Below are 47489 nucleotides of genomic sequence, written 5' to 3' on the forward strand. Positions count from 1 at the left end.
GCCCTGCACGGTCTCGGAGGCCAGATGATGGGTCAGCTCGGCGGCTAGCATACGCTCAGCGAGCTGCTTCTTGAGGAGGCCGGCCAAGCCCGATTCGCCGAGGATCGATTCGGCGTCCTTACCTTCGACCTGCGCCAGAAGTTGGTCGATCAGTTCGTCAGGAATGAGCTTGGGTGCCTTGAGTTTCTTGGGTTTCTTGGTGGTCATTGCAACGGTCATGTAGCGTCCCTTTCGGTATCATCTCATGACCTCATGCACACAGAAAATCTGACAGGCTCGTGTTTGCAATTTTTCTCGGTGTTGCTGGATCGTTAATAGCTTCGTTCATATACGACGGCATTAAGTCTTCACCGCCACCAGGCATAGCAAGTCAATCCAGCGGACCCGCTAAAGCAGGTCGTTGACTACTAACGTTAGAAGATCAAGCGAATGCCCCATCTAGTCGCCCCTAAGCTAGCACCTTAATCATCCGCTTTCCAAAGCGCCGACTGTCGCCTTTGGATCGTAAGTTGCTAGCAGCTAACCACTGATTATTCCAAGAAGCCCCACCCCCAAACCAAACCCCGGTCAAAGCCGGGGTTTGGTCCTTCCTTATTTCCTCTCTATCTTCCGCACCGAGCGGTTTTCCATGGTCTTGCGTTTGATCTGCGCCTGTTGCTGGCGGTGCAGTTCGTCAACATGCTCGAACACGTCCACCTTGCGCGCGGCCAGCGTGAGCATGGCTTCCAGATAGTTGAAGAAGCCCACTCGGTAGCCGCGCTGCTCCGGCTTGCGGAAGTCGATGTCGCGGGTGATGCGCGCCAGCAGGCTTTGGCCGCAATAGCCGGGGTTGTCCTTCAGCCATTGGACGAAGTGCGCGCCGCATTCGCGGCCGTAGGCGCAGTCGGCGGCATAGTCCGGGTGGGCGTCCGGCATGTGCCAGTAGTCGGCTTGCGGCCGGCCTGGGCGTCGGGACACGAAGGGGAGCAGGGCTTCGCGCGCTTCCATCGAGGCTTGGCGATAGCGGCGGCGAGCGGGAAAGGTTTTCGACATGGTGTTTCTCCTGCGGTGACACAAGATAAACCACCTGCCAGATACAGACGGGAGTTGGCAGGCGCGTGGCAGGATTGGCATAACCGGAGTAACCAACCGGCGAGCGCGGGGCGCTCCCCCACCACGAGCCTGCCGATTTTGGCGCAGCCATGGAGAAATACGGGCATGCGCGGTAAGCGCAATGTCCGTTGGTTACTGGGCGGGATGCCAATCCCGGTGCCGTGAATAACAGCACCCGGCGATTGTTACCGAGTGGGCCGGCAGGGTCAAGCCAGCGGGGTCGCGGGAGTAGTGGCGGGCCGGCTGATTTGGTTTGTAATTTGAATGTCATGATTCCGCGACGCTGCGGTATAATCCTTTGCCCATTCGTCTCTTTGTCTTTTCCTCAAGATAGGGCATTCCTTATGACCTCAGTCTCTCTCCCGCCGGAAGCGGTGGGCAGCGCTTTCGCCCTGGACAAAATGATCGCCGCCCGCGACAAAACCATGGCGGCGGTGCGGCGCATCGCCGCGCAGATCCGCCCCGGCATGACCGAACAGCAGGCCAAGGATTTGGCCAAGGCTGAGTTGGAAAGCATGGGCATGGACCGCATCTGGCACGGCATCATCGTCCGTTTTGGCCGCAGCACGCTGAAAATCTTCAAGCAGCAGATCGACCCGGACAATGTGCTGCTGGACGACGACATCTTCTTCATTGATCTGGGCATAGTCTGGGACGGCCACGAGGGCGATGCCGGCGATACCTTTACCACCGGCGACAACGCGCGCAAGCAGGCCTGTGCCGAGGCGGCGCGCCAGTTGTGGCAGGAGGTGGCGAATAAGTGGCGGCGCGAGCGCCTGGCCGGCCCGGCCTTGTACCAGTACGCGGCGGAGCGCGCGGAGGCAATGGGCTGGCGGCTGAACCTGGACATCAAGGGCCACCGGGTGTCGGACTTTCCGCACGCCATTTACAAGGCCGGCAGCCTGGGCGACTTCGCCCAATGCCCGGACGCCGGTTTGTGGATTCTGGAAATCCAGATTGCCGATCCGTCCGGCGAATTCGGCGCTTTCTATGAAGACTTGCTGGTGAGCGAGGGCTGATCCATGACGGGCGGCGGCGAGCCGCCCGCCAGCTTTGGCGTTTGGCCGGGGTTTGCGTCCGCGACGCGGGCGAACTGTGAACGGCTAACACAACCGCGCAGAGCATCTGAGGAAAGGCGGTATCGCTGACGCGCAGCAGATTATGAACTGGTTCTTAGAACGTGTTTACGATCTCGCGAGCTAAGGCGAGACAAGGCGAAAACGAGCGAAAAAGCGGAATGTACACGTGGTACATGAGCATTTTGAGCTTGGTTTCAACGCCGTATCGCCGACGCGCAGCAGATCGTAAACAGGTTTCTTACTGCACCACGGACCGCACCTTCCAGACATTGCCTTCCACCGCGGAGATCGTCACCGGCGCTTGCTTCAGATTGCCCTTGGTGTCGAAGCTGAAGTCGGCGCTGACGCCCTGATAGAGTGTTTGGGCCAGCAGCGGCAGGTATTTGGCCGGTTCCGACGAGTTGGCGCGCTTCATGGCGTCGGCCACCATCATGACCGCGTCGTAGAAGTGCGGGGCGAACAGGACGACGTTTTGCTGGTAGCTGGCTTGGTAGCGCGCCTGAAATGCCTTGCCTGCCGGGCGCGCTTCCAGCGGCCCGCCGGGTACGGCGGAGATGTGGCCAAGCGCATTGGCGCCGGCCAGTTTGATGAAGGTCTCGGTGCTCAGCATGTCGCCGCCCATCAAGGTGGCGCTCATGCCCAGGCGTTTCATCTGGCGCGCCATCGGCGCGGCTTGGGCGTCCGCGCCGCCGTAGAACACGATGTCCGGTTGCTGCGCTTTCAGCGCGGTCAGGATGGCGCTGAAATCGGTGGCCTTGTCATGGGTGTATTCACGCTTGAACGGCGGCGTGCCCAGGCTGGTGATGGATTTGATGAATTCGTCGGCAATGCCCTGGCCGTAAGCGGTGCGATCGTCGATGACCGCGATGCGCTGCGCCTTGAGCTGCTGTACCGCATAGCGGCCCAGCGCTCCGCCCACCTGGCTGTCGCTGCCCACCAGACGGAAGGCGGTTTTGTAGCCGGCGGCGGTGTAGGCGGGGTTGGTGGAGACCGACAGCTGCGGGATGCCGGCCTTGGCGTAGAGGCGCGAGGCGGGAATGGTGACGCCGGAGTTGAAGTGGCCGATTACCGCTTTGACGCCGGCATCCATCAGGCGTTGAGCGGCTTGCGTGCCGGTTCGCGGGTCCGCCTGGTCGTCTTCGGACCGCAGTTCGAACTTCACTTTTTGGCCGCCTAGGGTGATGGGCTTGGCGTTCAGCTCGTTGATCGCCAGTTTGGCTCCGTTCTCATTGTCCTTGCCGTAGTGGGATTGCGGGCCGGACAAGGGTGAGGAGAAGCCTATTTTCACCACGGTGTCGGCATGAGCGGGGCTGAGGAAGAGGGTCATCGTGCCGCCAAGAGCCAATAGGGCAATCAGGCTGCGAGAATGCTGCTGTTTCATGCGTGTCTCCTTTGCGCTGCTCGGTTTGATGGCTGGCCGCGCCATCGCCTTTCACGGCTGGGGTGCCGCCATGCAACAGCTCAATGCAGCAGGAAGCCCCGGCCAATCAAGTCGTCAGGCTCCAATGACCAACTGGCTTTGCCGCTGTAGTGGGCGCGCCCGGCCACGCGCACCGTCACCGCGTCATGGCCCGGCAACTGGGCTTGGCCGACCACCGTGCCGCTGAACAGCGCTCCGGTCAGGCTTTCGAATTCACAGGTTTCCCCAGGCGCAACCAGCCCCTTGGCGTGACGGATGGCCATGCGCGCGGTGACGCCGGAGCCGGTGGGGCTGCGGTCGACTTCGGCATCGGCAAAGACGCAGACATTGCGGCTGCCGCCATCGGCGGCCCGGTCGCGGCCATCGGTGAGGATGCTGCCGTACAAGAAGCTCAGGTCGTCGGCGATGGGGTGGCGCACCGCGATGGCGTTGCGCACGGCCTGGGTGAGGGCGGTGGCGGCGTCCACCAGTTCGCGCAGGGAGCCATCCAGCGATACGCCCAGCTTTTCGGCGGCGACGACCGCGTAGAAGGCGCCGCCGTAGCCGATATCGACGGCGATTTCTCCTATGCCCGGCACGCTGACGGGCAGGTCCAGGGCAAAGGCGAAGGCGGGCACGCTCTCGAATTGCACAGCGCCGGCCTTGCCGTTCTGGATTTCCACCAAGGCTTCCACCAGGCCGCATGGGCATTCGATGCCCACCCGCGTCAGCGGCGCCACGGCGGGCACTTTGCCGCTGTCCACCGCAAAGCGGGCCAGGGCGATCACGGCATGCCCGCACATGGTGCTGTAGCCTTCGTTGTGGGTGAACAGCACGGCGAGGTCCGCCGTTGGCATGGAGGGCTGCACCAGCACCGCGCCATACATATCGTAATGGCCTCGTGGCTCATGCATGAGCAGGCGGCGCACAGGGTCCAGGCGCTCGCTCATGAAACGGCGTTTGGCGAGGATGTCCGCTCCCTGAATCCTGTCGCTAAGGTTGAGCACGATGCGCACCGGTTCGCCGCCGGTGTGCATTTCCACGGTCTCGATGACAAAATCCGCAGGCAATGGATTCATATTGTTCACTCCCTCTGTTGGTCACGAGGCGCGCTGGCGCGCCTTGGCTTAGGTACGCCGCGCGGTTTTAACTGGACGCTGCCGCCCGGTTAGACGGCCTTCCAATGCGCCAGCGCGCAGCGCGCCGCCGCCAAATCCCAGGCCGCGGTGCCCACGCTCTTGAACAGGCGCGGGCGATTGGCGTCGTAGCGTCCCGCTATCGCCTCCGCCAAGGACTGCACGGTGTTCCAGTCCACGCCCGCCTGGATCAGGTCTCCCGCTTCATGCCGCGCTCCGGCGGGGTCGTCAGAGAACAGCTGGCTGCCGGCGATAGCGGCCGGCCCGATTTCGGCCATGTCCGGACGAAACGCGCCCACTCCCACCAATAGCCGGTTGCTGCGAGCGTCCTCGTGGTAGACCGGCGCTTTGCTGGTGGTCAGTGTGATCACCACGTCGATATCGTCCGCGACGCGGCCGCGGCATGGGCGCAACGCCAAGGGCTGGGCGGCATGCCGGCGGCAGAACTCGGCGCTGCCGGCGATATCCCGGCCATGCACATCCACGCGGATACCCGGGAACAAGGCCGCAATGGCTTCCAGATGGCCGGCGGCCTGCGTGCCGGCGCCAATCAGCGCGATGGCGGCCGGCCTGCCGACGTACAGGCTGTTGATCGCCAACATGGAAATGGCGGCGGTGCGCTGGGCGGTCACCGTGGGGCCGTCAAGTATCAGCAGCGGCTGGCCGGTGAGGGCGTCATACACGCTGACGATGCCATGGATGGTGGGGAGGCCCTGCTTGAGGTTGTCCGGGCACACGTTGACCAGTTTGTGAATGCCGATATCGCTTGCGGTGGCCGGCATGGACAGCAGTACGGCGTCGCCCCGCAAGGGCAGCACCTGCCGCTCCGGGCTGACGATCCGCCCAGCCATATACTCGGCGGCGGCAAGGGATAGGGCCTGGCAAAGATCGGCAATCGGCAACAAGCTCTTGGTTGCGGAGGCGGGCAGTACGGGGATGGACATGGTGCGCCTTTGTCGATAAGTGGCAAAATTCAGACCAAATCCGCGGTTTGCCCTTGGGGTTTCTGCCGATATCAATAGAATTGGTCTTAAAATTGCCTTGTTATATCGTTAACTTGTTTTGTAAATTACCAATTTAGAGAGAGCGTCACAAGGGTTTCTGCTGCTGTGGCGGAGATGTGGTCGCAATTGTCACCAATACACAACAAATTGGTTTTGGGGTAACCAGAATGGATGCCAGTACACTGGAACAGAGCCACTTTCAGCCGCTTCCCATCTATGAGCAGCTTGCTGAGCAGATCCGCAACGGCATTGTTGGCAGGGAGTTTCCTCCTGAGTCGCGCCTGCCCTCGGAAAGAGAGCTCGCCGCCCGCTACCGCGTGAGCCGGCCTGCTGTGAGGGAGGCCATTGGCGCTTTGCAGAATCAGCAACTGGTGATGACCCGCCGCGGATCGGGCACCTATGTTTGCCAGGATGCCCTGCAACGGCTGCGGCAAGCCGTGCCCGCAAACGAGCGCGGGCAGGCGGACGACAGTCCGATATCGACGCTGGAAGTTCGGTTGATACTAGAGCCGGCCATTGCCCGCATGGCGGCTAGAAAAGGCCAGCGCGATGAAAGGGCGGAGTATTACCTGGCGCAAATGAAGGGGGTCAAAAACATAGACATCCCGGCGCAGCAAGTGCTCTGGAGCGAAAGCGACCGCTTGTTCCATCGGCAACTCGCCGTGATGACAGGCGATGCGTTGATGGTGCGCATTGCGGATGAGGTGGCCAAAGCCATGTCGCAGCCTCTTTGGCAGCGATTGCGCGATGATGGCATCTATGACGAGGAGCGTATTAGCTTGTACGTTGCGGAGCATCAGCTGATTTACGAATCCATCGTCATCGGCGATGAGGATGCCGCGGCCTTTTACGTTGAGCAGCATTTGCGACGGGTAAGGCGGGATATCTCCGGCTAAGCCGCCAGCGCATTGATCCGCATGGCTGAACGGCTCCGGCCCCGCAGGCGCGCCCGTCACTGGACAGGGCTGCTTGCGGGGCCGGGTTTATGCTGCTGGCGTGTTATGAGGATGTTCGCGAACGAGCGAAAATATTGCAGTGCAAGATAAAACTAACGACTGTTTTAACTAGAACTCCACGTAAATCAAGGGTTTGCCGGGGCGAGGGTGCGGGGAGATGTGGCGTGCGCACATCACAATGTACGCTTTTGACCTGTATCAAACACATATTTTCGTTTTAGAATATAAAATGTGTTCGTAAAATAACATTTGTGTTCGGCTCTGGCGTTTGGGGATATCCCCCGTTCGGAACCGCGCACTATGCTTTAAAAGGCGGCCTGTTAAGGGCCGGCCTCTGTCGGCCATAGGAGCACAAACGCATGCCAGATACCCAAACCGCCGTGGACACGGTCCCGCAAGAACACGCCATGTCTCCCGAATCCGTGGTGGGTTACCTGCACTCCACGGAGAGCGGGGCCGGGGTGGACGGGCCTGGCATGCGCTTTGTCTTCTTCACCTCGGGCTGCCAGTTCCGCTGCCTATACTGCCATAACCCGGATACCTGGAAGCTGCACAACGGCCGCCAGGTCACGGTGGAGCAGGCGATGGCGGAGCTGGAGCCGTACGCGCGCTTTTTGAAGTTCGCCGGCGGCGTGACGGTGTCCGGCGGCGAGCCGCTGATGCAGGACGCTTTCGTGGGCGAGCTGTTCCGCGAGGCCAAGCGCCGCTTCGGCCTGCACACGACCTTGGACACCCAGGGCTTTTTGCACGAGCGGGTGAGCGACGAGTGGTTCGACGCGGTGGACCTGGTGATGCTGGACATCAAGCATTCGGACCCGGAGCGCTATCACGCGCTGACCGGCCAGCCCTTGCAGCCGACGCTGGACTTTGCCCGTCGCCTGCAAGGCCTGGGCAAGAAGATGTGGGTGCGTTACGTGCTGGTGCCGGGTTTGACCGACGGCGACGAGGACATCAGCAGGCTGGCGGATTTCGTCGCCGGCCTGGGCAGTGTGGTGGAGCGGGTCGAGGTGTTGCCCTTCCATCAGTTGGGCATGGACAAGTGGCAGAAGCTGGGCATGGAATATCAGTTGGCGGATACGCCGATTCCCACGCCGGAGCAAGTCAAACGTGCCCGCGAGTTGTTTTCCTGTAAAGGCTTGAAGGTGACTTGAACGCCTTCCGGCCGGTGGTTTTTGGCTGGCAGCGTCGCCCGGAGCGGCGCTGCTTGTTTATCGAATTATCTATCATGAATCGCTGATATATTATGACGACATCTTCTGAAATTCTGGTGATCAACTGTGGCAGTTCCTCGCTGAAGTTCGCGTTGCTGCCCAAGGGCTCCAGCGAGCCGCTGCTGTCCGGTCTGGCCGAGTGCCTGGGCCTGGCGGATTCGCGCATCATTTTCAAAACCGCGGAAGGCAAGAAGACGGAGTCGCTGAACGGCGGCAGCCACGCCGAGGCGATGGAAGCGCTGACCCGTTTCATGGGCGAGCATGAGTGGCTGGACAGCGTGGTCGCCATCGGCCACCGCATCGTTCACGGCGGCGAGCGCTTCCAGGCGTCCGCGCTGATCACCGACGAAGTGCTGGCCGGCATCGAAGAATGCTGCGCGCTGGCGCCGCTGCACAACCCGGGCCACCTGGTGGGCATCCGCGCCGCGCAGAAAGCCTTCCCCAAGCTGCCGCAAGTCGTGGTGTTCGACACCGCCTTCCATCAGACCATGCCCAAGCCGGCTTATATGTACGCCGTGCCGCAGCGTTTCTACAAAGAATACGGCGTGCGCCGCTACGGCATGCACGGCACCAGCCATCGCTTCATCGCCGGCGAAACCGTGGCCGAGCTGAAGCTGGATCCGGCTAATCACGGCATCCTGATCGCCCACCTGGGCAACGGCGCGTCCGCTTCCGCGGTGAAGAACGGCAAGTGCATGGACACCACCATGGGCATGACCCCGCTGGAAGGCCTGATCATGGGCACCCGTTCCGGCGACATCGACCCGGCCGCGGTGACTTTCATCGCCCGCAAGGAAGGCCTGGATCTGGACGGCATCGACAATCTGCTGAACAAGCAGAGCGGCCTGCTGGGCATTTCCGGCGTGTCCAGCGACTGTCGCGCTCTGGAAGAAGCGGCGGCGGAAGGCAATGTGGACGCGCAACTGGCGCTGGACATGTTCGCCCACCGTCTGGCCCGCCTGCTGGGCGGCCTGGCCACCTCGCTGGACCGCATCGACGCCCTGGTGTTCACCGGCGGCATCGGCGAAAACTCCAGCCTGCTGCGTGAAAAAACCCTGAACCACATGAAGGTGCTGGGCTTCGCCGTGGACGCGGCCGCCAACGAGCGCGCCGTGCGCGGCAACACCGGCGTGATCAGTCAGCCGGGCAGCACCACCGCGCTGGTGATGGCTACCAACGAAGAGTGGATGATCGCCAAGGATACCGCCGACCTGGCCGGTATCTGATAGGACCTCGCGGCGCAAGCCGCGTCTGTATCGCGCGGCCGGCGCTCCGTCGGCCGCCGCCTGATTCTGAACGCCGGGCCGCCTTGCGGCGGCGCGCGCGTCGAAAGTAAAACTCATGACATCGCAACAACCGAAACGAGTGTTTTTCCTGGCTTCCTATGGTTCGGACGCCGGGCTGACCTCCATGACCCTGGGCCTGGTGCACGCGCTGGAGCGCGACGGCATCAAGGTGGGCTTCGTCAAGCCCATCGCGCAGCCCGCCAGCGTGGGCGCCGAGCTGTCCAGCCACTTTGCCCGCCAGCTGTGCAATATCGACGCGCCGGCGTCCATCCCCTTCGCCCGCGCTCAAGCCATGTTGCGCGAAGGCGAGCTGGCCACCTTGATGGAAGACGTGGTGCGCCTGGCGGAACAGGCGCGGGACAATCACGATGTGCTGATCGTTGAAGGCCTGGTGCCGGACAGCGACGCGCAAACCGCCATCCGCCTGAACGCGGAAATGGCCGGCAGCCTGTCCGCCGAACTGTTGCTGGTGCTGTCCGGCGCCGGCCGCGGCGCGCGCGACATCGCCGAATGCGTGCAGCTGGTGCAGCGTCAGTTCGGCGCCGACGGCAACGGCAAACTGGCCGGTCTGCTGCTGAACCGCGGCGCGGAGTGCGGCAATCTGGCCGGCCTGCGCGCCGAGCTGGCGGAGCTGGGCTGCGCCACGCCGCTGCTGGGCTGCGTGCCTTACGACGCCAAGCTGGACGCGCCGCGCGTGCTGGACGTGGTTAGCGCGCTGGGTTTGAAGATTGAACACGCCGGCCAGATCGAGCAAGCGCGCATGCGCGAAACCGTGGTGGCGGCCCGCACCGTGGAGAAGATGGCCGAACGCCTGCTGCCGGGCACCCTGGTGGTGACGCCGGGCGACCGCAGCGACGTGGTGTTGGCCACCTCGCTGGCCATGCTGCGCGGCGTGCCGCTGGCCGGCCTGCTGCTGACCTGCGGCGAACCGGTGTCCGGCAGTATCCTGCCGCTGATCCAGTCCGCGCGCCAAGCCGGCCTGACCATTCTGTCCACTGAGCGCGACACCTATGAAACCAGCACCATGCTGGCCAATCTGGACCGTCACGTGGCGATGGAAGACGCCGAGCGCATGCAGGCGATGATCGACTTCGTGGCCGAGCGCATCGACACCGCGGTGCTGGTGCAGAAGATCGGCGAGCCGCGCGAAGTGCGCCTGCCGCCGCCGGCCTTCCGCCATCGTCTGATCGAGAGTGCGCGCCGCTCGCAAAAACGCATCGTGCTGCCGGAAGGCGACGAGCCGCGCACCATTCAGGCCGCCGCCATCTGCCACGAGAAGGGCATCGCCCGCTGCGTGCTGATCGGCGAACCGGAACGCATCCGCCAGGTGGCGGAAGCTCAGGGCGTGACCCTGCCGGCCGACATTGAAATCCTGGCCCCGAAAGAGGCCGCCGGCCGCTACGTGGCGCCGATGATGGAGATGCGCAAGAGCAAGGGCCTGACCGCGCCGCAGGCGGCGGAGCAGCTGGAAGACAGCGTGGTGATCGGCACCATGATGCTGGCCCTGAACGAGGTGGACGGCCTGGTGTCCGGCGCGGTGCACACCACCGCCAACACCATCCGTCCGGCCTTGCAGCTGATCAAGACCGCGCCGGGCGCGAGCATCGTGTCCAGCATCTTCTTCATGTTGATGCCGGATCAGGTGCTGGTGTACGGCGACTGCGCGGTGAACCCGGACCCGAACGCGGAGCAGCTGGCGGACATCGCCATCCAGTCCGCGGATTCCGCCAGCGCCTTCGGCCTGAGTCCGCGCGTGGCGATGATCTCTTACTCCACCGGCACTTCCGGCAGCGGTTCGGACGTGGAGAAAGTGCGCGAAGCCACCCGCATCGCCAAGGAAAAGCGTCCGGATCTGATGATTGACGGCCCGATGCAGTACGACGCCGCCAGCGTGGAGTCCGTAGGCCGCCAAAAGGCGCCGGACAGCGAAGTGGCCGGCCGCGCCAACGTCTTCGTGTTCCCGGACCTGAACACCGGCAACACCACTTACAAGGCGGTGCAACGCTCTGCCGGCGTGGTGTCGGTGGGTCCGATGCTGCAAGGCCTGCGCAAGCCGGTCAACGATCTGTCGCGCGGCGCGCTGGTGGACGACATCGTCTACACCATCGCCCTGACGGCGATCCAGGCGGACGCGCAGTAAGCGGCGAGAACGCTTGACCTGAAAACAGCCCCCGGAGCGTAAGCGCCGGGGGCTGTTGTCTTATGCGGCCTTGTTTAGTGGCGCTGCGCGGCGATGGGGCGCGTCAGCGCCACCCATTGCTCGGAGGCGGGAGAGCCGGCCAGTTCCACGCCGTCGTCGGCGAAATACACTTTGGAGACTTTGCCGTCGAACAGCTCGGGCTGGCGCAGCACGGAGCGGACTTCGGAGTAGGTGATCGGCTCGTAGCTGTGCTGGAAGCGGCGCTGCTGTTCTTGCCAGGGTTTTTGCCGTATCGCTTCAAGGTCCATCTTGCCGCGGCCGGCGTCGTTCCAGGCAAAGGCGATTTCCGCGCCTTGTTGGGCGAAGAATTCCAGGCCCAGTTTGCTGGAGTTGCGGAAGAAGTGCTTGATGAACAGTTCGGACAGGTCCAGCAGGTCGTGCTGTTCCAGCGTGCGCTTGCCGAGCGCGGCGACGACGTCGTCGGCGTTTTTGCAGCCGCAGGCATGCACCAGATGGAGCAGGTTGTTGACCGTGGTTTCCGTGCGGCAGTCGCCGCTGGTGTTTTTCAACACAAAGCGGGTGGCCACGGCGGAGCGCTCCTCCGGCGGCACGTTGGCCAGCAGCGCGTTGAGCCGGACAAACGGGTCCAGCCGTGCGTGATGGGCGCCCAGATAGTCGGCCCAGGCCTGGAGGATGGGGGCAGCCGGCTGCCGCGCGCGTTTGACCAGCTTGCCGGCGGCGGCGTCGCTGATGTGGCGGCTGAATTCCTGGATCAGCTCGCGAGGCGAGAAGTAAGACATGGTGTAGTCGCGGCTGTAATGGACGATGTCCAGCTGTTTATTGTAAGTGGCGATGGTGGCGACGTTTTGCATGTCCAGTTCGCCACACACGAAATCGCCTAGCTGCATTTGCGCGTGACTCAGGCCGTACAGCGCCACCGCTTGGTCCTGACGCGCCGGGGAGGCGTTGACCGCGCCGTTGGCCACCCGGAACAACAGCGACTGGAAACGGGCTTGCTGCGGCACGGGCCCTTGCGTGGTTTGCGGGCGGTCCGGCGCGGCTGCGCAGCGATTCGAGGCGCTGGTCAAGCATCGGCCCAGGCCTAATTGTGGCTGAGCGGCGACGTTGCGGGCAGTCGGCAAGGCCGCAGGGGCGGCGAGGGGGCGAGTGGCGCTGTGGGCGGTGATGTTTGGCATGGGGCCGGCTTTCAAGTAGAGGGCATGGAATGGTTTGACCCCGCTACTGTCGTCAAAAAGCCGGATCGCGGCTTGCAGAATTCACTCAGCGCGCCATCAGAGGGATGGGCGCGAGTTTGCCCGGCGTTACCGTTTTTTGGCTGTAGATCAATGCAGATGGGATTGTGTTATAATCAAAGGGAGGTTGAACTTCCGATAAACACTTAATTAGAAAGGGAACCTGCTTATGCTGAGCCTGTTTTTGATTACTGTTTTTCTGATTATCAGTCTGGTCCATTGCTATTGGGCCTTGGGCGGCACCGTCGGAATGGGCGCGGCCGTGCCCGAGGTGGACGGCAAGCCCTTGTTCCAGCCCACCCGCGGCGGCACTTTCGCGGTGGCCGGCATACTGGCCTTGTCGGCGCTGGCGGTGGCGCTGCATGGCCATCTGACGCGCTTCTGGCAAATGGAGACCGTGCGTTGGGGCTTGCTGGTGCTGGCGGCGGCACTGCTGCTGCGCGGCATCGGCGAATTCCGCTACGTCGGCCTGTTCAAGAGCGTGCGCGACAGCCGCTTCGCCCGCAACGACACGCGTTTCTATTCCCCCTTGTGCTTGTTGCTGGGCAGTTTGTTGCTGATCCTTGCCTGGTAACCGCTCCTGAAAGCGGGCGGCTAGCCGCCCGCTGTTCTCGTTAGAACCTGTTTACGGTCTGCTGCGCGTCGTGAGACGTGACACGGTGAGTCGCGCTTCGAAATGCTCATGCACCGCTTGACCATTCCGCTTTCTCAGCCGCAACGCCTTGTCTCGCCTTAGCTCGCGAGACTTTGAACTGACTCTTAGCGTTTGTTGTTCCGCGAGTAAATCAATTGCGCTTTCCAATCCAGCCGCTGCGGCTGGCGCGGCATGTTGACGCGGAAGCGTTCGCGCGGGCCGACGCCGGACTGCCATAGATAGAGCTGGCCATCGTGAGCGCCGCCGTTCCAGGCGGTCAGGTAGTAGTCGTTCTGCCTCGCCCAGTCCTTGAAGCTGACAATATCGCCGTCCCGCAGGCAGCCGTCCGGCCGGTCCTGAATCTGCAGCCGTAGTTCCGTGGAGGCGTTGAGCGGGCCTTGCTTGGTGTAGTAGGCGTATTGGTTGGCGTCCAGGCCGCCCCACCAGGTCCAGAACCAGCCGGGGCGGTCGGCGCGCTCTACCCGCAGGTAGTCGCCGGAGCGCAGGCAGCCGTTGTCGCGCATGGCGAAGTTGTTGGACAGATTGAAGCGGGCGGCGGGGCCGTTGCCGGGGCCGGTCTTCAGCCAGCCGTCGTTGGCGGCGGCGCTTTGCAGCCATTGGCCGTTGCCCAGGTTTTGCAGGCTTACCTGGCGGTAGCTGCCGGCCTGATCGGTATAGGATTGCGTGGGGGTGGCGGCGTCCGCCCAGGCGAAGGCTTGCACCGGGTAGTGGTCGCTGTAGTCGGTATAGGCGTAGGTGTGTTTGCCGACGGATTGCACCGTCCACTGCGGGGACGGCGCGTCCAGCGCCAGATTGTGCCAGGCCGACGGCTGGGGGTGGGTCTTCAGCGTCAGGATGTAGTCCAGGTATTCCGGCGCGTCGCCGCCGCGCGCGCCGTAGCGCTCCAGCGCCAGGCCGTTGCGGGCGGTGTCGAAGCTGTCGGCGACGCCGGCGTAGCGGGGCTCATTGGCTTGCAGGATGTCCAGCATCGCGCGGTATTCCGCCGGCTTGCGGCGGTCCACGTTCATATCGCCGGCAATCAATACCATTTCGTCCTTGGGCAGCCGCCGCGCGCGCAGCCAGTCGGCAATTTCGCGCAGCTGGGCCTGGCGCACCGCCGCGTGGTCCTTGCAGCCGCTGTCTTCTGATTGCAGATGGGTGCCCAGCAGGTGATAGTACTGGCCGCCCACTTGTAACTTGGCGTAGGCGAAGCCCTTGAGCGCGTATTGATCCCAGCCGCAGCCGGCGTTGCGGAACAAATACTGCCGCTTTTCCACGATGGGCCAGCGGCTGACGATGGCGACGCCGCCGTCTTCCGGCCTGGCGCCGTCCCAGCCTTCGGTGCCGTCCCAGCCGCTTTGGCTGCGGCCTATCACCGGGGTTTGGTGCGGGAAGCGCGCTTTCAGGCCTTGCAGCAGCGCTTCGGAACTGCTGTTGTCCTGAAGCTCCTGAAGCACGGCCACATCCTGCTGTTGCAGGATGGGCGCGGCGGCGATCAGGCGCGCGCGTTGTTCCTGGCCGTAGTTGGGATAGAGCGACTGCGGCAGCAGCATGGCGTTCCAGGTGGTCAGCTTGAGATCGTCGGGGTAGGCGGCGAGCGCGGGGGCGGCCAGCAGCGCGGCGCACAGTGCCAGGCAAGCTTTCATCATGTCTCCGAGGGGTGGGGGAGCGCAAAGCTTGAATGGCCTGGTTTACGGAATTGCTATGTCATTTAAATTTGATCTGGCGTAGAATCTCTACCTCGCCGACACTTCGGCGTCCGTCCGTTTGCGCGGATGCGAGTCTTCCCCTTTTCCCGAATAGGAGCGCGCTGAAATGAAGCTGTAATGCCCGTCACTCGTTTGCCCAGCCAGGGCCGTTTGCCGCATTGCCGTTTCGTTTGGTCTTCCGCTTCGTCTTTGCCCCTTCGCGGGGGCTGTCTATTTCGCTATGGATGCGGTTTTGGCTGGGTGTCCCCAATTTTCTGAATGGAACAGGACTCCCCATGTCGGAACATGTTTCTCTCGATATTTTTTCGCATAATCAGGCCGCCTGGGACCGCCAGGCCGAGCAGGCCGGTCCGTGGTCGCAGCCGGTGGACGCCGCCGCCGTCGCCGCCGCGCGCGCGGGCGATCACCGGGCGCGGTTGATGCCGGGACCGTTGCCGGCCGGCTGGCTGGATCAGGCGGCGGGCTGGCGCATTCTGTGCCTGGCCAGCGGCGGCGGTCAGCAGGGCCCGCTATTGGCGGCGGCCGGCGCCGTGGTCACGGTGTTCGACGCCTCCGAGCAGCAGTTGGAGCGAGACCGGCTGGTGGCGCGGCGCGAAGGGCTGACGCTGGCGACGGAGCAGGGCGATATGCGCGATCTGTCGCGCTTCGCCGACGCCAGCTTCGATTGCGTATTCCACCCGATTTCCAATCTCTACGTGCCGGACGTGCGTCCGGTGTGGCGCGAGTGCTTCAGGGTGCTGCGTCCGGGCGGGCGCTTGCTCAGCAGTTTTTTCAATCCGGCGGCCTTCATCGGCGACCGCGACCCGGAGTATGCCCGTCAGGGGCTGATCCGGCCGCGCTATCCGGCGCCGTATTCCGATCTGCGCGATCTGGAGCCGGCGGCGTTGGCGGCCAAGCGAGCGGGCGGCGAGGCGCTGGTGTTCGGCCATAGCCTGGCCGAGCAGATAGGCGGCCAATTGGAGGCCGGTTTTTTGTTGGCGGGTTTCCACGAGGAGATGCAGCCGACGCCGCGCTTCGTCATCGACGGCTATCTGCCGGCCTTCATCGCCACTTGGGCGAGCAAGCCGGGGGCTTGAACGCCGCTTGTGGCCGGCTTCAGTTGCGGCGCAGCTGGCAGGCCAGGCTGCGCGGCACCAGCAGTTTTTGCTCGTTCAGGATGTCGCTGCCGGGGAAGTAGCGGATTTCCCGGACATCGTCGTCCTCGCGCAGCAGGGTGATGTTCTTGGCGGCGGGGATGTTGACGACGATCTGGCCGGCTTGGTGGCAAACGATGTTATAGGCGTTGAAATCGCTGTCGCTCAGGTGTTCGCTGCTTTGGCGCGGCGGGCGGGACCCGCGGTAGTCGTCGCGGCCGTCCGCCTGGCTGACGGCGGGCAGGGCGAGTAGGGCGGCAAGCGCCAGGGGAATCAGGCAACGGATCATGGCGCGGCTCTGGTAGCTAGTGAAGGGCCTCATCATAGAGGCGGCGCCGACGGCTTGTACAGCCCGCCGGAGTTTATCCGGCGGGCTGCAGGCGGCTGTTCAGATAGCGTTCGCCGCGGCGGCGCAGCGGCGGCGGCGCCAGCTTCAGCCATTGGTTGAAATGCAGGCCCAGCAAGGTGTTGTTGCCGGTTTCTTCCTGCAGGGCGATGGCCAGGTTGTCGTAGACCGGGTCGTCGTCGTGGAGGTCGTCGGCGCTGGCTTGGGAGAAGCTGTCGGCGTCCGCGTTCCAGCGGCAGTCCGCGCCCAGTCGCAGGCCGTAGCCGCGCGGCAGGCCGGAGGCGAGCAGGCGCGCGTATTGGCGCTCGAAGCCGTCGGGATCGAACAGATAGCTGTCGCTGTGCAGCCAGCGGCCGTCCAGCCGCGCTTGCACCAGGCCGTGGAACAGGTGTTCCGGCAGGCACAGGTAGACCGGAGCGGGCACGGCGTGGCGTAGGATGCGCTTGTCCAGCCGCACGAAGCGCAGCCGCGCCGGGATGCCGGCCGTTGTCAGCAGCGCGCGCAGCAGGTCGCCCTGGGCGTTGCAATGGCCGCGTCCCAAGGCCAGGGTGCGTTCCGGCGTGACGGTTTCAAACTGGCTGGTGAAGCCGAAGCGCACATGGCCGCGAACGAAGTCGTGCAAGGCGCGGCAGTAGTCGCGGTCGTTGTCGGGGGAGGCGTCGCTTTGCACCTGGCGCAGGGCTTCGCTCAGGCTCAGCCAGGCGCGAGGCGCTGGGCGGACGGGGTCGGACTGGTGGCTTGGGTGCATGGAATGCTCTATCGGCCGAGGTTAGTCATATTGAATATTCAGAGCTGAAGATTGTCAATGCACAGTTTGATGACGGCGGGGCGGAAAAGCCGCCAGCCCGGAAAATGGGCCGGCGGCGAGGCCTGGGCTTAAGAATCTGTTCAAATTCAGCTGCGTGTCGTGAGACGTGACACGGAGAGTACCGCTTCGAAACGCTCATGTACCGTGTGTACACTCCGCTTTCTCAACTGTTTTCGCCTTGTCTCGCCTTAGCTCGAGAGATCGTAAACAGGTTCTAAGCGCCCATCAGACGTGCAGCAGCAGGAAGCGACGCTCCCACGGGCTGATCACGTCGAAGTACTCCCGGTACTCGGCTTCCTTGATGGCGCTGTAGGTGCGGATGAAGTGTTCGCCGAACAGATTGGTCAGCGGTTCGCACTTGAGCAGCATGTCGATGGCGTCGTCCAGGTGGCGCGGAAGTTGGTGAGGCTGCTCGTAGGCGCTGCCGGTCAGCGGGTCGGACGGCATCAGGCCCTGTTTCATGCCCAGATAACCGCAAGCCAGGCTGGCGGCGATGGCCAGATAGGGGTTGACGTCCACGCCGGCCAGGCGGTTTTCCACCCGCCGCGCCTGCGGGTCCGAGTGCGGCACGCGCAGGCCGCAGGTGCGGTTGTCGTAGCCCCAGGACAGGTTGATCGGCGCCGAGGTGTAGCGGCTTAGCCGGCGGTAGGAGTTCACATAGGGCGCGAAGAAGGGCATTGCCGGCGGCAGATAGTTTTGCAGGCCGCCGATGAAATGGAAGAATTTCTGCGAGGGCTGGCCGTCCTTCAGGCTGAAGATGTTCTTGCCGCTGTCCCTGTCCACCACGCTCTGGTGCAGGTGCATGGCGCTGCCGGGCTGGCCCTGCATCGGCTTGGCCATGAAAGTGGCGTACATATTGTTGCGGATCGCCACTTCGCGCACGGTGCGTTTGAACAGGAAGACCTGGTCCGCCAGCGCCAGCGGGTCGCCGTGGTCCAGATTGATTTCCATCTGGGCGGTGCCCATTTCGTGGATCAGGGTGTCCAGCGCCAGGCCCTGGGCTTCGCACCAGTCGTACATCACGTCGAAGATGCCGTCGTATTCGTTGACGGCATCGATGGAGAAGCTCTGCATGCCGGCTTCGGTGCGTTTGGTGCGGCCTACCGGCGGGCGCAGCGGGATGTCTTCGTCCGGCTGGATCTCCACCAGGTAGAACTCCATTTCCGGCGCCACCACGGCTTTGAGGCCTTCGTCTTCGTACAGCTTGAGGATGCGCTTGAGCACGTTGCGCGGCGCCAGGTCCACCGGGCTGCCGTCGAAAAAGGCGCAATCGTGGATGATCTGGGCGGTGGGCTCCAGGTTCCACGGCACCGGGCGCAGGGTGCTGGCGTCCGGGATCAGCCGCATGTCGGGGTCGGCGAGGGAGGTGAAGTCCTGGTCCGGGTAGTCCCCGGTCACGGTCATGGACAGCACGGCCTCCGGCAGGCGCAAGCCTTCGGCCGGATTGTATTTATGGCGCGGCACGATTTTGCCGCGGGCCAGCCCGGTCATGTCCGGGATCAGGCATTCCACTTCGGTGATGCGATTGTCGTCCAACCATTTGTTGATTTGTTCTGCGTTATTCATAAACCCTCTGTTGTCATGTGTGCGCGCCCGAGCTGCTGTCGCGCTGGGCGTCGTGCCTCAGCGTATGCGGCCGCTGCGCTTGTACTAAAAATAATCTACGGTCCAGTGTGCGGCAGCCGGGGCTGCGCGGGCAGGCGGGACGGGGCTGGAATCGGGCCCATTGATGGATCGGCAATCCGGGTGCTCCTCTCAGGTTTGGTTATACGGCGCAATGCCGCTTCAAATGGCATTGATCGTTTTTGGTTAGAAATGTTCAATATTTTGAACGAATGCATGCTAGTCCCGGCGCGTGGACATTCGCAATGATTATTGACGGGATGTCGGTCAGTTGTTGGTTTGCGGCAACAGGGAAATCTGACAAGGGGACTGTTAAGACTTCTTTATGAGTATTAGAATTAGACGATATGGAAAACGATACCGAACAGATAAAACCCGCTTCAGATTCCAACTCTCCATCGCCGAAACCGCGCCGCCGCTGGCTGCGCTGGGCGGCGGTTCCCATTGTGTTGCTGGGCCTGCTCTGGGGATTCCTGGGCTGGCTGGCGCCGGGCATGATCAGCGACGCGGCCGCCAAATGGGCGCAGGGCATAGGCCGCACGCTGAGCATGGGCGAGGTGAAGATCACGCCTTGGGACATGTCCCTGGAGGTGAGGGATCTCAAGCTGAGCGAGGGCGACGGCCGGCCGCTGTTCGCGGTGAAGCGGGCGTATCTGAACCTGGACCCGTCCATGCTGTTGATCGGCCGCTGGCAGGTGCAGGAGTTTTCCCTGGACGAACCACGGCTGGCCTTGGCGCGCAACCGCGCCGGTCAGTGGAACTGGGCACGCTTCGTCGCCGACGCCGCCGGGCCGGCCAAGCCCGAAGGCGGCTCGGACAAGCTGCCGCGGCTCTTGATCAAGGCCTTGAACATCCGCAAGGGCCAGGCGCAGCTGTCCGACCGGCTGGGCGGCGACGAGCGCTTTACCATGGTGCCGCTGAATCTGTCGCTGGTGGACCTGTCCACGCTGCCGGAAAACGGCAGTTACACGATGCAGGCCGCTTTGACCGACGGTACTCGCTTCAACTGGAAGGGCAGCATCAATCTGCAACCGCTGAAGTCCGACGGCGAGGCGCAGATGGCGGAACTGCCGCTGGCCTCGGTCTGGCCTTATGTGCAGCCGCATTTCAACACCGCCGCGCCGGAAGGGCGCTTGTCGGTGTCGGCGCGCTACCATTTTGAGATGTCCGGCAAAACGCCGGAACTGACGGTGTCGCCGTTCCGCGCCAGTCTGCTGCGCTTCGCGTTGAAAGCGCCGGGCGGCCGCAGCGAACTGACGATTCCGGAAGTCCGCGTCGAAGGCGGCGCGCTGGACTTGGCGCGTTCAATGTTGAAAGTGCAGTCCATCGAACTGGACCAGGGCCTGGCGATAGCCGGGCGGGACCGCGACGGAACGGTGGATTGGCAGAAGGCGATTCCGGCCGCGCCGGCCGTCGCCAAGCCTCAGCCGGCGGAAGCGCCGCTGCCGTGGTTGGTGAACATCGAGGCGATCAAGTTGCGCAACTGGCGCCTGAGCTATGCCGACCAGGGTTTTCGCCAGCCCTTGGCGCTGGAGGCCCAGTTGCCGCTGTTGTCCGGCCGCTTCGCCTTGTCGCCGGACCATGGCTTCGCGCTGACGGGCATGCTGGCGCGGTTGGACGAGCTGAAGCTGGGCGCGCAAGGCGCGGCACCGGTTTTGAGCCTCGCCAGCGCAGAACTGGCGTCCAGCCAGTTATTGCAACAAGGCCGCCGCATCGAGCCGGGCAAGCTGACGCTGAGCGGCCTTGAGGCCAAGGTGGAGCGCGACCGCGCCGGCCAGATCAATCTGGCCCGCTTGTTCGAGTCCGCCGGCCGTTCCAAACCGACCCCCGCGCCGGCGCGCCCCCAGGGGGAGGCGGCGCCGGCCTGGAAGTTCTCTTATCCGGAAATGGAACTGCGGGACAGCCAACTGAGCTGGACCGACCGCGGCCTGCCCAAACCGGTGAGCGTGGCCTTGTCCGGCCTGGGCGGCACGGTGGCGGTGGACGACGGCCAGCGGCTGGCGGTAGACCTGGCCGGCAAGCTCAACGGCGGCAAGCTGGCGGCCAAGGCCGATATCGACGCCGCCGCCGGCGCGTTCAAGGGCAAGCTACGCGCCGACGGAGTGCAGCTGGCGCCGTTGGCGCCGTACGCCTTGAGCGGCACGCCGCTGCGCTTCGGCGGCGGCGCGCTGTCGGTGGATCTGAATCTGGATGTCGGCGCGCGCGGCTGGCGCGTCGGCGGCTCAGCGGGCGTGGCGCGGCTGGCGGTGTATGAGCCGGGCGAGAAATTGCCCTTGTTGGGCTGGCGCGATCTGCAAGTGCGCGGCCTCAGCGCTCAGGGCATGCCGCTGAAAGTGGCGATCAACGATGTTCGGCTGCAAGGGCCGGCGGCGCGGCTGGTGTTGGACGACAAGCGCGAGCTCAACCTCAAGCGCCTGTTCGCCGGCCAGGGCGGCAAGCCGGCCGCACCTAAGGCCAAGGCGTCGCCGTTGCCCCAGGTGGAGGTGAAGTCTATTCATGTGCAGGGCGGCCGGGTGCAGTTCGCCGACCACGGCATGAAGCCGGACTTCGCCTCCGACATGCATAATCTGCGGGGCTCGATCCAGAACCTCTCCACCCGCGCCCAGCAGCGCGGCAATATCACGCTGGACGGCGATGTGGATCAGTTTGGCGACGTCAAGGTGCGCGGCGCGCTGTCGCCGCTGGCGCCCACCGACAACACCGACATCACCCTGGCTTTCCGCAATATCTCCATGGGCACGCTGAACCCGTATTCGATGAACTTCGCCGGCTGGCAGGTCAAGGACGGCCGCTTGTCGGTGGACCTGCGCTATCTGCTGGAGCAGCGCCAGCTCAAGGGCGAGAACCGGGTGGTGATCGATTCCCTGCAACTGGGCGACGAGCTGCCGGACAGTGAATACAAGGGCCCGCGGCTGCCGCTGCGGCTGGCGGTGGCCATTCTGGAGGACAGCGACAAACGCATCGATCTGGACTTGCCGGTGGCCGGCAGCCTGGACGATCCGCAGTTCAGCTACGGCAAGGTCATCTGGAAAGCCATCGTCAACGTGGTGACCAAGGTGGTGACCGCGCCGTTCCGCGCGCTGGGCGCCTTGCTGGGCGGCGAGGGCTTCGACGATATCCGCTTCGTGGCCGGCGAGGCCAATGTGACGCCGCCGGAGCGCGAGAAGCTGGTCAAAGTGGCCGGGCTGATGGTGAAGCGGCCCAAGCTGATGCTGTCCATCAGCGGCGGTTACAACACCGACGCGGACCGCAAGGAAATGGCGCGCGCGCAAACCGATCTGGCCATCTTCGCCGCCGCCGGCCATCAGTTGGGCGCCGGCGAGCCGCTGCCGCTGCCGGACATGCAGGACGGCGAAATCCTGTCCGCGGTCAAATCGGTGTACGGCAAGCAGATCGGCCGCTTCAAGCTGCTGGGCCACACGCTGAAGCCGGGCGGGCCGTCCGGCGCGGCCCTGGGCAAGCTGCTGCGCGACGAGTTGATCGCCGCGCAGAGCATCACCGACGCCAACCTGCAGCAACTGGCCAAGCAACGCGCCGCCAACGCGCGCGCGGCTATGATCAAGACCGATCCGGCTCTGCAGGAGCGCATCCAACTGGGCGAGCCGGTCAAGGTCTCCGCCGGTCGCGACGGGGTGCCGCTGGAGGTGAAACTGAAGACGCCGTGAGGCGGCCGCCGCGCGTCGTGTTTTTGCCCATGACGATAGGGAAAAGCGACGATGGGGTGGAATAGCGCTTGATATGTGTCAACGAACGGCGTAACTACATATAGTGTAATACGCCGTTTTTCTTTTCCAGATGTTGCGTATCGGACGTGTTGAAACCTTTTGCGGCCCACACAGTCCATTGCATGCTGGAAGGGGGCCGCCCTGGCCGCCGCAGGCCGCAATTCAAGAGGAACCGGGAACCATGAAGCAGGAAAACATCGCCGCCATGACCGAGCAGGACATCTCCCGCGAGGTATTGCTGGAAAAATACGCCAAGAACGGCGAACACAGCGTGAGCGAAGTGCGCCTGCGCGTGGCCAAGGCGCTGGCGGCGCTGGAAAGCGACCCGGCGCGTTTCGAGCCGCTGTTCTATCAAACGCTGGAAAACGGCTTTATTCCCGGCGGCCGCATCAATTCCGCCGCCGGCACCGATTTGCGCGCCACCTTGATCAATTGCTTCGTGCAGCCGGTGGGCGATTCGGTGTCCGAAACCGAAAACGGCAAGGTGGGCATTTACGAGGCGCTGCTGCAGGCCGCGGAAACCATGCGCCGCGGCGGCGGCGTCGGCTACAACTTCTCGCGCATCCGTCCCAAGGGCGCGCGAGTCAAGGGCACCAACAGCCGCGCGTCCGGCCCGGTGTCCTATATGCGGGTGTTCGACCGCAGCTGCGAGACGGTGGAATCCGCCGGCGCGCGCCGCGGCGCGCAGATGGGAGTGCTGGACATTTCTCACCCGGACGTGGAGGACTTCATCCACGCCAAGGACCAGGGCGATCTGCGCAATTTCAATATCTCGGTGGGGGTGTCCGACGACTTCATGCGCGCGGTGGAAGCGGACGTCGCCTGGGAGCTGACCCATGCGGTGGAACCCTCGTCCGACGCCTTCCCCGGCAGTTACCAGCGCGAGGACGGCCTGTGGGTCTACCGCGCCGTGCCGGCGCGCGAACTGTGGCGGCAGATCATGGCCTCCACCTACGACCACGCCGAGCCGGGCGTGCTGTTCATGACCCGCATCAACCAGGACAACAATCTGTCCTACTGCGAGGTGATCGAGTCCACCAACCCCTGCGGCGAACAGCCGCTGCCGGACTACGGCTGCTGCGATCTGGGTTCCATCAATCTGTGCCGCCACGTGCGTCAGCCCTTTGGGGACAAGCCCAGCTTCGACTTCAAGAGCTTCGAGAAAGTGGTGCGCATGTCGGTGCGCATGCTGGACAATGTGTTGGATCTGACGGTGTGGCCGCTGGAGGAACAGCAGCGCGAGGCGCAGGCCAAGCGGCGCGTCGGCCTGGGCTTCACCGGCCTGGGCGACGCGCTGATCATGCTGAAAATACGCTATGACAGCGAGGAGGGCCGCCGCTTCGCCAGCCGCATATCCGAGGCGATGCGCGACGCCGCCTACGACGCTTCGGTGGATCTCGCCATCGAGAAAGGCGGTTTCCCGCTGTTCGACGCCGACGCCTACCTGGCCGCGCCGCATTGCGCCAGCCGGCTGCCGGAGGCGATCAAGGCGCGCATCCGCAAGCACGGCATCCGCAACTCGCACCTATTGTCCATCGCGCCCACCGGCACCATTTCGCTGGCCTTCGCCGACAATGCCTCCAACGGCATCGAACCGCCGTTCTCCTGGTTCTACACCCGCAAGAAGCGCATGGCCGACGGCAGCCAGCAGGAATACCTGGTGGAAGACCACGCCTACCGTGTTTACCGGATGCAGGGCGGGGACACCAACGCCTTGCCGGAGTATTTCGTCTCCGCGCTGGAAATGAGCGCGCTGGACCATATGCGCATGGTGGCGGCGGTGGCGCCCTATATCGACACCGCCATTTCCAAGACGGTGAACGTGCCCGGCGATTACCCCTTCGACGATTTCGAAAGCCTGTACCTGGAAGCCTGGCGCGCCGGCCTGAAGGGCATCACCACCTACCGGCCCAATAGCGTGCTGGGTTCGGTGTTGTCGGTGGAGCCGGCCAAGCCCAGCGCCGCCACGCCGCAGGACCTGTCCGGCAACGGCGACGGCGATCCGGACCGCCGCGTGGTGCTCAATACCGCGCCGACACCGGCGCTGTCCAGCCTGAAATGGCCGAACCGGCCCAAGCTGAAGGAAGGCAACCCGTCGTGGACATTCATGGTGGAAGGCGACGCCGGCGATTTCGCCGTAGTGGTGGGCCATGTGGAGAACGGCCGGGTGTCGCCGTTTGAATGCTGGGTCAACGCCACCGAGGAACAGCGCGGCCTGGGCGCGGTGGCCAAAACCCTGTCCATGGACATGCGCTGCCGCGACCACGGGTGGCTGGCGGCCAAGCTGGACGCGCTGTCGCATACCAACGGCGACAAACGCTATGTGTTCGATCTGGGCGAGCGCACCGTCTACGCCACCTCGGCCTCGGCGGCCCTGGGCAAGGTGGTGCGCCACCGCGTCGAGCAGTTGGGCGCGCTGCCGGCGGATCAAAACGAGCCGACGCCGGTAATGGACGCGCTGTTCGCGCGCAAGGAGCCCAAGTCCGGCACCGACGGCACCATGAGTTGGTCGGTAGACGTCAGCAACCCGCAAACCGGCGACGACTTCGTGCTCTTCATCAAGGAGCTGGTGCTGCCCAACGGCCAGCGCCGGCCGTATTCCATGTGGCTGGCTGGCGCCTACCCGCGCGAACTGGACGGCCTGTGCAAGATGCTGAGCCTGGACATGCGGGTGATAGACCCGGCCTGGATCGGCCTCAAGCTGCGCAAGCTGCTGAGCTACGCCGAGCCGCAGGGCGATTTCTTCGCCCGCATCCCCGGCGTGGAGAAGTCGCAGAGCTGGCCGTCCACGGTTGCTTACCTGGCGCAGTTGATCATCCACCGCTACGCGATGCTGGGGGTGCTGACCGAGGAGGGCGTGCCGCTGGAAGAGATGGGGGTGATGGTGCCGGAGCAGAGCGATCTGTTCAGCCCGGAAGCCAGCTCCGCCTTGAAACAGGTGCCGGGCAAGCCCTGCCCGGAGTGCGGCAACCACGCCTTGATCAAGAAGGACGGTTGCGAGTTTTGCACCGCCTGCGGTCATGTCGGCGCTTGCGGTTGAGCTTTAGACGGGTTGGCTAATGCAATGGCCCCGGCAAATGCCGGGGCCATTGTCGTTTGGAGCAAGCGTCAATACAGCCCGTGTTGAACCGCCTTGCTGCGGCACTGCACATAGGGCAGGCCGTTGGGTTTGCCCGGGAAGGAATAGCTTTCCCCCACCTTGCTCAACATCGCCGCGCTGCTGCCCTTGCGCTGGGTTTTCTTGATCGCGGCCTTGATGGCGGCGTCGTCGCCGTCGACGAACAGCGCCAGGAAGCCGCCGTCCGCCTCGGACAGCTGCACCGAGCGTATCGGCAGACCGCCGTAGTCATAGCCTCCTTGCAAGGCCAGCTCGTGTTCCCATATCTGATTGGGCGTGGTGCCGGCGGCGGCGGCCAGCAGTTTGGCGACGCCGTTGTCGCTGAGGTTGAGATTGTGGCAGCTCAGCTGCGCCGCCAAGGCCTTGTTCTTGCCGCCGCCGGCCTGGGCGCCGCCGGCCGCTTTGCTCAGACGATAAACGCCGTCGAAGGGCACATCGCCGAAGGCGCTGGCGCACCGCTCCATCTGCACTTGCACCGCGGAGGTCTGGGGCAGGACGTTCATCGTGCAGATGCCTTCGCTATAGCGCCACTGTCCGCCGTTGGCCTGCAACTGTCCGCTGCCGGAGCCGGAGCGCAGTTGGCCGGGTTTGCCTTTTTGCATGACTTCCAGTTCGAACTTGCCGTTGGGGCGTATGGTCAGCGTGCGCTCGAACTGTTTGTCGGAGCCGTCGTAGACGCCGGGAGCCATCGGGGCGGCGGCGCCGTCCGCGGCGGGATCTTTTTGCAGCGCCTTCTTGATGCCGTCCTTGAGAATGGCGCCCAGGTCGAAGGTTTCGGCGTGGGCCGCCAGCGGCAGCGCCGCGGCCAGCGCCAGCGCGGCGGCGAAGTGTTTGCGGTTTGCATTGGTCATGAAAGAGGCCGTTTAAGTGGCGTTGCGATGAAATGAGGTGCCGGCGTATGCCTTGATTATTTAAATTTATCAGGACATTAGCATGCCGATTCACCGAAAACAACTTGGCGGGGGCGTGATAAAAACCAAGAAGCGGACAAACTGGCCTAAGAGCCTGTTCATAGTCTCGCGCCTATCGGCGCGCGCCCGGCAAGTCCGTATCCAGGGGATGGGCTTGGCGGGCGCGGTTTGCGGCGGCGCGCGATGGCGCGCCGGGAAGGGGGGCGCTTAGGCCAGGTCGGTAATCACCAGCATGGCGATGTTGAAGTAAATCACCAGACCGGTGCCGTCGATGAAGGTGGCGATGAAAGGCGCCGACACCACGGCCGGGTCGATGCGCATTTTCTTCAGCAACATCGGAATAATGGAGGAGACGATGGCGCTCCAGATGGTGATGGCGATCAGCGTCAGACACACCACCAAGGCCACTTCGTCGCCCACGCCTAGCATCCAGGCCCGTATCCAGGCCACGACGCCGATGGCCAGCGCAATCATGAAGGACGTGGTCACCTCTTTGCGCAATACCGTGCCGATGTTGCGGAGGCTGACTTCGCCCATCGCCATCGCTCGCACCAGGGTGGAGGTGATCTGGGTGCCGCTGTTGCCGCCGGTGCCGATCAGCAGCGGGATGAAGAAGGCCAGCGCGATGGCGGCTTCCAGCTGCTCTTCAAACACTTGCAGAATGGTGCTGGTGTAGGCTTCCGCGAAGAACAGCAGCAGCAGCCAGGGCAGGCGTTTTTTCCACAAGCTCCACGGGGAGCTTTCCAGGTAGGAAGTTTCCAGCGGCAGGCTGGCGCCCTGGCGTTGAGCGTCGTCGGTGCCTTCGTCGCGGATCAGCGCGGCGATTTCCTTTTCGTACAGGGCGCCCAGCAGTTTGCCGCCGCTGACAACCGGCGCGAGATCCACGCCCTTGTCTATCAGTTCCGGCACGATGTCGCGGCGCTGTTGGTTAGGCTCGACGACAAAGGAGGTGGGGCCCATCAGCGCGGAAACCGGCAGAGTCAGGTCCGTTTCGGTCAGCAGGCGCTTGACCGAGAGTTGACCATGCAGGAAACGACTGCCGTCGATGACGAAAATCTGGGCGGGAATGTCTTCGTCGCGCAGCTGTTTGAGCATGTGCTCGCGAGCTTCGCTGACTTTCATGTCGCGGCTGAGGGTGATCAGCGAGTCGCTCATGTAGGAGGCGACGGTTTCTTTCAGATTGACTTCGTTTGCCTGAGCGGTAGGCAGAGTGATGCTTGCAAAAGACATTTTGAGGTATTCCCCGTTAGCTGTTTTATAACCACAAACAGTTGTCGCAATGGGGGCGTAAACCAGAAGAGAGAGTGCAGAAAAGCTATCTCCGCGTCTAAGTTTTGGCACTATGCAACGTATCCCGACTGCATGCGGGAAGTCACTTTGGGCTATACCTTAATCCGATAAAGCCTGTCCTAACCTTGGGCGTCTCTCGACGTCGTCAGATCAGTGACCTGTGTTTGCATAGGAGCCTCGCCGAACGAGACACTGCATCTGAGAACCGCTGATCTTTGTCCGGAGGCCGTGTTGCGGCTTGGGCTGGATCATGTGTGCGGTCCTGAATGGAAGGCCGGGCTTGTGGCCGGGCGGTTCCGGCGCCGGACTCGACGCCGCTCTAGCGGCGGTGCGTCGCGTTGGGCGCGGTTTTACTGGACGATCACCTCCTTGTTTTGTTTGGACTACGGTTTAGAACCTGTTCAATGTCTGCCGTGCTTCAACGCTGTATCGCGCGACGCGCAGCAGATCGTAAACAGGTTCTTAGGGAGCGCGGGCGGGCGGCGTGCGCCGCCTGCCAGCGCCGTCTTCGTCGCGACGGGTGTCATGGTGCAGTGCAGTAGAGTCGCGACGAATAACGGTTATGAAAGAATGGGTATCAAGTAGTTCCGTAATTTTTCACAGTTTGTGTAATAAAACTCGTTTGCATGGAAAATTTCCGCAAACATGCCATGCGGCCGAATGATTGATGCCAATCACATGTGTTTTTCGAATTGGCTGACCAGGCGGCGCAGATCGCTGGCGGTGGTGTGCAGCTTCTGCGCCACTTGCAGGGTGGCGGCGATGCTGTGGCTGTTCTGTTCGGTCAGCGTGCTCATGGTTTCCATGCTCTGAGCCACCTCGGTGGAGGCGGATGATTGCTGTTGCAGCATATTGGCGACGCTGGAGGACGATTCCGCCACTTTCTCGTTGGCGTTGCGGATTGCTTCCAGCCCCTGGGCGGCGGCTTGTATGGTTTCCTCCGCGGTATGGACTTTGTTTACCGCGGCCTTCACTTCCTCCAGCGCCTCCTGGGAGCGTTCGCGCAGGAAGGACACCGATTGCTCTATCTCCAGCGTGTTGCCGGCGGTGCGTTCCGCCAACTTGCGCACTTCGTCGGCCACCACGGCGAAACCGCGGCCTTGTTCGCCGGCGCGGGCCGCTTCTATCGCCGCGTTCAAGGCCAATAGATTGGTCTGGTTGGCGATGTCCTTGATCACGCCGGTGACGGTGTTGATCGACTCCACCGATTGCTCCAGTTTGATGATGATGTCGCGGGTGCAGGACACCTCGCTGACCACGGCCTGAGCCGCCTGACGGGTGTCGCTCATCTGGGCTTCGCCCTGGCTGGCCAGTTCGGTCGCCTGGTCGGCGAACTCGGCTCCGGTGCGGGTGGACTGCGAAATTTCGTTTACCGACACGGACAGCTGCTGCAAGGCGGCGGCCACCCGGGTGATGCCTTCCAAGGTGGTTTCGCCGCGGGCGTTCAACGATTCGGCTTCGGCGTGGGTGGCGGTGGCGGCCTCGCTGACGTCTTCCGCACCGGCGACGACATCGGCGAGAATGGCGCGCAAATGGATGCGCAGGGTTTCCATCTCTTCCAGCACCGCGCGGGGTTCGCGCGAGCCGGAGGCCGGTATCTGGGCGCTGAAGTCGCCCTCGGCCAGCCGCATCAACGCGCGCCGCGCCGCGTCTATCGGTCGCGCCAGCCAAAGCCCGGCCAGATAAGAGGCGGCCAAGGCCCATGTCGCCGCCAGCGCCAGCAGCGTCAGGCGCAAGAGGCCGTCGCTAGCCGCGCCGCTCAGGATTAGCGCCGCGGCGGGCAATTGCGCGCACAGCAAAAGCCAGGCCGTTGCCGGCGGGGCGGCGTGGCGGGTTTCCGGAAACGCTTGGCGGCGCTCGCGGACACTGGCGTAAAGCTGTTCTGCGTCGGCGGTCTGCTGTTTGGACGGCGCGCTGCGCACCGACATATAACCCACCGGCCGGCCGCCTTCGCAGATCGGCGTGACGTAGGCTTCCACCCAGTAGAAATGCCCTTGCTTCGTGCGATTCTTGACCAGCCCCTTCCATGGGCGGCCCGACTTGATGGTGGTCCATAGGTCGTCGAAGGCGGCTTGCGGCATGTCCGGGTGGCGCACGATATTGTGCGGCTGCCCAATCAGCTCTTCTTCGCTGAAACCGCTAATGTCGATGAAGGCGCGATTGGCGTAAGTGATCTGGCCCTTTAGATCGGTCTTGGTGACGATGGGGCGGTGAGGCAACAAGAACACCTCGGTGCCATCCACGGGAAGATTGCTTCTCATTGCCGGACCTCCTGCTTGACGTTGTCGGAAAACGACGCGGGAGGCGGATCGGCGCGGCGGTCCGCCGGCGGCGCCGGTGGCGATCATTCAATTCGGGTCAATCCGGGCGAAGTTTGTTGTTTGCCGCGCTATTTGATTGATTGAGATGAAGTTTCGCCTTGGCGGCTCCCAATGGAGATATAGAACAAAAGTGCAGCGCCATGCGGCAAAGTTTGATGCGTTTTTGGTAAAAGTAAAAATCCATGGCTGAAAATTTCCAGGCAAATTCAGCATCTTCCTATTTCTTTCGTTTGAGCCGGCTGAGGAGAATAGCGCTCCAACTGGGACAGAGAACATGCCATGGAATCTATAATCTCCAAACCCGGCCCGGCGCCGATGCGGGTCTTGATCGTGGACGATCATGATGTGCAGCGCTGCGCCCTGAGCCAGGCTTTGCGCCAAGTGGGAATCGAGCGCATCGATGAGGCGCGCGACGGCGCTGGCGCGCTCGAACAGCTCAAGCGGCATCGCTATGATTTGATGATTAGCGATCTCAACATGCCGGGAATGGACGGCATCCTGCTGTTGCGCCATCTGGCCGGCTTGCAAGCGGTGCCGCCCATCGTGTTCAACAGTTCGCTGTCCAAGGACATGTTGATGGGCGCTTATCGCGTGGCGGCGTTTCACAATCTGCCGGTGATAGGCAGCTTGAACACGCCTTTGTCCATGGAACAGTTATGCAAGTTGTGGCAGACGGTTGCGCGGCGGCCGGCGTGGGATGGCGCTACGTCGGGGTTTGACCGGCAGGAGTTGGAGCGGGCGCTGCGGCGTGGAGAAATCCTGCCCTGGTATCAGCCGCAGGCGGATCCGGGTTTGTTGAGAGTGATGGGGGTGGAGGCGCTGGCGCGCTGGCATCATCCCGAGTTGGGCTTGCTGGAGCCGTCTGCGTTTTTGCCCGGCCTCGAGCATTACGGCCTGGACGAGGACTTGTTCTTCTCCATCTTCCGCTCTGCGGCGGAGGATTATCGCCGTTGGAGCGGACAAGTGGCCTTGTCCGGTTTGAGGGTCTCGATCAACCTCACCGCCAGCCAGTTTTGTAACCCTGAACTACCGTCCAGCCTGGCTGAAGCGGCGGAAGAGTTGGGCATGGCCCCGGCCCTGCTGACGCTGGAGCTGACTGAAACCCAGCGGCTCAAAAACATTTATCAGGCGCTGGAAAACGTGATACGGCTGCGCATGGCCGGTTTTCGCGTCTCCTTGGACGATGTGGGCTGCGGTTACAACGGTTTGGAATACCTGCGCGAGCTGCCGGTCAGCGCGATCAAGATAGACCGCGCGCTGGTGGCCGGCGCCGCCGGCGACAGCGTGGCGAGGGAGATCCTCGAGTCCACCATCAGGCTGGCCAAGGACCGCAATATCCAAGTGGTGGCGGAAGGCATCGGCGAAGAGACGGATTTGCAATTGATGCTGCGCCTGGGAGTGGATTACGTACAAGGCTATTTGCTGGGCTGGCCGATGCCGGCCGACGAAGTGCCGGAGTATTTGCGTCGGCGCGGACAGGGCTAGTTCAGAGGGTCAACCCGGTTTGCCGTCGGCTCGCCGTCGCCAGTAGCTGGGCATGAAAGCGCGGCCCCAGGCCGCCAGCGTCAACAGCCAGCCTATGGCTGCCGCGCCGTACAGCCAGCCGGACCAGACGCCGGGCAGCATTTCAGTGGCCACCCGGGTCAGCGCCAACCAGTGCGCGGCCAGGTAGAGCCGCCACAAACCGGGACCGGCTTGCAAAGGCTGGCCGGAGTGGCCCAGCGTTACTCGCGACACAAAGGCGATCATCATGGTCAGGAAGAAGCCGACGGTGACGGCGTGCAGCGCCGCCAGCGCCAGGCGCGGGGAAGCCAGCCAGCCGTTGAGCGCGTACAGGCCGAAACCGATTGGCAGCCAGGCGAAAGCCAGATGCAACATGCCCAGCAGCCGCACCCGCAGCGCCGCCGCCAGCCGCCAGCGCCAGCAGACATAGGCGAGCAGTGCGGCCAGCGCCGCGTCCAGCGGCCAACTGGGCAGGCCGAAACCGTCCAGCAGGCCATGGCCCAGCGAGCCGGTCAGCATGGCGGCCAGCAGCCAGCCCGGCCGCCAGGGCTGATACTGGGGCAGCGCGTTGGCTGAAAAGAAGGGCAGCATGCGGTGGCAGACGGTTAGGAACACCGGCAAGAGAAAGCCCCACAAGGCCAGATTGCGCATCCACAGCCAGGCCTGGCCGTCCTGAAAGATCAGCCAGTAAGCGCCGGCCAGCAGCGCCAGCACGCCGCAGAACAGGGCGGCCAGCACCGCGCAGGCGTGGCGGCGGTCCGGCTGCGGGCTGGCCAGCAGCAGGCAGGCGAAAGTCAGCGCCAAGCCGCTGAAGCCCAGTGTGTACAAGGCGTGCCCGGTTAGCGTCCAGGCCATGCCTCGCCACAGTCCGGCCAGCCACAGCAGCAGCCCGCCGACCATCAGCGCCGGCACGCCGACGAAGACGATGCGGCCGGGCGGCTCCACGCCCAGCCAGCGCGGGCCGGCGGTGAATAGAAAGCCGGTCATGAACAGCGGGAAGAAACCGAACAGCATCAGGAAGCCGTGGGCAAGCGAAGAGGGCACCGCCAGCGCGGCGTGGACGCCGAGCAAGCGGCTAGTCAGCTCGGCGCTCCAGGCTGCCAGCAGCAGAATGGCGAACAGCATGCCGGGCAGAAAGGCGGCGCGATGCGGCGCCTGAGCCAGCATCGCCGCGGGGTGGGGGTGTTTCATCGCGGACTCGGAAAAGGGGTGGGCGCCTCAGTATCGCCGCGCCGGGGCCGGCGCGGACATGATTTGGATCAAGGCTTTCCGGGGCTTAAGCGCGTTGCTGCAGGAGTTCCGACACGTCGCGCACCACTTGCACCACTTCCTTGGCGCCGGCGCGGATCTCGGCGATGGAATCGCGGGCCTGCTCGGACAGCTGCAGGCTGGTGTCGGCCAGGCCGCGCACCTGCTGCATGGAGGTGATGGCGGACTTGGAGTCTTCCTGGATGCTGCGCACGATGCCGGAGATCTCGCCGGTGGATTGGCTGGTGCGCTCGGCCAGCTTGCGCACTTCGTCCGCCACCACGGCGAAGCCGCGACCCATCTCGCCGGCGCGCGCGGCCTCAATCGCCGCGTTCAAGGCCAAGAGATTGGTCTGGTCGGCGATCTCGCTGATGGTGCTGATGATGGTGCCGATCTGACCGGAGCTGTCGCCCAGCTTGGTGATGATGATGGAGGAGCTTTCCACGCTGGACGCCACCTTGGTGATTTCGCTGGCGGCCTGTTCCAACACCGCGCTGCCCTTGACCGACAGTTGCTCGGTATTGACCGAGACGTCCACCGCCGATTGGGCGTTCTCCGCCTGGGCTTGCAATTGTTGCACCCTGCGACTGATGTCCTGGGCGAACTTGACCACCCGCACCGGCTTGCCGTTGAGGTCGTAGACCGGGTTGTAAGTGGCCTCAAGCCAGATAGTCTGCCCGTTTTTGCTCAGGCGCTTGAACTGGCCCTGGAAAAACTTGCCTTGGCGCAGCTGGCGCCAGAACTCCGCGTAGTCGGGGCTGGCGGCGTAGTCTGCGTCGCAGAGTATGCGGTGATGCTTGCCGCGGATTTCGGCCAGCGTATAGCCAAAGGTATTGAGGAAGTTTTCGTTGGCGTCCTGGATATTGCCGTCCAGATCAAATTCGATCTGGGCCATGGAGCGGCTGATCGCCAGGCGGATGGCCTGATCGTTTTGCTCTCTATGCACTTGCTCGGAGATGTCGGACGCCACCTTGACCACGCCGCACACCTGGCCGTCGCTGGACAGTACCGGGGTGTAGCTGGCTTCCAGCCATATTTCCTCGCCGTTCTTCGCAAAGCGGCTGAAGCGGCCGTTGACTGGCTCGCCGCGCTTCAGCTTTTGCCAGAATTCGGCGTAGGCGGGGCTGGAAACATGGTGCTTGTCGCAGAAGATGCGGTGATGCTTGCCGATGATTTCTTCTCGCCGGTAGCCCATGGTGCGCAGGAAGTTTTCATTGGCGTTGGTGACGATGCCGTCGGGAGTGAATTGTATCATCGCCATGGAACGGTCGATGGCGGATAGCATGCCGCGCAGGCCGTCCAGTTGGCCAGTCAGCTCGTTGAGCCGCTCTTTGAGTTTTCCGGAAAATAAGGGCATGGCAGCCTCCATTGTCATTGCCATTCAGGAGTGCCATTGGAGCACGCCAAGCTCATTTTAAATTAATACATTCCACATGATTTGAAAGGAAAATTTACTTTTGAATGAATTTCTTATTACTGGGCGGCCTTGGCCGTAGGCACGGATTAATAGTGTATCCAGCTATGGCGTCAATAACATCTCGCCATTGATTGGCGGCGGATTTAAGACAAATGCAAAAGCCGGGCTTATCATGGGCGCGCAACCCTCCCGCCAACTCATGGAGCGCGTATGAGCGATTTATCCGCCTTTCCCATCACCCGAAAATGGCCTGCAAAATATCCGGATCGCATCCAGCTGTACTCGCTGACCACGCCCAACGGCGTCAAGGCGTCCATCATGCTGGAAGAGACCGGCCTGCCGTACGAGGCGCACCTGGTCAGCTTCGACAGCAACGATCAGCTATCGCCTGAATTCTTGTCGCTGAATCCCAATAACAAGATTCCCGCCATCCTTGATCCGGCCGGCCCGGGCGGCAAGCCGCTGGCCTTGTTCGAATCCGGGGCCATTCTGTTGTATCTGGCTGAGAAGAGCGGCCGGCTATTGCCGTCCGATCCCGCCGCGCGCTACGAGGCCATACAGTGGCTGATGTTCCAGATGGGCGGCATTGGCCCGATGTTTGGCCAGGTGGGCTTTTTCCACAAGTTCGCCGGCAAGGACTACGAAGACAAACGCCCGCGCGACCGCTATGCGAACGAGTCGCGCCGCCTGTTGGCGGTGCTGGATCAACGCTTGAGCGGCCGCCAGTGGGTGATGGGGGACGAGTACGGCATCGCCGACATCGCCATCTTCCCCTGGGTGCGCAACTTGATCGGTTTTTACGATGCCGGCGAGCTGGTGTCGATTGAGGACTTCCCGCAGGTGACGCGGGTGTTGGACGCCTTCCTGGCGCGGCCGGCGGTGCAACGCGGACTGACGATTCCGGCGAGATCGTAAACCGCTTGTTCCTGGCGGCCTTGCCCGCGCAAGCAAAAGCCCCCACAACGGGGGCTTTTCATTTGCTTAGAGCCTGTTCAAAGTCTCGCGAGCTAGGGCGAGACAAGGCGAAACGGCTGAGAAAGCGGAATGTACATACGGTACATGAGCATTTCGAAGATGGTTTCAACGCCGTATCGCGCGACGCGCAGCAGACCTTGAACAAGTTCTTAGTCCACCGGGTTGACCTCGCCCGGCAGGCTGGCGCGGGCGCGTATCACCTTGCCGGTGGCGCTGTTGCGCACGCGGATGATCTCGCCTTGGCGGCCGTTGCCCAGCGCCTCGCCGGCGGCGACCACCTCGATGCCGCTGTTGCGCGCCACGATGCGCACCTCCTCGCCGCGCTTGACCAGCAGGCTGGCTTCCAGCGCCTTGAGCCGCAGCGGCTGGCCTTGGCGCAGTGCGGTGCGGTTGCTCAGGCCTTCCACCTTGGTCTTGGCGCCCACCATGTCGGCCGGGTCCAGCACTGGTCGTTCCTGCCATTCTATGTCCCCGGCGTCCAGCAGGCTGCGCGCCGGGATGTCGCGCGCCGCCACCGCTACGCGGGCGCTGATTTCGGCGCGGACGATGAATTCAGCGTCCCAGCCGGCGGCGTCGCAGCTTGCCTGCAAGCGCATGCGGCTGGGCGCGCGTTCATCCAGCGCGGCGACGCGCACCGGTTCGGGGCAGGGCGGGGCGTTGAAGCCGCGCGGCGGCAGCGCTTTGACGTTGACGCGGGCCGCCGCCAGACCGGCTTTTTCCAGTTTTTGCAGCAGCAAAGAACGCGCGGTCTGTTCCACCGCGGCGGCGGCCGGGTAGGGGGTCGCCAGCGCCGGAACGCTGGTCAGAATGAGCAGCGCAGCCAATAGCGGCGCGGCTTGATGCCGAGGGGGTGTGAAAATTCCCATTAAAGATGACTTGGTAATTATCCCGTATACGCGAGAGGGTGCGGTTATTAGTATCGCTTTTCAATCGACCGGCCATTTAATGTGAATTAGATAGCCGATGTTTAAACATGGTAGAGAACCGCATGGGTCTAGGCAATGGGTTTGCACCTTGATAAAGCATTGAGCGTCCACCCTGCTGCCTTGCAGTTGAGGGCGGAGCGCACCCGTATTCTGGCTTCCAACATCGCCAACGAGAACACGCCCGGCTATCAGGCGCGAGACATCGACTTCAAAACAGCCTTGGCCGCTTCGGCGGACGACACGGCGTTTCCGCTGGATTCGCCGTCCGGCGAATTGCAATACCGGCTGCCCAACCACCCGGCGCGCGACGGCAACACTGTGGAGCTGGGCGTGGAGCAGGCCGAGTTCGCGCAGAACGTTTCCGAATTCCAGACCAGCCTCGCCTTCCTGAACATGAAGTTCCGCGGGCTGGCCAAAGTGATAGCAGGTCAGTAAGCCATGTCCTTTCGCGATATTTCCCGCATTGCCGGCTCCGCCATGACGGCGCAGACGGTGCGTCTCAACACCGTGGCCAGCAATCTGGCCAACGCCGACACCGCCGCCGGCAGCGAACAGGCGGCCTACCGCTCCCGCAAGCCGGTGTTCGCCACCCAATACCGGGGCGGCGACGGCTTCGACGGCTGGCGCGGCGCCAGCGTGGGCGTGTTGGACGTGGTGCAGAACCAGGAGCCGGTGCGCAAGGCGCACGAGCCGGGCAACCCGCTGGCCGACGCCGACGGCAATGTTTTCTATTCCAATGTGAACGCGGTGGAGGAGATGACCGACATGCTGTCGGCCTCGCGCGCGTTCCAGACCAATGTGGAAGTGCTGGCCCGGGTCAAGGGCATGCAGCAGGACCTGCTGAAACTGGGAGACAACGCATGAGCGTGAACGCCGCGCAAAACGGGCAGCAGAGCCCGTCCGCCGCCTCCAACGGCGCCAATCCGGCGGTGGCCCCGGCCGCCGGACAAAACCCCGGCATGGACGATATGTTCATGAAGCTGCTGCTGGCTCAGATTCAGAACCAGAACCCGCTGGACCCCACCGACGCCTCGCAGTTCGTCAGCCAGCTGGCGCAGATGAGCCAGATGAAGAGCTCCGCCGACATGCTCAAGCAGTTGCAGGGCAACGCTTTGATGCTGCGCGAGCTGCAGGGCGTATCGCTGGGTTCGCAAGTGGGACGCCAAGTGCTGGTGCAGGCCGACCAGGCGCACCTGAGCGGCAAGGACGCCTTGTCCGGCCGCGTGACCCTGTCCGGCGAAGAGCAGCAGGTGTCGCTGGTGCTGACCGACGCCGGCGGCAAGGAGACCGTGATTGAGCTGGGCAAGCGCCCGGCCGGCGAGTTCGATTTCAACGTGGACCCGAGCAAACACGGCCTGGTGGAAGGCGATTACAAGCTGGAAGTGCGCACCGCGTCCAAATCCAAGGCCGGGCTGGAAATGCAGGCCACCGTATCCGGCGTGCGCCTGCCCATCAACGGCGGCGAGCCTACACTGACGCTGGCCGGCCTGGGCGAATTCCCCGCTTCCGCCATTACCCGCCTGCTGGGCAAGACCCAGGCCTGAAGCGCCGATTCAAAATACCTACGAACTTTGGAGCGACCATGAGTTTCGACATTGCTTTGTCCGGCATCAACGCCGTCAACAACCAACTGGGCAATATCAGTAACAACATCGCCAACACCGGCACCTACGGCTTCAAGTCCAGCCGCACCAGTTTTTCCGCGGCCTACGCCGGCGCGCAGCCGATGGGGGTGGAAGTGGTCGGCCACAGTCAGAACATGGCGCGCAACGGCAATACCGTGCGCACCGGTCGTCCGCTGGACGCCGCCATCGACGGCCGCGGCTTCTTCGTCAGCCGCGATCTAAACGGCGGCATGGCCTATTCGCGCGTCGGCATCTTCAATGCGGACAAGGACGGCTATCTGGTGGACGGCTTCAACCGCCGCGTGCAAGGCTATGGCAAGGCGGACGGCAATGCGCTGGGCGCCTTCGGCGACATCAAGATCCCCAACGGCAACATCCCGGCCAAGGCCAGCGACAAGCTGCAATACGTCGGCAATATGTCGGCGGGTTGGAGTGTGCAGACCGTGCCGTTCGACAAGGCGCAGAACACCTTCAACAGTTCGGCGGTGTCCACCGTTTACGATTCCCTGGGCAATAAGCTCAACCTGACCCAGTACTTCTGCAAGACCGGTCCCAGCACCGTCACCGTGCACTACACGCTGGACGGCGTCGACCTGCCCACTACCGCCACCCTGAATTTCGACACCGACGGCAAGTTGACCAGCCCCACCGCGCCGGTGGCGCTGAACCTGGGCACTCCTGCCGGCGCGTCCCCGCTGGCGGTGAAACTGGATTACACCGGCACCACTCAGTTCGCCGGCGAAAGCAGCCAGACCCTGAACGCCAGCAACGGCTACGCGTCCGGCTCGATGACCGGCACCAGCCTGAACGACAACGGCGACGTGGTGGCGGCTTACAGCAACGGCCAAAAGCAGGTGGTGGGCACCTTGGCCATCGCCAACTTCCCTAACGAATCCGCGCTGCAAGCCACCTCGCAGACCAGCTGGGTGGAAACCGCCGGCTCCGGCACCGCGGTGTACTCGCGCCCGGGCGCGGGCCTGTCCGGCAATCTGCTGGCCTTCACCCTGGAACAGTCCAATGTGGACATGACCTCCGAACTGGTGGACCTGATGACCGCGCAGCGTAATTACCAGGCCAACACCAAGGTGATTTCCACCGAGAACCAGACCATCCAGGCGCTGATGCAGGCGGTCTAAGGCGGGGCAAGGATAAATGGACGCACTGATCTACACCGCGATGAGCGGCGCTGACCGCATGCTCAAGGCGCAGCAGATTCACGCCAACAACATCGCCAACGCCGAAACCGGCGGCTTTCGCGCCGACATCGGTGTCAGCACCAGTCAGACCGTGCCCGGCTACGGCTACGACGCCCGTCACCTGAGCCAGAACGGCGCCAATGCGGTGGACGTGCGCAGCGGCGCGGTGGTGGAAACCGGCCGCGACCTGGACGTGGCGGTGAAGGGCGAGGGCTTTTTCGCGGTGCAGGGGCCGGACGGCAACGAGGCCTATACCCGGGCCGGCGCCATGGTGGCGGACGTGGACGGCAAGCTGAGCGTCAACGGCCATCCGGTGCTGGGCGACGGCGGCCAGATCACCTTGCCGCCGGACTACGTCAAGCTGCACATCGGCAGCGACGGCGTGATCTCGGTGCTGGCCGCCGGCGAAAGCGAAATGCAGCCGATAGACAAGCTCAAGCTGGTCAAGCCGCTGCCGCAGGACATCGCCAAGGACGCCAACGGCCTGGTGATCAGCCGTCAGGGCGGGGTGCTGGCCGCCGACGACACCGTCAAGGTGCAGGGCGAGCATCTGGAGCGCAGCAATGTGTCGGCGGTGGAGGAAATGGTGGCCACCATGACGCTGAACCGCAACTTTGAAATGCAGATGCGCTTGTTCAACTCCGCCAGCGACATGGTGGAGGCGGGCAACCGCCTGGTGCGCGCCTGATCCGGCCTTCCAATAACAGCGCCGCGGCCAAGGCCGACGGCGCAAACCATCGGGGAATCGAAACATGAATCCAGCAATGTGGGTGAGCAAGACCGGCATCCAGGCGCAGGACGCGCGCCTGACCGCCATCGCCAACAACCTCGCCAACGTCAACACCGTCGGCTTCAAGCGCGACCGCATGGTGTTCGAAGACCTGTTCTACCAAGTGGACCGCCAACCGGGCGGCAAGACCGACCAGGACAACACCGCGCCCTTGGGCGTGCAGCTGGGCAACGGCACCCGCTTGGTGGGCACCCAGAAAGTGTTCACCTCGGGCACGCTGACCACCACCAATCAGTCCTTGGATCTGGCCATTGTCGGCCAGGGCTTTTTGCAAGTGAAAATGAGCAACGGCGAAACCGGCTACACCCGTGCCGGCCAGCTGCAGCGCAACGACCAGGGCGCCATCGTCACCCCGCAGGGCCTGCCGCTGGAACCGTCGATCACCATCCCGGGCGACGCGTCCTCGGTGACCATCAGCGAAACCGGCACCGTCAGCTATACCCGCGGCAGCGGCAGCACGCTGGAAACCGCGGGTCAGATTGAACTGGCCAGCTTCGTCAACCCGGCCGGCCTGCTGGCGCTGGGCGACAATCTGTTCCAGAAAACCGCCGCCAGCGGCGATGCCACCACCGACGCGCCGGGCTCCGGCTCCTTGGGCAAGCTCAAGCAGGGCGCGTTGGAGGGCTCCAACGTCCAGGTGGTGGAAGAGATGGTGGACATGATCGCCGCGCAGCGCACCTATGAGATGAACACCAAGGTGTTGAGCGCCGCCGACAATATGATGCAGTACCTGGCGCAGTCGGCCCGATGAAGCTGATGGCCCTGATGCTGTCGGCGCTGCTGCTGGCCGGCTGCGCGCAGCCGATTCCGCCGCAGACCACGCAGGAATTCGCCTTGCCGGAATTGCTGCAGCAGCCGCAGCGCGGCAAGGGCGGTGGCGTGTTCACCGTCGCCGGCGCGCAATCGCTGACTTCGGACAGCCGCGCCTTCCGTCCCGGCGACGTGCTGACCGTGGTGCTGGAAGAAACTACTCAGGCCAGCAAGAAGGCCGGCACCAGCTTCGGCAAGAAATCCGGCGCCAATATCGCGCCGTCCCTGCTGGGCAACACCACCTTCCGCGCGCAAGTGGGCGTGGACGCGGGCCGGGACTTCAATGGCTCGTCCACCTCCACCCAGCAGAATATGCTGTCCGGCGCGCTAACCGTAGTCGTGCACAAAGTGTTGGGCAACGGCTTGCTGGAAGTGAAGGGCGAAAAACAGCTGGTGCTGAACCAGGGCGAGGAATTCCTGCGTCTGGCCGGCTATGTGCGGGTGGAGGACATCGACACCGACAACCGCGTGTCCTCGCTGCGCATCGCCAACGCCCGCATCGGCTATTCCGGCCGCGGGGCCTTGTCGGACGCCAACGAACCCGGCTGGCTGATGAAGTTCTTCGCCAGCCCGCTGATGCCGTTCTGAGCGGCGGGGCGGCGAGGAGTCCGGACGGGACAACAGGCGGGCGCTAATAGGTGTCCGCCGTTCGCGTATGCGGCTCATTGGGGCGAGCATGCGCAATCACAGAATCATTCAGGGCGGATCATGCACGGTTTTATCAAGCAAATGACGGGATGGGCGCTGCTGCTGGCGGCGGCGCTGGCGACGGCGCAGCCCTTGCGCAATCTGGTGACGGTGGAGGGCATCCGCGAAAACCAGTTGATCGGCTACGGCATCGTGGTGGGCCTGGACGGCACCGGCGACAACTCCCAGGTCAAATTTTCCGGCCAATCCGTGGCCAATATGCTTAAGCAGTTCGGCCTGAAAATGCCGGAGCGCACCGACACCAAAGTCAAGAACGTGGCGGCGGTGATGGTGAGCGCCAGCCTGCCGCCGGGCTATGGGCGCGGCCAAACCATAGACGTGACCGTGTCCTCGCTGGGCGACGCGAAGAGTCTGCGCGGCGGCACCTTGCTGCTGACCCAGCTGAAGGCGGCCAACGGCGAAATCTACGCCTTGGCTCAGGGCAATGTGGTGGTGGGCGGCGTGTCCGCCCAGGGCAAGAGCGGTTCCAGCGTCACCGTCAACACGCCCACCTCCGGCCGCGTGCCCAACGGCGCGTCCATCGAACGTGAAATCCCCAGCGATTTCGAAGAGGGCGACAGCGTGCGGCTTAGCTTGCGCCGGCCCAATTTCGAAACCGCCACCAATATCGTCAAGGCCATCAACGCCAGCTTCGGTCGCGTGGCCAGTACCCGCAACGCCACCACCATCCAGGTGCGCGCGCCGCTGGATCCCACCGAGCGCGTCGCCTTCGTCGCGCGCTTGGAAAAGGTCAATGTCGGCGTGGGCAGCGAAGTGCCGCGCGTGGTGTTCAACTCGCGTACCGGCACTGTGGTGATCAGCCAGGGCGTCACCGTGCGCCCGGCGGCGGTGTCGCACGGCAGCTTGCGGGTGGTGATCTCGGAAAACCCCAGCGTCAGCCAGCCCGGCCCGTTCAGCAACGGCCAGACCACTACCGTGCCCAATTCCACCGTCAACGTGGACCAGGGCTCCGGTCGCATGTTCAAGTGGCCTGCCGGCGCCAGCCTGCGCGCCATCATCGACACCGTGAACAGCACCGGCGCCACGCCGGACGACATCATGGCGATACTGCAAGCGCTGGATCAGGCCGGCGCGATCGACGGCGAACTGGTGGTGATCTGATGGAAAGCAAAAACATACAAGCCGCGCTGGCGATGCCGGCCGACGCCAAGGACGAGCCGGCGGTGCAGCCGGCCTCGCCGGAATACCGCGGCAAGGCCGGCGCCGCGGCAGAGCAGTTCGAGGCCCAATTTGTCCGCGAGATGTTCAAGCAGATCCGCAAAACCACGCGCGAGATCGCCGGCGAAGACAGCATCTTCGCCAATTCCATCAACGGCGACATGATGGATTTCGCCGACGGCGCGGTGGCGGACCAACTGGCCAAGCAGCGGGTGTTCGGCGTGGCCAACGCCATCCTGCGCCAGCTGCTGCCGGAAGAGGGTGGCAATATTCACCTTAAGAACGGCGGCGCGCCGGTCGCAAGCGATAAACAGACCCCCGGCCCGCTGCCGGACGCGCAGGGCCTGGCCGCTTTCGCGCCGCCGCTGCTGCCGCTGAATAAAAGGTAAGAACCGCCATGCGCATGATAGACAACGCGCTGACCGGCGCCGTCGCCTCCCAGGCCGCGCTGAACGCCGTCAGCCAGAACATCGCCAACCAGATGACCCCCGGCTACTCGCGCCAGGGCGTGGTCTTGACCGCGCTGATGCCCGGCAGCGGCGACCCGTACAGCTCCGGTTCCGGCGTGGTGGTCAACGCAGTGCGCCGCTTCAACGACGACTTCAAAAACTTGCAGCTGTGGCAGGCGGCGTCCAGCCAGGGCGAACTGGTCGCGCAGAATCCCTACTTCGGCCAGTTGGAGCAAGTGATGGGGCGCGATGGCAGCAGCCTGTCCGCCGGCTTTGATCAGTTCTTCCAGGCGCTCAGCGCCGCCAGCCTGTCCGGCGACGCGATGCGCGATCCGGTGATCCGCAGCGCCGAAGCGTTGGCTCAGCGTTTCAACAACCTGGACAAAGTGTTCGGCTCGCAACTGGCCGCCATCGCCGAGCAACGTTCCGCCACGGTCACCCAGATCAACAGCTCGGTGTCCAATATCGCCGACCTCAACGCCAAGATCTCGGCCGGCAAGGCCATCGGCACCAATACCTCCGGCCTGGAAGACGAGCGCGACCGTCAGATCGATTCGCTGTCCGCTCTGGTGGAAGTGCGCGTGGTGTCGCAGCCGGACGGCAGCAAGAACGTCAGCCTCAAGACCGGCCTGCCGCTGGTGGCGGACACCCAGGCGGCCACGCTGAGCAATACCAGCCAGCCGGACGGCAGCCAGGTGCTGACGCTGAACTTCTCCAAGGACAAATACACCCTGGCCGGCGATGGCCTCGGCGGCCAGTTGGGCGGACTCAATCAATACGAAATCCAGACCGTGCGCCCGATGCGCGCGCAGGTGAAAACCCTGGCCAGCGAAGTGGCTCAGCGCATCAACGATCAGTTGGCGCTGGGCTACGACAGCAATGGCCAGCCGGGCAAGCCGCTATTCGTCTACGACGCCTCCGGCGTCAACGGCATTTTGAAAACCAGCGGCATCACCTCCGCCGAATTGGGCTTCTCCGGCGATCCGGCCAAGCCCGGCGACAATAGCAATCTGCTGGCGGTGATCGGACTGCAGCAGCAAAAGATCACCATGCCCGGCGTCGGCGCGGTCACCATAGGCGACGCCTACTCGCAAATGGTGGGCAAGCTGGCGGTTAGCAGCAAGCAGAACAAATCCGGTTTGGAAAGCGCCAAGGTGATCCGCGCCGAAGCGGAAAAGAGCTGGCACAACACAAGCGGCGTCAATCGCGACGAAGAAGCGATGGACCTGCTGGAGTTCCAGAAAATGTACCAGGCCAATATGAAGGTGATCAGCGTGGCGAACCAGCTGTTCGAAAGCACCTTGTCCATCTTGTAAGGAAGACAGCATGCGCGTTTCCAGCAATCAATACCTGTCCACCATGCAACTGGCGATGCAGACCAGCAACTCCGCGCTGGCCGAGCTGCTGCAACGCATGTCCAGCGGCGACCGGCTGCTGGCGCCGTCGGACGACCCCATCGCCAGCGTGCGCCTGTTGCGCTTGCAGCGCGAAGAAGCCGCGCTGGACCAGTACCAGCAAAACATCGGCGCGCTCAGTTCTGCGCTGTCCAAGAACGAATCCATATTGGATAGCATCAGCCTGGACATCCGCGACGCCAAGGACCTGCTGACCGCGGCCGCCAACAACCCGCCGGTGGACGATCTCAAGGCGATGGCGACGCCGCTGCGCAGTCTGCGCGAAAGCCTGTTCTACTCGGTCAACACCAAGGACGCCGAAGGCCGCTACATGTTCTCCGGCTCCAAGCCGGCGGTGGCCGCCCTCGCTTACGACGCCGCTCAGCCGGCGGGCAGCCGCTACAGCTTCACCGGCAACACCGACAAGCAGCAAGTGGTGGTGGGCGACGGCATTACCCAGGCTTCCAACGTCACCCTGGAAAACATGGCCGACATCCTCAATCAGCTGGACAAAACCATAGGCCGGCTGGAAGACCCGGCGTTGGACAATAAGGATCCGACCGTCGCCGCTGACATCCGCAGCGCGATGAACGCCAGCGATAAGGCTTTGGAAGGCATCTCCAGCAAGATCGCCCAACTGGGCGGCACGCAGAACATCATGAAAACGCTGGCCCTCAATCACGATAACGTCAGCCTTTCCAATAAGCAGACCATGACCAAGTTGGGCAGCCTGGACTACGCCGACGCCTTCATTCAAATGAACGGCTACACCATGGCGTTGCAAGCCAGCCAAAAAGCCTATGGCCGCGTTAGTCAGCTGTCCTTGTTTGACGTGATTTGATCGAGAGCGGCATGAACACCCCGATTTCCTCCGTCAACGTCAAACAAAGCGGTAAACGCTGGGGCAAGGACGCCGGCGCGGTCGCCGCCGCCAGCGTGATTGAGCGCGCGCCCGCGCCGCAGGCGCAACCGGCTGCGCAAGTGCGCGGCGCGCCGGCCTCGGGCTGGCGCTATAGCGCTCAACTCAACGAGCAACTGACCTCGGCTCAGCAAGCGCTGTCTTTTGTCGATGGTCTGATTGCTCAGTTGGAAGGCGTTAAATCCGGACTCAGCCGCGAACTGACTCAGCGCCAGTTGAATCAGGGCGATTTGCAGCGCCAGTTGGAGCAATTCAACGAACAGTGGCGCAAGCGCCAGACCGTTAGCGGCGGCAGCCTGGATGGACAGTTGCGTTTCCATCTGGCCGCCGACGCGCGCCAGAGCTTCACTGTTAAAGGTTTGGATCTGGCGGCCTTGTCCGGCGGCCAAGCGGAAACCCTGGTGTTCTCCACCGGGGAGTCCGGCGCAGCGCCGGCGTCGGTGCAAGTGGGCGGGGCGTCCGGCGAAGAAGATATCCTGCGTCGCTTCAATCGCGGTCTCGCCGCCAGCGGCGTGCGCGCTGAAATGAATGAAGACGGGCAGCTGGCGTTCAGCGTGCCGGAATCGCAATGGGGGGCGCTCAGCGAGCGCATGACCGTGCGCGGCGGCGGCATTCGTTTTCCCGGCGGCATTCCGCAGCGGCTTAAGCTGCAGCCCGAGGCCGAGGCTTTTCAGCCAGAGCGCTGGAAGGTAAACGATCACGCCCAAGTGCGCCAGGCTTTACAGAGCGTGGTGCGCTCCATCGGCCAACTGCAGCAAACCCGCGTGGCGATCAATAGCGCGATCGCGGAGGCGCAGCACTCCATCGAGCAGTTGTCGCATATGAATGAACAGAGCTGGGCCAGTCAGTTCGTTTCCGACTTCAGCGCCCGTCTGAATCAGCCGGAGGGATATCGCAACTTCTATGAGTTGGTGCCGGCCCTGATCGGCGTCAGCCGCTACCGGGTGGTGTCCCTGTTGTCGCTGAGCTAGAAACGGTTCCAGCGGCCAACATTGGAATGGCCTCCAGGGCTTCGATAGCCTTCGGCTTTATTGACGCCAGCCCGCGATCTTCACACAATCAGCCATTCCCACCTCAAGGACGGGCTGGCCATTCATGACTTCCCCCGGTAACAAGCCGGCTCGGCGCGTAGAAGTAGGGGGCCGCAGCGTCTATCTTCACAGCGTGCCCCGTCACTCGCTGCAAGACCTCTACCATTTCTGCATGATCATCAGCTGGCCGCGCTTCTATCTTTTCATCGCCGCCGCTTTCATCGCGCTGAATCTCTTGTTCGCCGGGCTCTACCAGGCGCAGGCCGGCGGCATCGCTAATCAATATCCGTCGGGATTCCTCGGCGCCTTCTTCTTCAGTGTCGAAACCCTGGCCACCGTCGGCTACGGCGATATGCATCCGCAAAGCCTGTACGCCCACTGGGTCTCTATGCTGGAAATCTTCATCGGCATGATGAGCATCGCGCTGATCACCGGCGTCACCTTCGCCCGTTTTTCGCGGCCCAGGGCGCGCATCGTGTTTACCCATAGCCCGGTGGTGCGAATCCTGAATGGCGAACCGGCCCTGATGCTGCGCGCCGCCAACGCCAGAAACAATGTGATCATCGACGCCAGTGCCCGGCTGCGGCTGCTGCAGGATGAAGTCAGCGTCGAGGGCGTGAGCTTCCGCAAACTGCACGACCTAGCGCTGGTGCGTGAACAGCATCCGATGTTCGTATTGGGCTGGACTCTGGTGCACAAGCTTGACGAGGCTAGCCCCTTATATGGGAGAGACGCCGAGTCGTTGGCGGCTGCGCGCGCGCAGCTGATTCTGTCCATCAACGGGATCGACGAAACCACCGTGCAACCAATGGTGGCGCGTCATACCTTTTCGCATCAGGACATCCGCTGGAACCATGCTTTCGCCGACCTGATCTATACCGACGCCGAAGAAAACGACCATGTCGACTACCAGAAACTGCAGGAAGTGAGGCCGCTGCCGCCGGATTCCAGCCGGTCTGGCGTAGGCTGAGCGCTTGCAGTTATTGGCAGTGTTATTGAGATTCAATGGCTTAGCCGAAAGCGGTGGTTTTTTGTGTCGAAAGGTGTTGACGGGTTAGGGGTCGTGACGTATAGTTCGCCTCCTCAGCAGACAACGCAGCGGCGGAAACGAAACGCAGCGATCTGCACCGCTCTTTAACAAAACGAATAACCGATAGGTGTAAGTG

General features: G+C 63.4%; 40 protein-coding genes, 1 pseudogene and 1 riboswitch. Of the genes and pseudogenes, 24 read left to right on the plus strand and 17 right to left on the minus strand.

All coding sequences use genetic code 11. The features are described 5' to 3' along the window. A pseudogene (locus HA052_RS20950) lies at positions 1-207 on the minus strand (IS256 family transposase); the annotation flags it as partial. A 384-nt stretch (positions 208-591) separates the two neighbouring features. Further along, positions 592-1032: a hypothetical protein gene (locus HA052_RS20955; RefSeq protein ID WP_166453433.1), complete on the minus strand. Its 441-nt coding sequence runs from the start codon at positions 1030-1032 to the stop codon at positions 592-594. Between the two features lie 404 nt (positions 1033-1436). On the opposite strand from HA052_RS20955, the gene HA052_RS20960 reads away from it, so the two are divergent. Further along, entirely contained in the window at positions 1437-2111 is a 675-nt protein-coding gene (locus tag HA052_RS20960; protein ID WP_166453434.1) for a M24 family metallopeptidase, read from the plus strand. A 298-nt stretch (positions 2112-2409) separates the two neighbouring features. On the opposite strand, the gene HA052_RS20965 is transcribed toward HA052_RS20960, so the two are convergent. The 3 genes from HA052_RS20965 to lhpI all read right to left on the minus strand — a co-directional run bounded on the left by HA052_RS20965 (position 2410) and on the right by lhpI (position 5650). Further along, on the minus strand, positions 2410-3552 hold the full coding sequence (locus HA052_RS20965) for a branched-chain amino acid ABC transporter substrate-binding protein (protein ID WP_166453435.1): 1143 nt from the start codon (positions 3550-3552) through the stop codon (positions 2410-2412). Positions 3553-3632: 80 nt separating this feature from the next. Continuing rightward, a complete protein-coding gene (locus HA052_RS20970) occupies positions 3633-4649 on the minus strand; it encodes a proline racemase family protein (RefSeq protein ID WP_206118986.1) in 1017 nt (338 codons plus the stop codon). A gap of 89 nt (positions 4650-4738) precedes the next feature. Then, positions 4739-5650 carry a bifunctional Delta(1)-pyrroline-2-carboxylate/Delta(1)-piperideine-2-carboxylate reductase gene (gene lhpI, locus HA052_RS20975; RefSeq protein ID WP_166453436.1) on the minus strand — a complete coding sequence of 304 codons (912 nt, stop codon included), beginning with the start codon at positions 5648-5650 and terminating at the stop codon, positions 4739-4741. 227 nt (positions 5651-5877) lie between these two features. Here lhpI and HA052_RS20980 point away from each other — a divergent pair, with 227 nt between their 5' ends. The 4 genes from HA052_RS20980 to pta all read left to right on the plus strand — a co-directional run bounded on the left by HA052_RS20980 (position 5878) and on the right by pta (position 11303). Next, positions 5878-6606: a FadR/GntR family transcriptional regulator gene (locus tag HA052_RS20980; protein ID WP_166453437.1), complete on the plus strand. Its 729-nt coding sequence runs from the start codon at positions 5878-5880 to the stop codon at positions 6604-6606. A 419-nt stretch (positions 6607-7025) separates the two neighbouring features. Next, positions 7026-7817 (plus strand): pyruvate formate-lyase-activating protein, encoded by a 792-nt coding sequence (gene pflA, locus HA052_RS20985; protein ID WP_166453438.1) that lies wholly within the window; start codon positions 7026-7028, stop codon positions 7815-7817. Between the two features lie 92 nt (positions 7818-7909). Further along, the gene (locus HA052_RS20990) at positions 7910-9103 is read left to right on the plus strand and encodes an acetate/propionate family kinase (protein ID WP_043594375.1); all 1194 of its coding nucleotides are present in this window, start codon (positions 7910-7912) and stop codon (positions 9101-9103) included. A 115-nt stretch (positions 9104-9218) separates the two neighbouring features. Next, positions 9219-11303, plus strand: coding sequence for a phosphate acetyltransferase (gene pta / locus HA052_RS20995; protein ID WP_166453439.1), 2085 nt, complete (start codon positions 9219-9221; stop codon positions 11301-11303). A 74-nt stretch (positions 11304-11377) separates the two neighbouring features. Here pta and HA052_RS21000 read toward each other — a convergent pair whose 3' ends face one another. Beyond that, positions 11378-12499 carry a hypothetical protein gene (locus HA052_RS21000; RefSeq protein ID WP_166453440.1) on the minus strand — a complete coding sequence of 374 codons (1122 nt, stop codon included), beginning with the start codon at positions 12497-12499 and terminating at the stop codon, positions 11378-11380. Between the two features lie 226 nt (positions 12500-12725). On the opposite strand from HA052_RS21000, the gene HA052_RS21005 reads away from it, so the two are divergent. After that, positions 12726-13130 carry a DUF3995 domain-containing protein gene (locus tag HA052_RS21005; protein WP_166453441.1) on the plus strand — a complete coding sequence of 135 codons (405 nt, stop codon included), beginning with the start codon at positions 12726-12728 and terminating at the stop codon, positions 13128-13130. Positions 13131-13315: 185 nt separating this feature from the next. Here the strand turns inward: HA052_RS21005 and sph are convergent, their stop codons facing one another. After that, on the minus strand, positions 13316-14836 hold the full coding sequence (sph, locus tag HA052_RS21010; protein ID WP_166453442.1) for a sphingomyelin phosphodiesterase: 1521 nt from the start codon (positions 14834-14836) through the stop codon (positions 13316-13318). Positions 14837-15174: 338 nt separating this feature from the next. On the opposite strand from sph, the gene HA052_RS21015 reads away from it, so the two are divergent. Then, a complete protein-coding gene (locus tag HA052_RS21015; protein WP_166453443.1) occupies positions 15175-15975 on the plus strand; it encodes a class I SAM-dependent methyltransferase in 801 nt (266 codons plus the stop codon). Between the two features lie 19 nt (positions 15976-15994). Here the strand turns inward: HA052_RS21015 and HA052_RS21020 are convergent, their stop codons facing one another. The 3 genes from HA052_RS21020 to HA052_RS21030 form a co-directional block, all read right to left on the minus strand. After that, positions 15995-16357 (minus strand): hypothetical protein, encoded by a 363-nt coding sequence (locus HA052_RS21020; protein ID WP_166453444.1) that lies wholly within the window; start codon positions 16355-16357, stop codon positions 15995-15997. A 37-nt stretch (positions 16358-16394) separates the two neighbouring features. After that, positions 16395-17126 (minus strand): transglutaminase domain-containing protein, encoded by a 732-nt coding sequence (locus HA052_RS21025; protein WP_166453445.1) that lies wholly within the window; start codon positions 17124-17126, stop codon positions 16395-16397. A 285-nt stretch (positions 17127-17411) separates the two neighbouring features. Further along, positions 17412-18752, minus strand: coding sequence for a glutamine synthetase family protein (locus HA052_RS21030; protein WP_166453446.1), 1341 nt, complete (start codon positions 18750-18752; stop codon positions 17412-17414). A gap of 404 nt (positions 18753-19156) precedes the next feature. On the opposite strand from HA052_RS21030, the gene HA052_RS21035 reads away from it, so the two are divergent. Continuing rightward, positions 19157-22474 carry a DUF748 domain-containing protein gene (locus HA052_RS21035; protein WP_166453447.1) on the plus strand — a complete coding sequence of 1106 codons (3318 nt, stop codon included), beginning with the start codon at positions 19157-19159 and terminating at the stop codon, positions 22472-22474. A 241-nt stretch (positions 22475-22715) separates the two neighbouring features. Next, positions 22716-25574, plus strand: a complete 2859-nt coding sequence (locus tag HA052_RS21040; protein WP_166453448.1) for an adenosylcobalamin-dependent ribonucleoside-diphosphate reductase — start codon at positions 22716-22718, stop codon at positions 25572-25574. Between the two features lie 68 nt (positions 25575-25642). Here the strand turns inward: HA052_RS21040 and HA052_RS21045 are convergent, their stop codons facing one another. The 4 genes from HA052_RS21045 to HA052_RS21060 all read right to left on the minus strand — a co-directional run bounded on the left by HA052_RS21045 (position 25643) and on the right by HA052_RS21060 (position 30358). Next, positions 25643-26503 (minus strand): hypothetical protein, encoded by an 861-nt coding sequence (locus HA052_RS21045; RefSeq protein WP_166453449.1) that lies wholly within the window; start codon positions 26501-26503, stop codon positions 25643-25645. A 267-nt stretch (positions 26504-26770) separates the two neighbouring features. Next, positions 26771-27793 carry a magnesium transporter gene (locus HA052_RS21050; RefSeq protein WP_081550688.1) on the minus strand — a complete coding sequence of 341 codons (1023 nt, stop codon included), beginning with the start codon at positions 27791-27793 and terminating at the stop codon, positions 26771-26773. 82 nt (positions 27794-27875) lie between these two features. After that, positions 27876-28049, minus strand: a riboswitch (M-box (ykoK) riboswitch). A 478-nt stretch (positions 28050-28527) separates the two neighbouring features. After that, on the minus strand, positions 28528-30114 hold the full coding sequence (locus HA052_RS21055; protein WP_166453450.1) for a methyl-accepting chemotaxis protein: 1587 nt from the start codon (positions 30112-30114) through the stop codon (positions 28528-28530). Between the two features lie 97 nt (positions 30115-30211). Further along, positions 30212-30358: a hypothetical protein gene (locus tag HA052_RS21060; RefSeq protein ID WP_166453451.1), complete on the minus strand. Its 147-nt coding sequence runs from the start codon at positions 30356-30358 to the stop codon at positions 30212-30214. A 95-nt stretch (positions 30359-30453) separates the two neighbouring features. Between HA052_RS21060 and HA052_RS21065 the strand changes: the two genes are divergently transcribed. Next, on the plus strand, positions 30454-31659 hold the full coding sequence (locus HA052_RS21065) for an EAL domain-containing response regulator (RefSeq protein WP_081550682.1): 1206 nt from the start codon (positions 30454-30456) through the stop codon (positions 31657-31659). Positions 31660-31668: 9 nt separating this feature from the next. Here the strand turns inward: HA052_RS21065 and HA052_RS21070 are convergent, their stop codons facing one another. Further along, entirely contained in the window at positions 31669-32868 is a 1200-nt protein-coding gene (locus HA052_RS21070) for an NnrS family protein (RefSeq protein ID WP_166453452.1), read from the minus strand. Between the two features lie 85 nt (positions 32869-32953). Continuing rightward, positions 32954-34282, minus strand: coding sequence for a methyl-accepting chemotaxis protein (locus HA052_RS21075; protein WP_081550714.1), 1329 nt, complete (start codon positions 34280-34282; stop codon positions 32954-32956). 270 nt (positions 34283-34552) lie between these two features. Between HA052_RS21075 and HA052_RS21080 the strand changes: the two genes are divergently transcribed. Continuing rightward, positions 34553-35257, plus strand: coding sequence for a glutathione S-transferase N-terminal domain-containing protein (locus tag HA052_RS21080; protein WP_166453453.1), 705 nt, complete (start codon positions 34553-34555; stop codon positions 35255-35257). 209 nt (positions 35258-35466) lie between these two features. Here the strand turns inward: HA052_RS21080 and flgA are convergent, their stop codons facing one another. Beyond that, a complete protein-coding gene (gene flgA / locus HA052_RS21085) occupies positions 35467-36183 on the minus strand; it encodes a flagellar basal body P-ring formation chaperone FlgA (RefSeq protein ID WP_166453454.1) in 717 nt (238 codons plus the stop codon). A 135-nt stretch (positions 36184-36318) separates the two neighbouring features. On the opposite strand from flgA, the gene flgB reads away from it, so the two are divergent. From flgB to HA052_RS21150, 13 genes are all read left to right on the plus strand, one after another. Further along, a complete protein-coding gene (flgB, locus tag HA052_RS21090; protein ID WP_081551223.1) occupies positions 36319-36678 on the plus strand; it encodes a flagellar basal body rod protein FlgB in 360 nt (119 codons plus the stop codon). A gap of 3 nt (positions 36679-36681) precedes the next feature. Further along, a complete protein-coding gene (gene flgC, locus HA052_RS21095; protein ID WP_019102950.1) occupies positions 36682-37107 on the plus strand; it encodes a flagellar basal body rod protein FlgC in 426 nt (141 codons plus the stop codon). Continuing rightward, entirely contained in the window at positions 37104-37787 is a 684-nt protein-coding gene (locus HA052_RS21100) for a flagellar hook capping FlgD N-terminal domain-containing protein (RefSeq protein ID WP_081551222.1), read from the plus strand. Before flgC ends, HA052_RS21100 begins: the two co-directional genes overlap by 4 nt. 38 nt (positions 37788-37825) lie before the next feature. Continuing rightward, complete coding sequence (locus HA052_RS21105) at positions 37826-39004, plus strand: flagellar hook protein FlgE (RefSeq protein WP_081551221.1); 1179 nt, start codon at positions 37826-37828, stop codon at positions 39002-39004. A 16-nt stretch (positions 39005-39020) separates the two neighbouring features. Beyond that, on the plus strand, positions 39021-39752 hold the full coding sequence (locus HA052_RS21110) for a flagellar basal body rod protein FlgF (RefSeq protein ID WP_081551220.1): 732 nt from the start codon (positions 39021-39023) through the stop codon (positions 39750-39752). A gap of 64 nt (positions 39753-39816) precedes the next feature. Continuing rightward, positions 39817-40605, plus strand: a complete 789-nt coding sequence (gene flgG / locus HA052_RS21115) for a flagellar basal-body rod protein FlgG (RefSeq protein ID WP_081551219.1) — start codon at positions 39817-39819, stop codon at positions 40603-40605. Then, on the plus strand, positions 40602-41252 hold the full coding sequence (gene flgH / locus HA052_RS21120) for a flagellar basal body L-ring protein FlgH (RefSeq protein ID WP_081551217.1): 651 nt from the start codon (positions 40602-40604) through the stop codon (positions 41250-41252). Before flgG ends, flgH begins: the two co-directional genes overlap by 4 nt. Positions 41253-41372: 120 nt before the next feature. Then, the gene (locus HA052_RS21125) at positions 41373-42473 is read left to right on the plus strand and encodes a flagellar basal body P-ring protein FlgI (protein ID WP_141111390.1); all 1101 of its coding nucleotides are present in this window, start codon (positions 41373-41375) and stop codon (positions 42471-42473) included. Then, positions 42473-42919: a flagellar biosynthesis protein FlgJ gene (locus HA052_RS21130; protein ID WP_166453455.1), complete on the plus strand. Its 447-nt coding sequence runs from the start codon at positions 42473-42475 to the stop codon at positions 42917-42919. The genes HA052_RS21125 and HA052_RS21130 overlap by 1 nt, the downstream gene beginning before the upstream one ends. An 8-nt stretch (positions 42920-42927) precedes the next feature. Continuing rightward, positions 42928-44295, plus strand: a complete 1368-nt coding sequence (flgK, locus tag HA052_RS21135) for a flagellar hook-associated protein FlgK (protein WP_166453456.1) — start codon at positions 42928-42930, stop codon at positions 44293-44295. A gap of 10 nt (positions 44296-44305) precedes the next feature. Beyond that, positions 44306-45214: a flagellar hook-associated protein FlgL gene (gene flgL, locus HA052_RS21140; RefSeq protein WP_166453457.1), complete on the plus strand. Its 909-nt coding sequence runs from the start codon at positions 44306-44308 to the stop codon at positions 45212-45214. 11 nt (positions 45215-45225) lie between these two features. After that, positions 45226-46263 (plus strand): hypothetical protein, encoded by a 1038-nt coding sequence (locus tag HA052_RS21145; RefSeq protein WP_166453458.1) that lies wholly within the window; start codon positions 45226-45228, stop codon positions 46261-46263. A 124-nt stretch (positions 46264-46387) separates the two neighbouring features. Then, the gene (locus HA052_RS21150) at positions 46388-47293 is read left to right on the plus strand and encodes an ion channel (protein ID WP_166453459.1); all 906 of its coding nucleotides are present in this window, start codon (positions 46388-46390) and stop codon (positions 47291-47293) included. Positions 47294-47489: the final 196 nt, after the last annotated feature.

The organism is Chromobacterium fluminis, from assembly GCF_011602385.1.
In the GTDB taxonomy this organism is placed as follows: domain Bacteria; phylum Pseudomonadota; class Gammaproteobacteria; order Burkholderiales; family Chromobacteriaceae; genus Chromobacterium; species Chromobacterium fluminis.

What these genes read in the sequence shown, in the direction of transcription:
- HA052_RS20955 (WP_166453433.1), bottom strand. Translation starts at nt 1,032, where the DNA reads ATGTCGAAAACCTTTCCCGCTCGCCGCCGCTATCGCCAAGCCTCGATG.
- HA052_RS20960 (WP_166453434.1), top strand. Translation starts at nt 1,437, where the DNA reads ATGACCTCAGTCTCTCTCCCGCCGGAAGCGGTGGGCAGCGCTTTCGCC.
- HA052_RS20965 (WP_166453435.1), bottom strand. Translation starts at nt 3,552, where the DNA reads ATGAAACAGCAGCATTCTCGCAGCCTGATTGCCCTATTGGCTCTTGGC.
- HA052_RS20970 (WP_206118986.1), bottom strand. Translation starts at nt 4,649, where the DNA reads ATGAATCCATTGCCTGCGGATTTTGTCATCGAGACCGTGGAAATGCAC.
- lhpI (WP_166453436.1), bottom strand. Translation starts at nt 5,650, where the DNA reads ATGTCCATCCCCGTACTGCCCGCCTCCGCAACCAAGAGCTTGTTGCCG.
- HA052_RS20980 (WP_166453437.1), top strand. Translation starts at nt 5,878, where the DNA reads ATGGATGCCAGTACACTGGAACAGAGCCACTTTCAGCCGCTTCCCATC.
- pflA (WP_166453438.1), top strand. Translation starts at nt 7,026, where the DNA reads ATGCCAGATACCCAAACCGCCGTGGACACGGTCCCGCAAGAACACGCC.
- HA052_RS20990 (WP_043594375.1), top strand. Translation starts at nt 7,910, where the DNA reads ATGACGACATCTTCTGAAATTCTGGTGATCAACTGTGGCAGTTCCTCG.
- pta (WP_166453439.1), top strand. Translation starts at nt 9,219, where the DNA reads ATGACATCGCAACAACCGAAACGAGTGTTTTTCCTGGCTTCCTATGGT.
- HA052_RS21000 (WP_166453440.1), bottom strand. Translation starts at nt 12,499, where the DNA reads ATGCCAAACATCACCGCCCACAGCGCCACTCGCCCCCTCGCCGCCCCT.
- HA052_RS21005 (WP_166453441.1), top strand. Translation starts at nt 12,726, where the DNA reads ATGCTGAGCCTGTTTTTGATTACTGTTTTTCTGATTATCAGTCTGGTC.
- sph (WP_166453442.1), bottom strand. Translation starts at nt 14,836, where the DNA reads ATGAAAGCTTGCCTGGCACTGTGCGCCGCGCTGCTGGCCGCCCCCGCG.
- HA052_RS21015 (WP_166453443.1), top strand. Translation starts at nt 15,175, where the DNA reads ATGTCGGAACATGTTTCTCTCGATATTTTTTCGCATAATCAGGCCGCC.
- HA052_RS21020 (WP_166453444.1), bottom strand. Translation starts at nt 16,357, where the DNA reads ATGATGAGGCCCTTCACTAGCTACCAGAGCCGCGCCATGATCCGTTGC.
- HA052_RS21025 (WP_166453445.1), bottom strand. Translation starts at nt 17,126, where the DNA reads ATGCACCCAAGCCACCAGTCCGACCCCGTCCGCCCAGCGCCTCGCGCC.
- HA052_RS21030 (WP_166453446.1), bottom strand. Translation starts at nt 18,752, where the DNA reads ATGAATAACGCAGAACAAATCAACAAATGGTTGGACGACAATCGCATC.
- HA052_RS21035 (WP_166453447.1), top strand. Translation starts at nt 19,157, where the DNA reads ATGGAAAACGATACCGAACAGATAAAACCCGCTTCAGATTCCAACTCT.
- HA052_RS21040 (WP_166453448.1), top strand. Translation starts at nt 22,716, where the DNA reads ATGAAGCAGGAAAACATCGCCGCCATGACCGAGCAGGACATCTCCCGC.
- HA052_RS21045 (WP_166453449.1), bottom strand. Translation starts at nt 26,503, where the DNA reads ATGACCAATGCAAACCGCAAACACTTCGCCGCCGCGCTGGCGCTGGCC.
- HA052_RS21050 (WP_081550688.1), bottom strand. Translation starts at nt 27,793, where the DNA reads ATGTCTTTTGCAAGCATCACTCTGCCTACCGCTCAGGCAAACGAAGTC.
- HA052_RS21055 (WP_166453450.1), bottom strand. Translation starts at nt 30,114, where the DNA reads ATGAGAAGCAATCTTCCCGTGGATGGCACCGAGGTGTTCTTGTTGCCT.
- HA052_RS21060 (WP_166453451.1), bottom strand. Translation starts at nt 30,358, where the DNA reads ATGGATTTTTACTTTTACCAAAAACGCATCAAACTTTGCCGCATGGCG.
- HA052_RS21065 (WP_081550682.1), top strand. Translation starts at nt 30,454, where the DNA reads ATGGAATCTATAATCTCCAAACCCGGCCCGGCGCCGATGCGGGTCTTG.
- HA052_RS21070 (WP_166453452.1), bottom strand. Translation starts at nt 32,868, where the DNA reads ATGAAACACCCCCACCCCGCGGCGATGCTGGCTCAGGCGCCGCATCGC.
- HA052_RS21075 (WP_081550714.1), bottom strand. Translation starts at nt 34,282, where the DNA reads ATGCCCTTATTTTCCGGAAAACTCAAAGAGCGGCTCAACGAGCTGACT.
- HA052_RS21080 (WP_166453453.1), top strand. Translation starts at nt 34,553, where the DNA reads ATGAGCGATTTATCCGCCTTTCCCATCACCCGAAAATGGCCTGCAAAA.
- flgA (WP_166453454.1), bottom strand. Translation starts at nt 36,183, where the DNA reads ATGGGAATTTTCACACCCCCTCGGCATCAAGCCGCGCCGCTATTGGCT.
- flgB (WP_081551223.1), top strand. Translation starts at nt 36,319, where the DNA reads ATGGGTTTGCACCTTGATAAAGCATTGAGCGTCCACCCTGCTGCCTTG.
- flgC (WP_019102950.1), top strand. Translation starts at nt 36,682, where the DNA reads ATGTCCTTTCGCGATATTTCCCGCATTGCCGGCTCCGCCATGACGGCG.
- HA052_RS21100 (WP_081551222.1), top strand. Translation starts at nt 37,104, where the DNA reads ATGAGCGTGAACGCCGCGCAAAACGGGCAGCAGAGCCCGTCCGCCGCC.
- HA052_RS21105 (WP_081551221.1), top strand. Translation starts at nt 37,826, where the DNA reads ATGAGTTTCGACATTGCTTTGTCCGGCATCAACGCCGTCAACAACCAA.
- HA052_RS21110 (WP_081551220.1), top strand. Translation starts at nt 39,021, where the DNA reads ATGGACGCACTGATCTACACCGCGATGAGCGGCGCTGACCGCATGCTC.
- flgG (WP_081551219.1), top strand. Translation starts at nt 39,817, where the DNA reads ATGAATCCAGCAATGTGGGTGAGCAAGACCGGCATCCAGGCGCAGGAC.
- flgH (WP_081551217.1), top strand. Translation starts at nt 40,602, where the DNA reads ATGAAGCTGATGGCCCTGATGCTGTCGGCGCTGCTGCTGGCCGGCTGC.
- HA052_RS21125 (WP_141111390.1), top strand. Translation starts at nt 41,373, where the DNA reads ATGCACGGTTTTATCAAGCAAATGACGGGATGGGCGCTGCTGCTGGCG.
- HA052_RS21130 (WP_166453455.1), top strand. Translation starts at nt 42,473, where the DNA reads ATGGAAAGCAAAAACATACAAGCCGCGCTGGCGATGCCGGCCGACGCC.
- flgK (WP_166453456.1), top strand. Translation starts at nt 42,928, where the DNA reads ATGCGCATGATAGACAACGCGCTGACCGGCGCCGTCGCCTCCCAGGCC.
- flgL (WP_166453457.1), top strand. Translation starts at nt 44,306, where the DNA reads ATGCGCGTTTCCAGCAATCAATACCTGTCCACCATGCAACTGGCGATG.
- HA052_RS21145 (WP_166453458.1), top strand. Translation starts at nt 45,226, where the DNA reads ATGAACACCCCGATTTCCTCCGTCAACGTCAAACAAAGCGGTAAACGC.
- HA052_RS21150 (WP_166453459.1), top strand. Translation starts at nt 46,388, where the DNA reads ATGACTTCCCCCGGTAACAAGCCGGCTCGGCGCGTAGAAGTAGGGGGC.